Source organism: Actinoplanes sp. DH11 (assembly GCF_020873875.1).
GTDB lineage: Bacteria > Actinomycetota > Actinomycetes > Mycobacteriales > Micromonosporaceae > Actinoplanes.
Map to the genome: position 1 here is coordinate 57,672 of NZ_JAHWGU010000022.1, position 53,668 is coordinate 111,339.

General features: G+C 68.4%; 67 protein-coding genes, 3 tRNA genes and 1 riboswitch (2 of these 71 only partly in view). Of the genes, 3 read left to right on the plus strand and 67 right to left on the minus strand.

All coding sequences use genetic code 11. The features are described from left to right. A protein-coding gene (locus LPA41_RS28205; protein WP_229073934.1) for a DUF5305 family protein crosses the window boundary here: on the plus strand, positions 1–1,166 show its end. 1,492 nt of this gene lie to the left of the window's left edge; only the last 1,166 of its 2,658 coding nucleotides appear in the window; its start codon lies beyond the left edge, outside the window; it ends in the stop codon at positions 1,164–1,166. On the opposite strand, the gene thiC is transcribed toward LPA41_RS28205, so the two are convergent. The 9 genes from thiC to LPA41_RS28250 all read right to left on the minus strand — a co-directional run bounded on the left by thiC (position 1,139) and on the right by LPA41_RS28250 (position 9,091). Continuing rightward, entirely contained in the window at positions 1,139–2,662 is a 1,524-nt protein-coding gene (gene thiC, locus LPA41_RS28210) for a phosphomethylpyrimidine synthase ThiC (RefSeq protein ID WP_308036625.1), read from the minus strand. The two genes, LPA41_RS28205 and thiC, sit on opposite strands and share 28 nt — an antisense overlap. Positions 2,663–2,736: 74 nt before the next feature. Further along, positions 2,737–3,504, minus strand: a complete 768-nt coding sequence (thiD, locus tag LPA41_RS28215) for a bifunctional hydroxymethylpyrimidine kinase/phosphomethylpyrimidine kinase (RefSeq protein ID WP_229073935.1) — start codon at positions 3,502–3,504, stop codon at positions 2,737–2,739. Beyond that, entirely contained in the window at positions 3,501–4,124 is a 624-nt protein-coding gene (locus LPA41_RS28220) for a thiamine phosphate synthase (RefSeq protein ID WP_229073936.1), read from the minus strand. The genes thiD and LPA41_RS28220 overlap by 4 nt, the downstream gene beginning before the upstream one ends. Continuing rightward, positions 4,118–4,864 carry a thiazole synthase gene (locus tag LPA41_RS28225; protein ID WP_229073937.1) on the minus strand — a complete coding sequence of 249 codons (747 nt, stop codon included), beginning with the start codon at positions 4,862–4,864 and terminating at the stop codon, positions 4,118–4,120. Before LPA41_RS28225 ends, LPA41_RS28220 begins: the two co-directional genes overlap by 7 nt. Position 4,865: 1 nt before the next feature. After that, entirely contained in the window at positions 4,866–5,066 is a 201-nt protein-coding gene (thiS, locus tag LPA41_RS28230; protein ID WP_229073938.1) for a sulfur carrier protein ThiS, read from the minus strand. Then, the gene (gene thiO / locus LPA41_RS28235; RefSeq protein ID WP_229073939.1) at positions 5,057–6,079 is read right to left on the minus strand and encodes a glycine oxidase ThiO; all 1,023 of its coding nucleotides are present in this window, start codon (positions 6,077–6,079) and stop codon (positions 5,057–5,059) included. Before thiO ends, thiS begins: the two co-directional genes overlap by 10 nt. Beyond that, positions 6,076–6,666, minus strand: coding sequence for a thiamine phosphate synthase (locus tag LPA41_RS28240; protein WP_229073940.1), 591 nt, complete (start codon positions 6,664–6,666; stop codon positions 6,076–6,078). The genes thiO and LPA41_RS28240 overlap by 4 nt, the downstream gene beginning before the upstream one ends. After that, positions 6,660–6,770: riboswitch (TPP riboswitch) on the minus strand. Its footprint overlaps the gene before it by 7 nt. Before the next feature lie 34 nt (positions 6,771–6,804). After that, complete coding sequence (locus LPA41_RS28245; RefSeq protein ID WP_229073941.1) at positions 6,805–8,451, minus strand: ABC-F family ATP-binding cassette domain-containing protein; 1,647 nt, start codon at positions 8,449–8,451, stop codon at positions 6,805–6,807. A 28-nt stretch (positions 8,452–8,479) separates the two neighbouring features. After that, complete coding sequence (locus LPA41_RS28250; RefSeq protein WP_229073942.1) at positions 8,480–9,091, minus strand: class I SAM-dependent methyltransferase; 612 nt, start codon at positions 9,089–9,091, stop codon at positions 8,480–8,482. 95 nt (positions 9,092–9,186) lie between these two features. On the opposite strand from LPA41_RS28250, the gene LPA41_RS28255 reads away from it, so the two are divergent. Then, positions 9,187–10,092, plus strand: coding sequence for a hypothetical protein (locus tag LPA41_RS28255; RefSeq protein WP_229073943.1), 906 nt, complete (start codon positions 9,187–9,189; stop codon positions 10,090–10,092). A gap of 116 nt (positions 10,093–10,208) precedes the next feature. Here the strand turns inward: LPA41_RS28255 and truA are convergent, their stop codons facing one another. From truA to LPA41_RS28535, 56 genes are all read right to left on the minus strand, one after another. Beyond that, complete coding sequence (gene truA / locus LPA41_RS28260) at positions 10,209–11,024, minus strand: tRNA pseudouridine(38-40) synthase TruA (protein WP_229073944.1); 816 nt, start codon at positions 11,022–11,024, stop codon at positions 10,209–10,211. Positions 11,025–11,102: 78 nt separating this feature from the next. Further along, positions 11,103–11,672, minus strand: coding sequence for a 50S ribosomal protein L17 (gene rplQ, locus LPA41_RS28265; RefSeq protein WP_229073945.1), 570 nt, complete (start codon positions 11,670–11,672; stop codon positions 11,103–11,105). 80 nt (positions 11,673–11,752) lie between these two features. Beyond that, on the minus strand, positions 11,753–12,775 hold the full coding sequence (locus tag LPA41_RS28270; RefSeq protein WP_014440749.1) for a DNA-directed RNA polymerase subunit alpha: 1,023 nt from the start codon (positions 12,773–12,775) through the stop codon (positions 11,753–11,755). Positions 12,776–12,865: 90 nt separating this feature from the next. Then, complete coding sequence (gene rpsD, locus LPA41_RS28275; protein WP_229073946.1) at positions 12,866–13,492, minus strand: 30S ribosomal protein S4; 627 nt, start codon at positions 13,490–13,492, stop codon at positions 12,866–12,868. A 13-nt stretch (positions 13,493–13,505) separates the two neighbouring features. Continuing rightward, positions 13,506–13,913, minus strand: a complete 408-nt coding sequence (gene rpsK / locus LPA41_RS28280) for a 30S ribosomal protein S11 (RefSeq protein WP_014440747.1) — start codon at positions 13,911–13,913, stop codon at positions 13,506–13,508. Positions 13,914–13,930: 17 nt separating this feature from the next. Then, positions 13,931–14,311, minus strand: a complete 381-nt coding sequence (gene rpsM, locus LPA41_RS28285; protein WP_229073947.1) for a 30S ribosomal protein S13 — start codon at positions 14,309–14,311, stop codon at positions 13,931–13,933. 168 nt (positions 14,312–14,479) lie between these two features. Then, a complete protein-coding gene (rpmJ, locus tag LPA41_RS28290; RefSeq protein ID WP_014440745.1) occupies positions 14,480–14,596 on the minus strand; it encodes a 50S ribosomal protein L36 in 117 nt (38 codons plus the stop codon). 95 nt (positions 14,597–14,691) lie between these two features. Beyond that, positions 14,692–14,913 (minus strand): translation initiation factor IF-1, encoded by a 222-nt coding sequence (gene infA, locus LPA41_RS28295; RefSeq protein WP_007073013.1) that lies wholly within the window; start codon positions 14,911–14,913, stop codon positions 14,692–14,694. Positions 14,914–15,149: 236 nt separating this feature from the next. After that, positions 15,150–15,575, minus strand: a complete 426-nt coding sequence (locus LPA41_RS28300; protein ID WP_229073948.1) for a DUF1707 domain-containing protein — start codon at positions 15,573–15,575, stop codon at positions 15,150–15,152. 114 nt (positions 15,576–15,689) lie between these two features. Further along, entirely contained in the window at positions 15,690–16,523 is an 834-nt protein-coding gene (gene map / locus LPA41_RS28305) for a type I methionyl aminopeptidase (RefSeq protein WP_229073949.1), read from the minus strand. A 1-nt stretch (position 16,524) separates the two neighbouring features. Continuing rightward, positions 16,525–17,178 (minus strand): adenylate kinase, encoded by a 654-nt coding sequence (locus LPA41_RS28310; RefSeq protein WP_229073950.1) that lies wholly within the window; start codon positions 17,176–17,178, stop codon positions 16,525–16,527. A 74-nt stretch (positions 17,179–17,252) separates the two neighbouring features. Beyond that, a complete protein-coding gene (secY, locus tag LPA41_RS28315) occupies positions 17,253–18,593 on the minus strand; it encodes a preprotein translocase subunit SecY (RefSeq protein WP_229073951.1) in 1,341 nt (446 codons plus the stop codon). Positions 18,594–19,049: 456 nt separating this feature from the next. Continuing rightward, complete coding sequence (gene rplO, locus LPA41_RS28320; protein WP_229073952.1) at positions 19,050–19,499, minus strand: 50S ribosomal protein L15; 450 nt, start codon at positions 19,497–19,499, stop codon at positions 19,050–19,052. Beyond that, positions 19,499–19,681, minus strand: a complete 183-nt coding sequence (gene rpmD, locus LPA41_RS28325) for a 50S ribosomal protein L30 (protein ID WP_229073953.1) — start codon at positions 19,679–19,681, stop codon at positions 19,499–19,501. Before rpmD ends, rplO begins: the two co-directional genes overlap by 1 nt. Beyond that, the gene (gene rpsE, locus LPA41_RS28330; RefSeq protein ID WP_111648495.1) at positions 19,681–20,304 is read right to left on the minus strand and encodes a 30S ribosomal protein S5; all 624 of its coding nucleotides are present in this window, start codon (positions 20,302–20,304) and stop codon (positions 19,681–19,683) included. The genes rpmD and rpsE overlap by 1 nt, the downstream gene beginning before the upstream one ends. A gap of 13 nt (positions 20,305–20,317) precedes the next feature. Continuing rightward, on the minus strand, positions 20,318–20,701 hold the full coding sequence (rplR, locus tag LPA41_RS28335; protein WP_229074032.1) for a 50S ribosomal protein L18: 384 nt from the start codon (positions 20,699–20,701) through the stop codon (positions 20,318–20,320). A gap of 8 nt (positions 20,702–20,709) precedes the next feature. Then, positions 20,710–21,249 carry a 50S ribosomal protein L6 gene (gene rplF, locus LPA41_RS28340; protein ID WP_229073954.1) on the minus strand — a complete coding sequence of 180 codons (540 nt, stop codon included), beginning with the start codon at positions 21,247–21,249 and terminating at the stop codon, positions 20,710–20,712. Positions 21,250–21,263: 14 nt separating this feature from the next. Further along, on the minus strand, positions 21,264–21,671 hold the full coding sequence (rpsH, locus tag LPA41_RS28345) for a 30S ribosomal protein S8 (RefSeq protein WP_229073955.1): 408 nt from the start codon (positions 21,669–21,671) through the stop codon (positions 21,264–21,266). Between the two features lie 117 nt (positions 21,672–21,788). Next, positions 21,789–21,974, minus strand: coding sequence for a type Z 30S ribosomal protein S14 (locus tag LPA41_RS28350; RefSeq protein ID WP_229073956.1), 186 nt, complete (start codon positions 21,972–21,974; stop codon positions 21,789–21,791). A 2-nt stretch (positions 21,975–21,976) separates the two neighbouring features. Next, the gene (gene rplE / locus LPA41_RS28355) at positions 21,977–22,546 is read right to left on the minus strand and encodes a 50S ribosomal protein L5 (protein WP_229073957.1); all 570 of its coding nucleotides are present in this window, start codon (positions 22,544–22,546) and stop codon (positions 21,977–21,979) included. Beyond that, complete coding sequence (rplX, locus tag LPA41_RS28360) at positions 22,546–22,866, minus strand: 50S ribosomal protein L24 (RefSeq protein WP_229074033.1); 321 nt, start codon at positions 22,864–22,866, stop codon at positions 22,546–22,548. Before rplX ends, rplE begins: the two co-directional genes overlap by 1 nt. Further along, a complete protein-coding gene (rplN, locus tag LPA41_RS28365) occupies positions 22,863–23,231 on the minus strand; it encodes a 50S ribosomal protein L14 (protein ID WP_015619002.1) in 369 nt (122 codons plus the stop codon). The genes rplX and rplN overlap by 4 nt, the downstream gene beginning before the upstream one ends. 144 nt (positions 23,232–23,375) lie before the next feature. Further along, positions 23,376–23,651: a 30S ribosomal protein S17 gene (gene rpsQ, locus LPA41_RS28370; protein ID WP_229073958.1), complete on the minus strand. Its 276-nt coding sequence runs from the start codon at positions 23,649–23,651 to the stop codon at positions 23,376–23,378. Further along, entirely contained in the window at positions 23,648–23,881 is a 234-nt protein-coding gene (rpmC, locus tag LPA41_RS28375; protein WP_229073959.1) for a 50S ribosomal protein L29, read from the minus strand. The genes rpsQ and rpmC overlap by 4 nt, the downstream gene beginning before the upstream one ends. Beyond that, positions 23,881–24,306, minus strand: coding sequence for a 50S ribosomal protein L16 (gene rplP, locus LPA41_RS28380; RefSeq protein WP_014440729.1), 426 nt, complete (start codon positions 24,304–24,306; stop codon positions 23,881–23,883). Before rplP ends, rpmC begins: the two co-directional genes overlap by 1 nt. Positions 24,307–24,309: 3 nt before the next feature. After that, a complete protein-coding gene (rpsC, locus tag LPA41_RS28385) occupies positions 24,310–25,167 on the minus strand; it encodes a 30S ribosomal protein S3 (RefSeq protein ID WP_229073960.1) in 858 nt (285 codons plus the stop codon). Then, positions 25,167–25,625 carry a 50S ribosomal protein L22 gene (gene rplV / locus LPA41_RS28390; RefSeq protein WP_229073961.1) on the minus strand — a complete coding sequence of 153 codons (459 nt, stop codon included), beginning with the start codon at positions 25,623–25,625 and terminating at the stop codon, positions 25,167–25,169. Before rplV ends, rpsC begins: the two co-directional genes overlap by 1 nt. A 37-nt stretch (positions 25,626–25,662) precedes the next feature. Next, entirely contained in the window at positions 25,663–25,944 is a 282-nt protein-coding gene (gene rpsS, locus LPA41_RS28395; protein ID WP_014687760.1) for a 30S ribosomal protein S19, read from the minus strand. A gap of 12 nt (positions 25,945–25,956) precedes the next feature. After that, a complete protein-coding gene (gene rplB / locus LPA41_RS28400; protein WP_229073962.1) occupies positions 25,957–26,796 on the minus strand; it encodes a 50S ribosomal protein L2 in 840 nt (279 codons plus the stop codon). Between the two features lie 14 nt (positions 26,797–26,810). Then, on the minus strand, positions 26,811–27,113 hold the full coding sequence (gene rplW / locus LPA41_RS28405; RefSeq protein WP_014440724.1) for a 50S ribosomal protein L23: 303 nt from the start codon (positions 27,111–27,113) through the stop codon (positions 26,811–26,813). After that, positions 27,110–27,760, minus strand: a complete 651-nt coding sequence (rplD, locus tag LPA41_RS28410; protein WP_229073963.1) for a 50S ribosomal protein L4 — start codon at positions 27,758–27,760, stop codon at positions 27,110–27,112. The genes rplW and rplD overlap by 4 nt, the downstream gene beginning before the upstream one ends. Continuing rightward, positions 27,757–28,407, minus strand: coding sequence for a 50S ribosomal protein L3 (gene rplC / locus LPA41_RS28415; RefSeq protein ID WP_229073964.1), 651 nt, complete (start codon positions 28,405–28,407; stop codon positions 27,757–27,759). The genes rplD and rplC overlap by 4 nt, the downstream gene beginning before the upstream one ends. Positions 28,408–28,419: 12 nt before the next feature. Then, the gene (gene rpsJ, locus LPA41_RS28420; RefSeq protein ID WP_007073037.1) at positions 28,420–28,728 is read right to left on the minus strand and encodes a 30S ribosomal protein S10; all 309 of its coding nucleotides are present in this window, start codon (positions 28,726–28,728) and stop codon (positions 28,420–28,422) included. Between the two features lie 375 nt (positions 28,729–29,103). Further along, a complete protein-coding gene (gene tuf / locus LPA41_RS28425; RefSeq protein ID WP_229073965.1) occupies positions 29,104–30,297 on the minus strand; it encodes an elongation factor Tu in 1,194 nt (397 codons plus the stop codon). Between the two features lie 130 nt (positions 30,298–30,427). Further along, complete coding sequence (gene fusA / locus LPA41_RS28430; protein WP_374238219.1) at positions 30,428–32,524, minus strand: elongation factor G; 2,097 nt, start codon at positions 32,522–32,524, stop codon at positions 30,428–30,430. A gap of 84 nt (positions 32,525–32,608) precedes the next feature. Then, complete coding sequence (gene rpsG, locus LPA41_RS28435; protein WP_229073967.1) at positions 32,609–33,082, minus strand: 30S ribosomal protein S7; 474 nt, start codon at positions 33,080–33,082, stop codon at positions 32,609–32,611. A gap of 1 nt (position 33,083) precedes the next feature. Further along, the gene (rpsL, locus tag LPA41_RS28440; RefSeq protein WP_014440718.1) at positions 33,084–33,458 is read right to left on the minus strand and encodes a 30S ribosomal protein S12; all 375 of its coding nucleotides are present in this window, start codon (positions 33,456–33,458) and stop codon (positions 33,084–33,086) included. A gap of 454 nt (positions 33,459–33,912) precedes the next feature. Next, the gene (locus tag LPA41_RS28445; RefSeq protein ID WP_229073968.1) at positions 33,913–34,395 is read right to left on the minus strand and encodes a hypothetical protein; all 483 of its coding nucleotides are present in this window, start codon (positions 34,393–34,395) and stop codon (positions 33,913–33,915) included. Positions 34,396–34,460: 65 nt separating this feature from the next. Continuing rightward, a complete protein-coding gene (locus tag LPA41_RS28450; protein ID WP_374238220.1) occupies positions 34,461–34,817 on the minus strand; it encodes a hypothetical protein in 357 nt (118 codons plus the stop codon). A 58-nt stretch (positions 34,818–34,875) separates the two neighbouring features. Beyond that, positions 34,876–38,766 (minus strand): DNA-directed RNA polymerase subunit beta', encoded by a 3,891-nt coding sequence (locus tag LPA41_RS28455; protein WP_229073970.1) that lies wholly within the window; start codon positions 38,764–38,766, stop codon positions 34,876–34,878. An 87-nt stretch (positions 38,767–38,853) separates the two neighbouring features. Then, complete coding sequence (locus LPA41_RS28460) at positions 38,854–42,294, minus strand: DNA-directed RNA polymerase subunit beta (protein WP_229073971.1); 3,441 nt, start codon at positions 42,292–42,294, stop codon at positions 38,854–38,856. Between the two features lie 596 nt (positions 42,295–42,890). After that, positions 42,891–43,277: a 50S ribosomal protein L7/L12 gene (gene rplL, locus LPA41_RS28465; protein WP_229073972.1), complete on the minus strand. Its 387-nt coding sequence runs from the start codon at positions 43,275–43,277 to the stop codon at positions 42,891–42,893. 57 nt (positions 43,278–43,334) lie between these two features. Then, on the minus strand, positions 43,335–43,883 hold the full coding sequence (gene rplJ / locus LPA41_RS28470; RefSeq protein ID WP_229073973.1) for a 50S ribosomal protein L10: 549 nt from the start codon (positions 43,881–43,883) through the stop codon (positions 43,335–43,337). 320 nt (positions 43,884–44,203) lie between these two features. Then, the gene (locus LPA41_RS28475; protein ID WP_229073974.1) at positions 44,204–44,902 is read right to left on the minus strand and encodes a hypothetical protein; all 699 of its coding nucleotides are present in this window, start codon (positions 44,900–44,902) and stop codon (positions 44,204–44,206) included. Further along, positions 44,899–45,711 (minus strand): ATP-binding cassette domain-containing protein, encoded by an 813-nt coding sequence (locus LPA41_RS28480; RefSeq protein ID WP_229073975.1) that lies wholly within the window; start codon positions 45,709–45,711, stop codon positions 44,899–44,901. Before LPA41_RS28480 ends, LPA41_RS28475 begins: the two co-directional genes overlap by 4 nt. Before the next feature lie 74 nt (positions 45,712–45,785). Then, positions 45,786–46,505, minus strand: coding sequence for a 50S ribosomal protein L1 (gene rplA, locus LPA41_RS28485; protein ID WP_229073976.1), 720 nt, complete (start codon positions 46,503–46,505; stop codon positions 45,786–45,788). Positions 46,506–46,599: 94 nt separating this feature from the next. Beyond that, positions 46,600–47,334, minus strand: a complete 735-nt coding sequence (gene nusG, locus LPA41_RS28490) for a transcription termination/antitermination protein NusG (protein ID WP_229073977.1) — start codon at positions 47,332–47,334, stop codon at positions 46,600–46,602. A gap of 47 nt (positions 47,335–47,381) precedes the next feature. Further along, on the minus strand, positions 47,382–47,747 hold the full coding sequence (gene secE / locus LPA41_RS28495) for a preprotein translocase subunit SecE (protein ID WP_229073978.1): 366 nt from the start codon (positions 47,745–47,747) through the stop codon (positions 47,382–47,384). 108 nt (positions 47,748–47,855) lie between these two features. After that, positions 47,856–47,928: transfer RNA gene (locus tag LPA41_RS28500), tRNA-Trp, on the minus strand. An 81-nt stretch (positions 47,929–48,009) separates the two neighbouring features. Next, positions 48,010–48,435 carry a MaoC/PaaZ C-terminal domain-containing protein gene (locus tag LPA41_RS28505; protein ID WP_229073979.1) on the minus strand — a complete coding sequence of 142 codons (426 nt, stop codon included), beginning with the start codon at positions 48,433–48,435 and terminating at the stop codon, positions 48,010–48,012. Next, positions 48,432–48,887, minus strand: a complete 456-nt coding sequence (locus LPA41_RS28510) for a MaoC family dehydratase N-terminal domain-containing protein (protein WP_229073980.1) — start codon at positions 48,885–48,887, stop codon at positions 48,432–48,434. Before LPA41_RS28510 ends, LPA41_RS28505 begins: the two co-directional genes overlap by 4 nt. A 70-nt stretch (positions 48,888–48,957) precedes the next feature. Further along, complete coding sequence (gene rpmG / locus LPA41_RS28515; RefSeq protein WP_014687739.1) at positions 48,958–49,125, minus strand: 50S ribosomal protein L33; 168 nt, start codon at positions 49,123–49,125, stop codon at positions 48,958–48,960. A gap of 112 nt (positions 49,126–49,237) precedes the next feature. Continuing rightward, positions 49,238–49,310, minus strand: a tRNA-Met gene (locus tag LPA41_RS28520). A 49-nt stretch (positions 49,311–49,359) separates the two neighbouring features. Continuing rightward, positions 49,360–49,432: transfer RNA gene (locus tag LPA41_RS28525), tRNA-Thr, on the minus strand. Between the two features lie 96 nt (positions 49,433–49,528). Then, positions 49,529–52,057 (minus strand): bifunctional diguanylate cyclase/phosphodiesterase, encoded by a 2,529-nt coding sequence (locus tag LPA41_RS28530; protein ID WP_229073981.1) that lies wholly within the window; start codon positions 52,055–52,057, stop codon positions 49,529–49,531. Positions 52,058–52,115: 58 nt separating this feature from the next. After that, entirely contained in the window at positions 52,116–52,262 is a 147-nt protein-coding gene (locus LPA41_RS28535) for a hypothetical protein (protein ID WP_229073982.1), read from the minus strand. A 258-nt stretch (positions 52,263–52,520) separates the two neighbouring features. Here LPA41_RS28535 and LPA41_RS28540 point away from each other — a divergent pair, with 258 nt between their 5' ends. Continuing rightward, the gene (locus LPA41_RS28540) at positions 52,521–52,838 is read left to right on the plus strand and encodes a hypothetical protein (RefSeq protein ID WP_229073983.1); all 318 of its coding nucleotides are present in this window, start codon (positions 52,521–52,523) and stop codon (positions 52,836–52,838) included. Positions 52,839–52,868: 30 nt separating this feature from the next. Here LPA41_RS28540 and LPA41_RS28545 read toward each other — a convergent pair whose 3' ends face one another. Next, entirely contained in the window at positions 52,869–53,504 is a 636-nt protein-coding gene (locus LPA41_RS28545; protein WP_229073984.1) for a LysE family translocator, read from the minus strand. 57 nt (positions 53,505–53,561) lie between these two features. Next, positions 53,562–53,668: the 3' end of a YajQ family cyclic di-GMP-binding protein gene (locus tag LPA41_RS28550; RefSeq protein WP_229073985.1), read on the minus strand. Its footprint extends 385 nt past the window's final position; only the last 107 of its 492 coding nucleotides appear in the window; the start codon falls outside the window, past its right edge; its stop codon occupies positions 53,562–53,564.

Consider the following 53,668-nt stretch of genomic DNA (forward strand, 5'->3'; position numbering starts at 1 on the left):
TCACCCCGGAACCCGACTCGAAGCCTGCCCCGGCGAGGCGCCCGGCAGCCCGGAAAGCCACCGGAACGGCGAAGGTGCCCGAGCCCTCGGAGGCGCCACCGGCTCCGGAGGAACGGGTCTCTCCCGAGGGTGCGGCCGAAGAAGCCACCGAAACGCGAGCCGGCAATACACCAGCCGCGAATACACCAGCCATCGAAACGCAGGGTGCCGAAGTGCCAGCCGCCGAAGCCCCGGCCACCCCCGAGAACCAAACCGAGGCATCGGCTGACCCCGAGCAATCCCCGGAGACGTCGGCCCGCTCCGAGAACGCATCGGCCGCGCGGGAAAACGTTGCTGCCAGCAACAATGAAGGGGGCCACCCCGGCGCGGGCGATCTCGCCCAACCCGGCGCGGACGCTATCGGCCAACCAGGCGCAGAAACTATCGGTCAAGCCGGCGCAGAAGCTGTCGGCCAACCCGGCCCGGAGGCACTGGGAGCACCATCCGCAGAGGCCCCACCGGCCCCGGAGAAGGCGCCGCAGGAACCGGCTCCCGAAGGGGAAGGATCTGCCGCCGAAAAGGCCACGGAGAAACCGCAACCTGCCAAACGAGCCCGCCGCCCCCGCAAGAAAGCGGCAGCCGCGAAGGTGGAATCCGGTAAGGCGCCCCCCGCGAAAGCGACAACCGAGAACGCGGGGCCCGAAAGCGCCAGGCCCGAGAGCGCCAAGCCGGAAAGCGCCGAGCTCGAAGACGCCACGCCCGAAGACGCCAAGCCCGACGCGGAGGAGAAGCCGCCCCTCAAACGCCCCATCCGCCGCAAACCCCAGGCCGCCCGCGCAGAGATCGAATCGCTCGCCGACCTCAATCAGACGTTGCCGAGCGCCCCGGCGGATCCCGCCGAGGCGCCCATCTACGACTTCCTGCTGACGGCGAAAACGACAGCGAAACCGACAGCACAGACAGCACCGCAACCAGCAGAACACCCGACAGCGCAACCAGCAGCGCGGCCGGCAGCCCAGCCGGCAGAAAATCCGGCAGCGCAGGCGACACCGGAAGCGGCGGAGGATCTGCCGACGCAGCCGGCGGAGCGATCAGAGGAGCAGGCGACCGAGCGGGCAGCAGCCCGCACGGCCGCCCAGGCGGACGAGCGGACGAGCGATCAGGCCGACGGCGCGACCGGCAGGTAGACCCGGCCGCCGCCGTCCACGAACTCCTCGGATTTCGCCTTCATCCCCGCCGCCCGCAGTTCATGGCTGATCCTCATGGAGCAGAACTTGGGCCCGCACATGGAGCAGAAGTGCGCGGTCTTGGCGGGCGCCGCCGGCAGCGTCTCGTCGTGGTAAGCGCGTGCCGTCTCCGGGTCGAGGGCGAGTTCGAACTGGTCCTCCCACCGGAAGTCGAAGCGGGCCCGGGACAGCGCGTCGTCCCAGTCCTGCGCGCCCTGGTGTCCTTTGGCCAGGTCCGCCGAGTGGGCCGCGATCTTGTAGGCGATCATGCCCGCCTTCACGTCCTCCTTGTTGGGGAGGCCGAGGTGCTCCTTCGGGGTGACGTAGCAGAGCATCGCCGTACCGAACATGCCGATCATCGCGGCGCCGATCGCCGAGGTGATGTGGTCGTAGGCGGGCGCGATGTCGGTGGCCAGCGGCCCCAGCGTGTAGAACGGCGCGCCGCCGCACAGTTCGACCTGGAGATCCACGTTCTCCTTGATCTTGTGCATGGGTACGTGGCCGGGGCCCTCGACCATGACCTGCACGTCGTACTCCCACGCGATGTGGGTGAGTTCGCCGAGCGTACGGAGCTCCGCGAACTGCGCCTCGTCGTTGGCGTCGGCGATCGAGCCGGGACGGAGCCCGTCGCCCAGGGAGAACGTGATGTCGTACTCCCGGAAGATCTCGCAGAGTTCCCGGAAGTGGGTGTAGAGGAAGTTCTCCCGGTGTTCGGCGAGGCACCAGGCCGCCATGATCGAGCCGCCGCGGGAGACGATGCCGGTGACCCGTTCGGCGGCGAGCGGGACATGTTCCAGGAGCACGCCGGCATGGATTGTCATGTAGTCGACGCCCTGCTCGGCCTGCTCGATGACGGTGTCGCGGAACAGTTCCCAGGTCAGTTGGAGGGGGTCACCCTTGACCTTCTCCAGGGCCTGGTAGATCGGCACGGTTCCGATCGGGACGGGCGAGTTCCGTACGATCGCCTCCCGGGTCTCGTGGATCCGCGGCCCGGTGGACAGGTCCATCACGGTGTCCGCGCCCCAGCGGGTGGCCCAGGTGAGTTTCTCCACCTCCTCGGCGACCGACGAGGTGACGGCCGAGGTGCCGATGTTCGCGTTGACCTTCACTAGGAACCGGGATCCGATGATCATCGGCTCGGACTCGGGGTGGTTGCGGTTGGCCGGCAGGACGGCCCGGCCGGCGGCGATCTCGTCGCGCACCAGGGCCGGGTCGACGCCTTCGCGGACCGCGACGAACTCCATCTCCGGGGTGATGACGCCGGCGCGCGCGGCCGCGAGCTGGGTCTGCCCGGTCCACCAGGGTTTGCGCAGCGGCGGCAACCCGACCAGCGGATCACTGCCCGGCCCGGACGTGTCGTAGAGCCGCACCGGCGCGTTGTCGCCGGTCAGCACCACCTCGGTGAACGGGATCCGCATGTCCGGACGGGGACCGTCCACATACACCTTGCGTCGCACGATCGAACCTCCCCAAAGTTGGATAAAACAGGCAGCACTGGGCCGGCAAGGGCCCGGAAACGAGCTGCCGAGACCTAGATGGACCGGGCGAAGTGGTCCAGCGGCCCGGGTCCCGCCCCGAGCTGCCAGGCGGCGCCGCCACGCAGACCGCGACGCACGTACTCCTTGGCCGCCGCGACCGCCACCGGCACCGGATCACCGGCGGCCAGGCGCACCGCGATCGCCGACGAGAAGGTGCATCCCGAGCCGTGGTTGTTCCGGGTGTCCACCGGCTCACCGCGCAGCAGCGTGGTCTCCCCGGCGACGTGCAGCACGTCGAGCGCCAGCTCGCTGCCGGTCACCACCACCGCGCGCGGCCCGAGCCGGGCGATCTCGGCGGCGGCCGAAACCATCTCCTCGGCCGTCTCGATCACCCTGCCGAGGAGGGCGCCGGCTTCGTGCCGGTTGGGCGTCACCACACCGGCGTACGGGAGGAGTACCCCCACAACCGCAGGTTCGGAGAGCCTGCTCCCCGCGGTGGCCACCAGTACCGGGTCGACGACCAGATGCGGCAGGTCCGCGGCGCGTTCCAGCACCACCTTCGCCACGGCCGGATCCGAGATCATCCCGACCTTCACGGCCGCCACCGGGAAGTCGGCGAGCACCGCGTCCAGCTGCGCCGCCACGATCTCCGCCGGAACCCCGTGCACATCCGTCACACCGAGCGTGTTCTGCGCCGTGATCGCCGTGATGACCGAGGTCCCGTACGCCCCCAGCGCCGCGAACGTCTTGAGGTCCGCCTGGATCCCGGCACCACCACCGGAGTCCGACCCGGCGATCGTCAGCACCACCGGCGGCGTCATCGCGCCACCACCCCGGCCGCAGAAGTGACATCCGCGGCAGCCGGCGACGCGCTCGCGCCCGAGAAAAAGGCCTCAGCCAGCTCCCGGGTCACCGCCTCCGGGTCCGCGGCCCGCATCACCGCACCCATCACCGCGATCCCGTTCGCCCCGGCCCGCCCGCAGTCCCGCGCCCGCACGGCCGAGTCGACCCCGCCGAGCGCCAGCCACGGCACCGGCGCACCCAGCGCGGCGGCACCGGCGGCCGAGAGCGGCGGACCGTACCCGGGTTTGGACGCGGTGGGGAAGACCGGCGACACCGTCACGTAGTCCACTCCGGACAGCTCTTCGTGGCCGTGCCAGGAGCGGCCGACCAGCGGAACCCCGGACGGCACCGGGTCGGCCGCCGCGAGGTGCACGGCGGTGCCGCCCAGCGGGTCGGGTCCGGCAACGATCAGGCGCCCGGGTGGCAGGAGCGACCGGAGCTCGGCGGCGAGCGCGGCGCGTTCCCCGTACGGCAGATCCTTCTCCCGCAGGATGACCCACGCCGCGCCGCCGCGGATCGCCGCCGCGACCACCTCGGTCAGTGGACGGGCGGCGGACCGCCGGTCGGTGAGCACGACGAGCCCGGCCGGGGTCACCATTCGGCGATCCCCTCGTCCGGAGTGGACGCGAGCGCGTGAAAGCGGCGTGGGATGCGGCCGGCGGCGCGGGCGAGCCGGCCGGCCGCGACCGCGTGCCGCATCGCCGCCGCCATCGCGGCCGGGTCGTCGGCCCGGGTGATCGCGCTGGCCACCAGCACCGCGTCACAGCCGAGTTCCATGGCGAGGGCGGCGTCCGAGGCGGTGCCGATGCCGGCGTCCAGGACGACCGGCACGTCCACGTTCTGCCGGATCAGCTGGATGTGGTGCGGGTTGGAGATGCCGAGACCGGAACCGATCGGCGAACCCGCCGGCATCACCGCGGCACACCCGGCGTCGGCGAGGCGGCGGGCCAGGATCGGGTCGTCGGTGGTGTACGGCAGGACCGTGAACCCGTCCGCCACGAGCATCTCGGCGGCCCGCAGCAGCTCCACGCCGTCCGGCAGCAGGGTCCGCTCGTCGCCGATCACCTCGAGTTTGATCAGGTCGGTCTCGAAGGCCTCCCGGGCCATCTGCGCGGTCTTCACGGCGTCACCGGCGGTGTAGCAGCCGGCCGTGTTCGGCAGCACCCGCACCCCGAGCCGGTCCAGCATCGGCAGCAGGCCCGGCCCGGCCGCGTCGACCCGGCGCAGCGCCACCGTGACGAGCGTGGTCTCGGAGGCCCGGACGGCCTCCTCGAGAGCGGCCAGGCTCTGCGCACCGCCGGTGCCGAGGATCAGCCCGTTCTCCGGCAGGAAGTCCATGTCAGCCTCCCTGCGCGGCGGTGAGTACCTCGACCCGGTCGCCGTCGGCCAGGTCGACCTGGGTCCACGACGAGCGCGGCACCACGGTTCCGTTCACGGCGACCGCCACCCCGCGCTGGGCGGCGATCAGTTCGGCGACCAGGGTCGCCACCGTGCAGTTGTCCGACCGGCTCTGGTCCCGGCCGTTGATTGTCAGGCGCATCCGAACCTCCTGGGGGTGAAGGCGTCGATCAAGGGGTCCGCGACTCCGGTGAGCACCAGATCGGCGACGAGCCGCGCGGTGATCGGGGCGAGCAGCACCCCGTTGCGGTGGTGACCGGCGGCGACCACGGTCCGGTCGTCGAGCCGGCCGAGGATCGGCGCGTTGTCCGGCGTGCCGGGACGGTGGCCGACGGTGAACTCGGTGATCTCGTGTTCGGCGAGGCCGGGCACCAGGTCGAGGGCGGCCCGGAGCAGGTCGTGCACGCCGCCCGCGGTGAGGGCCCGGTCGGAGCGTTCCTCCTGGGTGGCACCGACCACCACCTCGCCGTCGGCGCGCGGCACCAGGTAGACGTGCCGGCCGTCGGCCACCCCGTCGATCACGTGCGCGATCAGGCCGGGCTCGCCGCGCAGCCGCAGCATCTGGCCCTTCACCGGCCGGATCGGCAGGCCGGTGAGTGCGGCGGTGCCGCAGCCGGCGGCCACCACGACGGCGTCGGCCTCGTCCGCCACGCCGGACAGTTCGCCGACGAGTCGCGGGACGATCCGGCCGCTCAGCGACTCGCGCAGCGCCGCGACCACCTTGCGCGGGTCCACCTGTCGTTCGGTGGGGGCGAACGCGCCCGCCCGGACCCGCGGCGACAGGGCCGGTTCCCGGTCACGGACCTGCGAGCCGGTGAGCGCCGCCAGCTTCTGGTGCGCCCACTCCCGCCGGGCCTCGGCGACGTCGTCGGCGGTCAGGGCCACGCTCAGGGTTCCGGCGTCGTCGTACCCCACCTCGCCGAGCTCTGCCGCGTATGCCGGCCACAGCTCGTTCGACGCCGCCAGCAGCGGTTCCAGGTACGGGAACTCGAACGCCGACTCCCCGCCCGGCGCCAGCATCCCGGCCGCCACGTGCCAGGCACCGCCGGTACCGCCGGGTGCCGGGTCGAAGACGGTGACGTCGGCGCCGCGCAGGAGCAACTCGCGGCCGGCGGCGAGTCCGATGATGCCGCCGCCGATGATCGCCACCCTCACGTGAGGGCGTCCAGGAACTCGGCGACCGCCCGCTTCGGGTCGGTGACGAAGGCGCCGATCGCGGCCACGCCGTGCGAGGGCAGGACCGGGACCCGGTCGGCCGTGATGCCACCGATCGCCAGGACCGGGGTGCCGGGCACCGCGTCCACCACAGCGGCGACACCGGCCGGGCCGATCGGTGGCGGCAGCCCGTCCTTCGTGGACGTGGCGAACGCCGGCCCGGTGCCGAGGTAACTGGCGCCGGCCTCGACCGCGGCCCGGGCCGCCGACGCGTTGCGGCAGGTGGCGCCGATCACCGCCGAGGGGCCGAGCACCCGGCGGGCGGCGTCCACGGGAAGGTCGTCGTCGCCCAGGTGAACCCCGTCCGCACCGGCCGCGAGCGCCACCCCGACCCGATCGTTGACCAGGCACATCGTGCCGGCCGGGCGAAGGACTTCGAGGGCCGCGACGGTCAGCGCGTACGCCTGCGCGTCAGTGCTCTTGACCCTAATCTGTACGGCTACGTCGGCCTGACCGGCAACGCCGCGGACGACGTCGAGCGAGTCGGTGATGACGTGGAGCCGGGGAAACGGAAACGACCTGCGCATGACGCACTCCTCCCTGCGCCGGCATGACCCGGATCAGGTTCGACGGTCGGGGGCCGCATCAGCCCCCCTCTCAGCCCGGTGCCCGGACTCCCGTGGGTTGTGTTGTAACGGACCATAACCGGTCCGTGAGATCAAAAGCTACCTCACGTCCCAGACCGGTTCCGGGACCTCGATCACTTCGTTGTCGCTCTTGAACAACACGAAACGGTCGAAAGACCTGGTGAACCAGCGGTCGTGGGTGACCGCGATCACCGTGCCGTCGTACGCCTTCAACCCCTCCTCCAGCGCCTCCGCCGACGCCAGGTCCAGGTTGTCGGTCGGCTCGTCCAGCAGCAGCAGGGTCGCACCGGAAAGTTCCAGCAGCAGCACCAGGAACCGGGCCTGCTGGCCGCCGGAGAGGGTGCCGAACCGCTGGTCGCCCTGCGCGGCGAGCTCGTAGCGGTTGAGGGCCTTCATCGCCCCCGCCCGGTCCACTCCGGACCGATGCTCGTCACCGCGCCAGAGGATCTCGACGAGGGTCTTGTCCACCAGCTCCGGACGGTCGTGGGTCTGCGAGAAGTGACCGGGCCGCACCCGCGCGCCGAGCCGGGCCACGCCGTCGTGCATCACCGGGGTCAGCGGCGCGCCGTCGACCGGCTTGTGCTCCAGGTCGGGTTCGGTGCCACCGGCCGCGAGCAGCCGCAGGAAGTGCGACTTGCCGGTGCCGTTCGCGCCGAGCACGGCGACGCGGTCCCCGTACCAGATCTCCAGGTCGAACGGGAATGTCAGGTTTTCCAGCTCCAGCTGCTCGCACATCACCGAGCGCTTGCCGGTGCGCCCGCCGCGCAGGTTCATCCGCACCGCCTGCTCCTTCGGCGGCAGCGGCGGCGGGCCGGCCTCCTCGAACTTGCGCAGCCGGGTCTGCGCGGCCTGATAACGGGAGGCCAGGCCGTCGTTGTAGGCGGCCTTGTTCTTCAGCGTGAAGACCAGTTCTTTGATCTTCTCGTGCTCCTCGTCCCAGCGGCGGCGCAACTCCTCCATCCGCTCGTGCCGGTTCGACCGGGCCTCGTGCCAGGAGGCGAAACCGCCCGGATGTGTCCAGGCGCCGCCGCCCTCGACCGCCACCACCCGATCCGCGGTCTGTGCCAGCAGCTCCCGGTCGTGCGAGACGTAGAGGATGGACTTCGCCGACTCGCGCATCCGCTGCTCCAGCCAGCGCTTGGCGGGCACGTCGAGGAAGTTGTCCGGCTCGTCGAGCAGCAGCACCTCGTCACCGCCGCGGAGCAGCAGGTCCAGCGCGAACCGTTTCTGCTCCCCGCCGGAGAGCGTCCGCACGACACGGTCCCGGGTCTCCTCCCACGGCTTGCCCAGGATCGCGACGGACACCGTGTCGAACAGGACCTCCGCCTCGTACCCGCCGCTCTCCCCCCAATGGGCAAGCGCGTTCGCGTACGCGATCTGGCTCCGCTCGGTGTCGTCCAGAGCCGCGGTGGCCGCGCGGAGTCGCTCACCTGCCGCGCCGAGCGCGGGTGCGACGAGCGACAGAGCCAGGTCCTCGAGCGTACGGTCGTCGCCGATCATGCCGATGAACTGCCGCATCACGCCCAGCCCGCCGGACCGGGCGACAGTGCCGGACTGGGTCGGGATGTCACCCGCCACCATGCGCATCAGGGTCGTCTTGCCGGCACCGTTCGGACCGACAAGCGCCACCTTCGCACCCTCGCCGACCCGGAACGAGACGTCGGAGAAAAGCTCACGCCCATCGGGGAGCACGAATCCGACAGCGGCGACATCCACGTAACCCATGGCGGCATCCTCCCTGTCGACAGCGTCGTCAGTCAGCCGATTTACGGGTGACCCGGAGCACCCGGAACCCGCGCTGACTTGCCACACGCTGCACCTGCCAGCCGAGCCCGACCAGCCAGGTGTGCAGGGAATCACCACCCAGGTTCCGGTTGATCACCAGCCAGGCGGTGCCGTCCGGCGCGAGCCGCGGGAGCCAGCGCTCCATCAGCGCGTGCAGCTCCGCCTTGCCGACGTGGGTGGGCGGGTTGCTCCAGATCTGCTGGAACGTCACGTCGTCCGGCACCTCGTCCGGCGCGGCCACCCGGACGCGGTCGCCGAACTCCTCAGCGTTCTCCGCGGTCAGTTCGCGGGCCCGGGAGTTCACGTCCACCGCGTGGATCGTCGCGGCCGGCGCCTCGGTGGCGAGCACGCAGGTGATCGGACCGTACCCGCAGCCGAGGTCCAGCAGCGCTCCCCCGGTGCCGGCGTCCGGCAGCACGGCCTTGCGCAGCAGCACGGCGGTGCCCGGGTCCAGCCGGCCCGCCGAGAAGACCCCGGAGGCCACGGCCAGCCGGTAGTCGCGCCCGGCGACATTGAACTCGATCTCGCTGCGCCGCGACGGCGCTTCCGGCTCGGCGCTGAAGTAATGGTCGGCACTCACCCGGCCAGTGTCCCGCGCGCAACGAGCGGCAGGACGGCGGGGTGCCGGACACGCTGTGCGTTCATAGATCAGCGTGCGCGCCTAGCTTGGGCCCCATGCGGTACGCCACCCCGACGCGCTCCGCCCACCGCGCCCCCGCAGCGGGCGCCCGCACCGTGCTGATCTCCAGCACCCTGTCCCTGCTGGTCAGACCGTTCCCCGGAGCGGCCGGCCAGCATCGCACCCCGGTCCGCTCCCGCCCCGGCCTGTCGTTCCGGCCAGGCCTGTCGTCGCGGGCCGGTCTGTCCTTCCGGCGCGGTCTGCCGTCGTGGGCCGGTCTGCCATGGCCCGCCGTTCTGCCGTGGCGGGCCGGCCTGCCGTCGCGGCGTCGGGGCAAGCGGCATCTGCGGCGGGAGCCCTACCGGACGGCCCGCCTGCTCAGCCGCGGCCTGGCCGCCCTGATCGTCGCCGGAATCTGCGTGATGCTGGGCGTCCTGATCGTCGCCGACAAACAGGGCCCGAACCTCCCGTCCGCTTCTGATCAGCAGGCAGGCCCACTCACCGCGGCCGCCGTCTTCCCCGAGCAGACGTCACTCTTCCGGGCGAGCCAGGCGCGGGCCGAGACCGACTGCCCGGTGGCGGTCACCGGCGGCCTGCGCCAGATCCTTCAGGCGTACGGGTGTTCGCACGCGATCCGCGCCGCCCTCACCGTCCCGTACGCCGGTCACCAGATCACCGCCGGCGTCCTCGACCTGCCCGACTCCGGCCACGCCACCGCCGTCAGCGGCCAGGTCCGCGACCTGGTCGAGACCGGTGACGGCGGTTTCGCCGCCCTCTCCGGCGCCGACACCCCACCCGGGACGCCGGTGGTGTGGCGCACGCACGGCCGGTACCTGCTCTACTGCGTGATAGCCGACCCCACCGGCCGGCTGGTCCGCAACGACGACCCGGCAGTGGCCCGCATCATGACCGAGGTCCTCGACGTCCACCTGGCCGGAACCGCCCTGCCCGCACAGAACTGACGCCACCGGGCGCCCGCAGCACCGCACCAGCGCACCCGCCACGGCACCGATGCCCCACCGCGCCCTCGTCCGGGCCGACCCGATGGCCGCCGCCCGGCCCGGAGCGGCGACCGCGATCAGGCCCGCAACCGGCGCGTCGCCTCGGCCCGAGCGGCGTAGTCGGATTCGTCCGGATAACCCACCGCCACCAGCGTGAGCCCGTGCGCCGGCGCGACAGTCACCTCGCTGGACCGTTCCCGCAGCGTCAGCAACCGGGCCGGCCACTCCGGCTCACGCCGGCCGTCGCCGACGAACAGCATCGCGCCCACCAGGCTGCGCACCATCGCCTGACAGAAGGCGTCGGCCTGCACGGTCGCCACCAATGTCCGGTCCGGATCACGGCGCCAATCCAGCCGGTTGATCGCCCGGATGGTGGTGGCGTGCTCCTTGCGCTTGCAGAACGCGGCGAAGTCGTGCTCCCCGAGCAGCCCGGCCGCGGCGGCGTTGAGCCGGTCCAGGTCGAGCCGGCGCATCCAGCCGAGGGTGTCGTGCCGGCGCAGCGGTTCGGGACCCCACGGATCGTCGGTGACGCGGTACTCGTACCGGCGGTAGGTCGCCGAGAACCGCGCGTCGAAGCTCGGCGGAACCGGGACGACGGCTCGCACCCGGGCGTCGGGCGGCATCAGCGCGGCCAGCCTGCGCAGCAGGGAGCCTTCGAGTTCGGCGTACCGGTCGGCGGGCAGCTCGATGTGGCAGACCTGACCGGTGGCGTGCACGCCGGCGTCGGTACGCCCGGCCACGGTCAGCCCGAGCGGCGTCTCCGGCCCGACCAGCCGTCCCAGGGCCTCGGTGAGCACGCCCGCGACGGTCCGGCGGGCGGGTTGGGCGGCCCAGCCGGAGAAGTCGGCGCCGTCATAGGACACGTCCAGTCGCAGGCGGATCGATCCCGTCATCGGGGTAGCGCGCTCCTCGGGTCAGTGGTCAGCAAAAGGCCCGGCACCCACCGGGTACCGGGCCTTTCACAGTGGAACTCAGGCCTTGGTGTCGTCGCCCTCGGCCTGGTCGCCGGGGCCCTCGGCACCCTTGTCACCGGAAGCGTTCACCGGCGGCTCGGCGTCCTGGTCCGCGTCGGTGGCGGGAGCGCTCTTCGGCGTCTCCTCCTCCGGCGCGAGCGCCTCGACCTTGTTCTGCTGCGCGGCGGCCTTGCGGGCCGACTTCGCCGGCGCGGTGGTGGCCGCTACCTGAAGCTCCTCGACCAGCTCGATGACCGCCATGGGAGCGGCGTCGCCCTTGCGGGGACCGGTCTTGGTGATCCGGGTGTAACCACCGGGACGGTTGGTGTACCGCGGAGCGATCTGCTCGAACAGGGCGTACACGACGTCCTTGTCCTTCACGACGGTCAGCACCCGGCGCCGGGCGTGCAGGTCGCCGCGCTTGGCCTTCGTGATGAGCTGCTCGGCCAGCGGGCGAAGCCGCTTGGCCTTCGTCTCGGTGGTCTTGATCTTCCCGTGCCGGAAGAGCTCGGTGGCCAGGTTGGCCAGGATGAGCTTCTCGTGTGCCGGGCTGCCGCCGAGGCGGGCACCCTTGGTGGGCGTGGGCATTTCGAATGCTCCTCGTGGATATGTCTTGCAGTGCGGCGGAGCCGCCTCAGGCAGGCAGAGTTATGGCGCGGCAGCAGGTGTTACAGCTGCTCGGTCTCGCGGTAGTCGTCGGTGTCGTAATCCACGTCGCCGAACGAGTCCACGACGTGCGCCGGGTCGAAGGACGGCGCGCTGTCCTTCAGGCCCAAGCCCATTCCGGCGAGCTTCATCTTGACCTCGTCGATCGACTTCTGGCCGAAGTTCCGGATGTCCAGAAGGTCAGCCTCCGTACGCCCTATCAACTCGCCCACGCTGTTGATGCCCTCGCGCTTGAGGCAGTTGTACGACCGGACGGTGAGGTCCAGCTCCTCGATCGGCAGGGCCAGATCGGCGGCCAGCTGAGCGTCCTGCGGCGACGGGCCGATGTCGATGCCCTCGGCGGTCTCGTCCAGCTCACGGCAGAGACCGAACAGCTCGACGAGGGTCGAACCGGCCGAGGCCAGCGCGGTCCGCGGCGAGATCGACGCCTTCGACTCGACGTCGATGATCAGACGGTCGAAGTCGGTGCGCTGCTCGACACGGGTCGCCTCGACGCGGTAGGTCACCTTGAGGACCGGCGAGTAGATCGAGTCGACCGGGATGCGGCCGATCTCGGCGCCGGCGCTCTTGTTCTGCGCCGCCGTGACGTAGCCACGGCCCCGCTCGACGGTGAGCTCCATGTCGAGCCGGCCCTTGCTGTTGAGCGTGGCCAGCTTCAGGTCGGGGTTGTGCACGGAGACACCGGCCGGGGGCTGGATGTCACCGGCGGTCACGTCGCCCGGGCCCTGCTTGCGCAGGTACATGCTGACCGGCTCGTCGTGCTCGGAGCTGACGGTCAGTTCCTTGACGTTCATGACCAGCTCGACCACGTCCTCCTTGACACCGGGGATCGTGGTGAACTCGTGCAGCACGCCGTCGATCTTGATGCTGGTCACCGCCGCGCCCGGGATGGACGACAGCAGGGTCCGGCGCAGCGAGTTACCGAGGGTGTAGCCGAAGCCCGGCTCCAGAGGCTCGATGGTGAACCGGGAGCGGGTCTCGCTGAGCGACTCCTCCGAGAGGGTCGGCCGCTGGCTGATGAGCACGCTGTTCTTCTTTCTGTCAGGCCAACCGCTATTTGATGGCCGTCTGGTGGATCAGGGCGCCGGTCGGATGGACCGGCGCCCTCGGAGCGACTACTTGGAGTAGAGCTCGACGATCAACTGCTCCTGGACCTGCGTGTCGATGACAGCGCGGGCCGGGATCGAGTGGATCAGGATCTTCATCTCGGCCGGGATCGGCTCGAGCCACGCCGGAACGGGGCGGGAGCCGGCCTGCGCCTGCGCCACCACGAACGGGGTCATTTCCTTCGACTTCTCACGCACGGTGACGATGTCGTGTTCCTTGACCCGGTACGACGGGATGTCGACCTTCACGCCGTTGACCAGGAAGTGGCCGTGCTTGACCAGCTGCCGGGCCATGTCCCGGGAGGCGGCGTAGCCGGCCCGGTAGACCACGTTGTCGAGACGGGTCTCGAGGATCTGCAGCAGCACCTCACCGGTCTTGCCGGGCTTGGTGACAGCCTCCTCGTAGTAACCGCGGAACTGCTTCTCCAGCACGCCGTACGCGCGACGGGCCTTCTGCTTCTCGCGGTGCTGGATCAGGTACTCGCTCTCCTTGACCCGGCCACGGCCGTGCTGGCCGGGCGGGAAGGGACGCGATTCGAACGGGCACTTCGGACCGTCGCACTTGCTGCCCTTGAGGAACAGCTTCATCTTCTCGCGGCGGCAGCGCTTGCAGTCAGCACCGGTGTAACGAGCCATCAGTCAATCCCCCTTAGACCCGGCGACGCTTCGGCGGGCGGCAGCCGTTGTGCGGCTGCGGCGTGACGTCGGAGATCTGTCCGACTTCGAGGCCGGCGGCCTGCAGCGAACGGATCGCCGTCTCCCGGCCGGAACCGGGACCCTTGACGAAGACGTCGACCTTGCGCATGCCGTGCTCCATGGCACGACGCGCGGCGGCCTCGGCGGCCAGCTGCGCGGCGAAGGGGGTCGACTTGCGGGAGCCCTTGAAGCCCACCTGGCCGGACGAGGCCCAGGAGATGACAGCACCGGTCGGGTCGGTGATCGACACGATGGTGTTGTTGAAGGTGCTCTTGATGTGCGCCTGCCCGTGGGCGACGTTCTTGCGTTCCTTGCGCCGGACCTTCTTGACTGCGGCCCCTGCGCGTGCCTTCGGTGGCATAAGTCAGTGCGCTCCTATTACTTCCGACCGGGCTTCTTCTTACCGGCGACCGTGCGCTTCGGGCCCTTACGGGTACGAGCGTTGGTCCGGGTCCGCTGACCCCGCACGGGCAGGCCCTTGCGGTGACGGATGCCGGCGTAGCAGCCGATCTCAACCTTGCGGCGGATGTCCGCAGCGACCTCGCGGCGCAGGTCGCCTTCAACCTTGAAGTTGCCCTCGATGTAGTCGCGGAGCTGGACGAGCTCCTCGTCTGTGAGGTCCTTGGCGCGCTTGTTCAGGTCAATCGCGGTAGCAGTCAGTGCCTCGACGGCACGGGTGCGACCGATGCCGAAGATGTAGGTGAGCGCGATCTCCATCCGCTTTTCGCGGGGGAGATCAACGCCGACGAGACGAGCCATTGGCGGGCGTACTCCTCAGGTTTCTCACGGAGGTCTGTGCCAGTCCCATCCCGCCTGCCCGGGCGGGCCCCGGCCTCCGACCGGGGGTGTGGCCGCGATTCACCGAGTTCCGGTGACGCGACTGGGACGAGCTTGTTCGGTGGTACGGATCTTGCGTTGAGGCTGGTGTCAGCCCTGGCGCTGCTTGTGGCGCGGGTCGGTGCTGCAGATGACCATGACCCGGCCGTGCCGCCGGATGACCCGGCAGTTGTTGCAGATCCGCTTGACGCTCGGCTTGACCTTCACGGTTTGCCTTAACTCTCAGTCAGACGGGATGTGGAATCCCCCGCGACCCGATTCAAAGAACGATCACCGACCTGGCCGCAGCCAGGCCGGGAAGGTCACTTGTAGCGGTAGACGATGCGCCCACGGGTCAGGTCGTACGGCGAGAGCTCGACGACGACCCTGTCCTCGGGAAGGATGCGGATGTAGTGCTGCCGCATCTTGCCGGAGATGTGTGCCAGGACCTTGTGACCATTAGCGAGCTCAACGCGGAACATAGCGTTCGGTAGAGGCTCGATCACTCGGCCTTCGATCTCGATGGCTCCGTCTTTCTTAGGCATGTCCTCCGCTACCTGTACATCGGGTTCTTGGGGCAGGCTTCACAACGTCTTCTCCGGGTCGAAAACTCGTCCCGGACCAGCCGCGGCTCCCCCGCCCTCGAAGCGCTGAGGACATGGAGGAGAGGACGCTGTGCGCCAGCAAGCTAGTCTACGCGCCCGGGTCAGGGACGCCAAACCGAGGGTTCCGTGACCCGGAGTCGGGCGTGTCCGTGCCGGACATCTACCACGATATCGGGTCAGTGACGGCGATTGTTCCGATCGCCGAGTCGAGCCAGAACCGCGAAAGCCACCGGGATCAGCACCCAGGCCGGCCAGAAGTAATACGCCTCACCTGAGGCCAGGCTCGTTATCCCCCAGATGATCGTGCAGAGGACGAAGATCCCGATCGCCGGCTGGACACCACCACGGTTCTCCTGCGGCCCGGCGCCCGGATCCGGGTGCGGCGGCTGCATCGGCCGCAACTGCGCCTTGTGTACGGGGACCACGCCCGGCAGATCGTCCAGCAACCCGTCCAGGTCGCCGTAGGTCTTCGCCCCGTAGGCCTTCTGGATCCGCTCGTCGTACTCGCCCAGATCGAGACGGCCCTCGTCGAGCGCGGACTTCAACTGATCCGCGACCCGTTCCCGGTCGGCGTCGCCGGCCCGCATCCCCTCGCGTCCCATGGATCCCAGCATGACAGCCGAGGTCTATTCCATCCACAGTCGTAAGTCCGGCCCCGGCCGGAGGTCCGGCCACAGCCGGCAGATCTGGGTTCGGCCCCGGCAGCTGGTGGAACGCTAGGGCTGGCGGGAGGTCACCAGGTCGCCGAGGCGGGCCCGGCCGCCGTCCGGAGCGGTCGTCACCCAGACGCCGTCGTCCAGCAGCGCCATCGTGTGCTCGACGTGCGCGGCACGGGAGCCGTCCCGGGTGATGACGGTCCAGCCGTCGTCGAGTTCCACCGTGCGCGGCGAACCCATCGTGATCATCGGCTCGATCGCCAGGGCCATGCCCGGGATCACCCGGACACCCCGGCCCGGCTTGCCGTGGTTGAGCACGTGCGGGTCCTGGTGCATCTCGGTGCCGATGCCGTGGCCGCCGTAACCGTCGACGATCCCGTACCGGCCGGCCTTGCGGATGACCTTCTCGATGTTGAACGAGATGTCGGTGAGCCGGCCCCGCCCGTTCGCGGCGCCCCGGGCCGCCGCGGCGATCCCGGCCCACATCGCCTCCTCGGCGACCTCGGCCATCCGCAGCAGTGCCGGATCGGTCTCGCCGACCCCGACGGTGATCGCCGAGTCGCCGTGCCAGCCCTCGAGGATCGCGCCGCAGTCCAGTGAGATCAGGTCACCCTCGCGCAGGATCTGCTCCGTGCTGGGGATGCCGTGCACCACCTGGTCGTTGACCGACGCGCAGATCGAGGCCGGGAAGCCGTGGTAGCCCTTGAACGACGGCACCGCGCCGGCGTCCCGGATCACCTTCTCCGCGACCGCGTCCAGGTCGGCTGTGGAGACACCGGGCGCGATCGCGTCCCGCATGGCGTCCAGTGCGGCCGCCACCACGAGGCCGGCCGCCCGCATCAGCCCGATCTGCTCGGGCGTCTTGAGCTGGATGTTCTGTTCGTTCCGACCCATGTCAACCGCCGTAGGAACGCAGGGCGTCGATCGCGCGCACGGTGACATCCTCCACCGGGCCTGTCGCGTCGATGCCCACAAGCTTGCCCTGAGCGCCGTAGAAGTCCACCAGGGGCGCGGTCTTGTCCGCGTACTCCACCAGGCGGTTCGCGATCGTCTCAGCCTTGTCGTCGTCACGCTGGAACAGCTCGCTGCCGCAGCGGTCGCAGATGTTGTCCTTGCTCGTCGGGTCGAACTCGACGTGCCAGATCTTCCCGCAACCGCGGCAGGTCCGGCGGCCCGAGAGCCGCCGGATCACCTCGTCGTCGTCGACCACGAGCTCCATCACGATGTCCAGCGCGGTGCCCAGGTCGGCGAGGAGCTTGTCCAACGCCGAGGCCTGGGGCACGGTCCGCGGGAAGCCGTCCAGCAGGAAGCCGTCACTGGCGTCCGGCTCGGCGAGCCGGTCGCGCACCATGTTGATGGTCACCTCGTCGGGTACGAGCTGACCGGCGTCCATGTACCGCTTGGCCTCGACACCCAGCGGCGTCCCCTGCGACACGTTGGCCCGGAAAATGTCCCCGGTCGAGATCTTCGGCACGGCGAGATGGGCGGCGATGAACTCAGCCTGGGTCCCCTTGCCGGCCCCAGGGGGGCCCACCAGTACCAGCCGCACCTACATCGCCTCGCTTCGGTCACGAAGAACTACGCCCACCGTCGACGCCAGAGCCCCCCGGCCCCGCGTCCCCACTACCGGAGGAACCCTTCGTAGTTCCGCTGCATGAGTTGGCTCTCGATCTGCTTGACCGTCTCCAGACCCACACCCACCATGATCAGCACCGCTGTACCACCGAACGGGAAGTTCTGGTACTGCTGCGCGTTCAGCCAGATGAAGAAGAAGTTCGGCAGAACCGAGATCAAGGCCAGGTAGAGCGCACCCGGCAGCGTGATACGGCTGAGGATGAAGTCCAGGTAGTCGGCGGTCGGCTTGCCCGGGCGGATGCCCGGCACGAAACCACCGTACTTCTTCATGTTCTCCGCGACCTCGGTCGGGTTGAACGTGATCGAGACGTAGAAGTACGTGAAGAAGATGATCAGCAGGAAGTAGAGGCCGATGTAGATCGGGCTCGTCGGGTCGGCCAGGTTGTTCTGGATCCAGACCTGATAGCTCTTCAAGTTGTTCTGGTCGAAGAACTGCAGGTACAGCTGCGGCAGGTAGAGCAGCGAGGAACCGAAGATGACCGGGACGACACCCGCCTGGTTCACCTTGAGCGGGATGTAGGTGGACGTGCCGCCGTACATCCGCCGGCCGATCATCCGCTTCGCGTACTGCACCGGGATCCGGCGCTGCGCCTGCTCGATGAAGACGACAAGCGCGATGATGACCAGGACCAGGCCGATCACCAGCAGGAACTTGCCGGTGCCGCTCGTGGTCTTGATCGTCCAGCCCTCGCCGGGGAGGCGGGCCGCGATCGAGGTGAAGATCAGGACCGACATGCCGTTGCCAACGCCGCGGTCGGTGATCAGCTCGCCGAGCCACATGACCACGCCGGTGCCGGCGGTCATCGTCATCACCAGGATGGTCAGCGTCAGCCACACCGGAATCCCGGTGTTCTCCGGGATGATCTGGTATGCCGGGTTGTCCTGGTCGCAGACGTTGCCGAACAGCTGACCGGTCCGGGCCAGCGCGACGAACGCGGAGGCCTGCAGGACCGCGAGGCCCAGGGTCAGGTAGCGGGTGTACTGGGTGATCTTCGCCTGGCCGGACTGGCCCTCCTTGCGAAGCTGTTCGAGCCGCGGGATGACCACGGTGAGCAGCTGCAGGATGATCGACGCCGTGATGTACGGCATGATGCCCAGCGCGAAAACGGAGAGCTGGAGCAGCGCACCGCCGGAGAAGAGGTTCAACAGGTTCAGCACGCCGTTGTTCGCCGACTCGGTGAGGGCAAGACATGCCTTCACGTTGGCGTAGGACACACCGGGGCTGGGCAATGTGGCACCGAGACGGTAGATCGCGATAATCGCTACCGTGAAGAGTAGCTTCTTCCGCAGGTCAGGCGTCCGAAGCGCGCTAGAGAAGGCGGACAACAACTGATCCTCCTGCGTGGTCGCCACACTCTGGGTTGCAGTATCCCGGAAGTTCGGGCACACATCATTGGGCAGCCATAGAGGCCGCCAGCGGAGCACTGTATCAGCAACGCCGAGAACTCAACCACCGGCGTCGCACTCGTCCGATGCCCCAGTACAACACAACTGTCCGGCTTCGTGGTCGAACCGGTTGCTTCGAACCCCGGCAAGCCGTGCGGTGCTCGGCCGGTCACCCGTCCCGCGCCGGTACCCACCATACGGCAGCGAACCCGCCTCAGCCCGTCCCTGACGGCGCCGATCCGGCCGCTTGCGCCCAGGGGCTTTCCGAGCGCGCTCGCCGCCTCACGCGGCGCACAGGGCCATTTCCGTACCATCCGACGCCGGCCAGCGGGCCCGGAAACGGCGAAAGGCCGTGGCCCGGACGGATCCGGTGCCACGGCCTTTCGCCGTTCTCACGAGCTACAGCTCGGTGACGGAGCCACCGGCAGCAGCGATCTTCTCCTTGGCGGACTCGCTGAACGCGTGCGCCGACACCGTCAGCGACACACCGCCCAGCTCGCCCGAGCCGAGGACCTTGACCGGCTGGCCCTTGCGGACCGCTCCGGCCTGGACGAGCTCGGCCGGGCCGACCTCGCCACCGTTCGGGAACAGCTCGGCGAGGCGGTCCAGGTTCACGACCTGGAAGACGACCTTGTTGCGCGGCTTGTTCCGGAGGCCCTTCATCTTCGGCAGGCGCATGTGGATGGGCATCTGCCCACCCTCGAACGCGGCCGAGACGTTCTTACGGGCTCCGGTGCCCTTGGTACCGCGACCGGCGGTCTTGCCCTTGGAGCCCTCACCGCGACCCACACGGGTCTTAGCGGTCTTGGCTCCGGGCGCCGGGCGCAGGTGGTGGACCTTGATCGCCATTACTCGACCTCCTCAACACTCACGAGGTGGCTCACGGCGAAGATCATGCCCCGAATCTCGGGACGGTCCTCCTTGACCACCACGTCATTGATCCGCTTGAGGCCGAGCGACCGCAGGGAGTCCCGCTGGTTCTGCTTACGGCCGATACCGGACCGGACCTGGGTGACCTTCAAGCGTGCCATCAGCGCACCGCCGCTTCCGCACGCGCCGCCAGCATCGCAGCCGGCGCCACGTCCTCGACGGGGAGACCGCGGCGGGCCGCGACCATCTCCGGCGACTCGAGGCCCTTCAGAGCGGCCACGGTCGCGTGCACGATGTTGATCGGATTCGACGAGCCGAGGCTCTTCGACAGGATGTCGTGGATGCCCGCGCACTCGAGCACGGCACGCACCGGGCCACCGGCGATAACACCGGTACCAGCGGAAGCCGGCTTGAGCAGGACGACACCCGCGGCAGCCTCGCCCGTGATCGGGTGCGGGATGGTCGCACCGATACGCGGAACCTTGAAGAAGTGCTTCTTGGCCTCCTCGACGCCCTTGGCGATCGCCGCGGGCACCTCCTTGGCCTTTCCGTAGCCGATACCGACGGTGCCGTCACCGTCGCCGACGATCACCAGGGCGGTGAAGCTGAAGCGACGACCACCCTTGACGACCTTCGCGACACGGTTGATCGCGACGACCCGCTCGAGGTGCGGGGTCTTCTCGACGGGCGCGTTGCCGCGGCCGCCCTCGCGGCGGTTGTCCCGGCGGTTGCCACCCTCGGTGTTACCGCCGGACCCGCCGCCTCGGCGCTGCTGACCAGGCATTGGTCAATTCCTCCTAGAACTCGAGTCCGGCTTCGCGGGCGGCGTCCGCAAGCGCGGCAATCCGGCCCGCGTACTTGTTGCCACCGCGGTCGAAGACGACCTTGGAAATGCCCGCGGCCTTGGCCCGCTCGGCCAGGAGCGCGCCGACCTTGCCGGCCAGGGCGCTCTTGTCGCCCTCGCCGCCACGGATCGAGCTGTCCAGCGTCGAGGCGGAAGCGACCGTGTGGCCCTTGAGGTCGTCGATGATCTGGGCGCTGATGTGCCGCGTCGACCGGGTGACGACCAGGCGGGGACGCTCGGCCGTGCCACGCACGTTCTTGCGGACCCGGAAGTGCCGACGCGCCTTGCCAACGGCACGCGCGGCGGCAACCCCGCCGCCGTTGCGGCGCTTGAGCAGCGTGGCGGTCACTTCTTACCTGCCTTTCCAGCCTTGCGGCGGATGACCTCGCCCTGGTACTTGACGCCCTTGCCCTTGTAGGGCTCCGGCGGGCGGATCTTGCGGATGTTCGCAGCGACCTCGCCGACCAGCTGCTTGTCGATACCGGTGACGGTGAACTGCGTCGGCTTCTCCACCGAGAAGGTGATGCCGGCCGGCGGCACGATGTTCACCGGGTGCGAGAAGCCCAGAGCGAACTCCAGGTCCTTGCCCTTGGCGGTCACACGGTAACCGGTGCCGTTGATCTCGAGGGTCTTCTTGTAACCCTCGGTGACACCGACGATCATGTTGGCGACGAGGGTACGCGAGAGGCCGTGGAGCTCCTTGGCCTTGCGCTCGTCGTTGGGGCGGTTGACGTGCAGCTCTCCGCCGTCCTGCGAGACCGTGATGGGCTCGGCGACGGTGTGCGACAGCTCGCCCTTGGGGCCCTTGACCGTGATGGTCTGCCCCTTGATGGTGACGTCGACACCGGCCGGCACCGGGATCGACTTACGTCCGATTCGCGACATGTCAAAGTCTCCAGTTACCAGACGAAGGCGAGGACTTCCCCGCCAACGCTCCGCTTGCGGGCCTGCTTGTCGGTCAGCAGTCCCTGGGACGTCGAAATGATCGCGACACCAAGACCGCCGAGCACGCGGGGAAGCTCGTCGGACTTGGCGTAAACGCGCAGACCGGGCTTCGAGACGCGCTTGATGCCGGCGAGGCTGCGCTCACGGTTCTGGCCGTACTTGAGCTCAACGACCAGACGCTTGCCGACCGCGCCCTCCTCGGGCTCTTCAGCCGACCACGATGCGATGTAACCCTCGGCCTTGAGGACCTCGGCGATGTTCGCCTTGATCTTCGAGTAGGGCATCGTCACCTTGTCGTGGTACGCCTGGTTGGCGTTACGCAGACGCGTGAGCATGTCTGCGATCGGGTCCGTCATCGTCATGGGTATTCGTCAACCTTTCTCGCCGGGGTTCCCGCTGGCGGGCCTACGGCGAAGCGGTATTGCACAAACCCAGCCTCTACTCCGCTGACGAGCGGTGGGCGGGGCCGGTTGGATGGGTTACCAGCTGGCCTTGGACACGCCGGGGAGCTCGCCGCGGTGGGCCATCTCCCGGATGCAGACCCGGCAGAGGCCGAACTTGCGGTACACCGAGTGCGGCCGGCCGCAGCGCTGGCAGCGGGTGTACGCACGCACAGCGAACTTCGGCTTTGCGGCAGCCTTGATGATCAGCGCCTTCTTCGCCATGCTCAGTTCTCCTTGAACGGGAAGCCCAGGAGCTTGAGCAGCGCCCGGCCCTCGTCGTCGGTCTTGGCGGTGGTGACCACCGTGATGTCCATGCCCCGCGGACGATCGATCCGGTCCTGGTCGATCTCGTGGAACACGGACTGCTCGGTCAGGCCGAAGGTGTAGTTGCCGTGACCGTCGAGCTTCCGGCCGTCGAGGCCGCGGAAGTCACGGATACGCGGCAGCGCGATCGAGAGCAGCCGGTCCAGGAACTCCCACATCCGGTCGCCACGAAGGGTGACCTTCGCGCCGATCGGCATGCCCTCGCGCAGCTTGAACTGCGCGATCGACTTGGTCGCCCGGCGGACGAGCGGCTTCTGACCGGTGATGGTGGTCAGGTCACGCACCGCACCGTCGATCAGCTTGGCGTCACGCGCAGCCTCGCCGACACCCATGTTCACGACGACCTTGACCAGGCCGGGGATCTGCATGGGGTTCGCGTACGAGAACTGCTCGTTGATGGCCGGCGCGACCTCGGAGCGGTACTTCTGCTTGAGGCGCGGCAGCGTGGTGGTCTCGGTGGCGGCAGTCATCAGAGTTCCTTACCGGTCGTACGCGCGATGCGGACCTTGTTGCCGTTCTCGTCGATCCGGTAGCCGATCCGCGTCGGCTTGCCCTGGTCGTCCAGCACCTGCACGTTCGAGATGTGAACCGGGGCTTCCTGAGTGACGATGCCGCCGGTCTTCGAGCCCCGCTGGTTGGTGCGGATGCGCTCGTGCTTCTTGATCCGGTTGACGCCCTCGACCAGGACCTTGTCCTGCCGCGGGAAGGCCGCAATGACCTTGCCCTTGGCACCCTTGTCCTTGCCGGCGATGACGACGACCGTGTCGCCCTTCTTGATCTTCACGGTCAGAGCACCTCCGGCGCCAGGCTGATGATCTTCATGAAACGCTTGTCGCGCAGTTCGCGCCCGACCGGGCCGAAGATGCGGGTGCCGCGGGGGTCCCCGCCGTCCTTGATGATGACGGCGGCGTTCTCGTCGAAGCGGATGTACGAGCCGTCCGGGCGCCGCTTCTCCTTGGCCGTGCGGACGATGACCGCCTTGACGACGTCACCCTTCTTCACACCGGCACCGGGGATGGCGTCCTTGACCGTGGCCACGATGACGTCGCCGATGCTCGCGTAACGGCGACCGGAGCCCCCGAGTACGCGGATGCACAGGATCTCCCGGGCACCCGTGTTGTCGGCGACACGCAGTCGCGACTCCTGCTGGATCACGTCTGTCTCCTATGTCTGCCAGTTCTCCGGGAACCTTCACCCGAAGCTTGGCGGAACTTTCACCCTAGCCTTCAGTCCGCATCTGGGCGGTCGGCGGGGTGGTTGACGGGCCGCTGGGCCGGCCCGCGGGCCGGCCCAGCGCACTCACTTGGCCTTTTCGAGGATCTCCACGATCCGCCACCGCTTGGTGGCGGAGAGCGGCCGGGTCTCCATCATCAGGACCCGGTCGCCGATGCCCGCCGAGTTCTGCTCGTCGTGCACCTTCAGCTTGCGGGTACGACGGATGACCTTGCCGTACAGCGCGTGCTTGACCCGGTCCTCGACCTCGACGACGACGGTCTTGTCCATCTTGTCGCTGACCACGAGGCCTTCGCGCACCTTGCGCTGGGCGCGCGGTGCGGCGGCAGTGTTCTCACTCATGCTGTCACCTCATCCGGCGCAACCGAGAGCCCCAGCTCGCGCTCACGCATGATCGTGTAGATCTTCGCGATGTCCTTGCGGACGACCTGCAGCCGACGGTGATTGTCGAGCTGGCCGGTCGCGCGCTGCACGCGAAGGTTGAACAGCTCCGCCTTGGCCTCCTGCACCCGCGAAACCAGCTCCTCGTCGGAGAGTTCGCGCAGCTCGGTTGCCTTAACGCCCGCTGCCATCAGCTTTCACCCACTTCGCGCGTCACGATGCGGCACTTCATCGGGAGCTTGTGGATCGCGCGGCGCATCGCCTCACGCGCGACCGTCTCGTTCGGGAACGACATCTCGAAGAGAATGCGTCCCGGCTTGACGTTCGCCACCCACCACTCGGGAGAACCCTTACCGGAACCCATGCGGGTCTCGGCCGGCTTCTTGGTCAGCGCCTGGTCCGGGAAGATCGAGATCCAGACCTTGCCACCACGCTTGATGTGGCGGGTCATCGCGATACGCGCCGACTCGATCTGCCGGTTGGTCACGTACGCCGGCTCCAGCGCCTGAATACCGAACTCACCGAAGACGACCCGGTTGCCGCCCTTGGACGCGCCACTGCGGTCCGGGTGGTGCGGCTTGCGGAAGCCCTTCGGGGGCTTACGCGGCATCAGCATGTGTCAGCCCTCCTGCTGCGTTTCGGCGGTCGCCGGCGCCGCGGCGACAGCCGCGTCGCTCACCGACTCGCCAGTCGGGGTGTCGGCCTTGGCCTGGGCAGCCGCAGCGCGGCCGGCCTCGGTGCCACCCGCGGTCGTGCCGGACGAACCGGAACGGCCACGACGCGGACGCTCGGGACGGTCGGCGCGGTCCCGGCGCGGACGCGCGGGCGCCTCGGTGGCGACCTCGCGACCCGGAACGGCGTCGCCCTTGTAGATCCAGACCTTCACGCCGATCCGGCCGAACGTGGTACGGGCCTCGAAGAAGCCGTACTCGATGTTGGCGCGAAGCGTGTGCAGCGGGACGCGACCCTCACGGTAGAACTCCGTGCGGCTCATCTCCGCGCCACCGAGGCGGCCGGAGACCTGCACCCGGATGCCCTTGCAGATCGGGTTCTTCATGGCCGACTGCATGGCCTTGCGCATCGCCCGGCGGAAGCTGACCCGGCTGGACAGCTGCTCGGCGACGCCCTGCGCCACGAGCTGAGCGTCCGACTCGGGGCTCTTGACCTCGAGGATGTTCAGCTGGACCTGCTTGCCGGTGAGCTTCTCGAGCTCGCCACGGATCCGGTCGGCCTCCGCACCCTTACGGCCGATGACGATGCCCGGCCGGGCGGTGTGGATGTCGACCCGAACCCGGTCGCGGGTCCGCTCGATGTCCACCTTGGAAATGCCGGCGCGCTCGAGGCCCTTGGACATCATGCGGCGGATCTTGACGTCCTCGCCGATGTAGTCCTTGTAGAGCTTGTCCGCGAACCAACGGCTCTTCCAGTCGGTGGAGATGCCGAGGCGGAACCCGGTGGGGTGAACCTTCTGACCCATTACTCGGCACCCTCCGTGCTCTGGGACTCGGCAGCCTGCGGCTCAGCCGGCTTGTCAGCCTTCTGCGCCGTGGCCTTCTTCGCCGGGCGGGTCGCCTGGACCGCCTCGACCGCGATGGTGATGTGACAGGTGCGCTTGCGGATCCGGTACGCCCGGCCCTGCGCCCGCGGCCGGAACCGCTTGAGCGTCGGACCCTCGTCGACGAACGCCTCACTCACGAGGAGGGCGTCGGGGTCGAGCCGCTCGTTGTTCTCCGCGTTCGCGATGGCGCTGGCGAGCACCTTGTAAACCTGCTCGCTGGCGGCCTGCGGTGCGAACTGCAGGACAGTGAGCGCCTCCTTCGCGGGCAGACCGCGGACGAGGTTGATCACCCGGCGCGCCTTGTTCGGCGAGATGCGCACGTGTCGCGCAACCGCCCGCGCGCCCGGAAGCACCGGAGCGTCGCCCTTGACTGGCATCGCTGTAGCTCCTTGATCCTCTAATCCGTGTATCTGCTTAGCGACGACGGCTCTTGCGGTCGTCCTTCTCGTGACCCTTGAACGTACGGGTCAGAGCGAACTCGCCCAGCTTGTGCCCGACCATGGCCTCGGTGACGAACACCGGGACGTGCTTGCGCCCGTCGTGCACGGCGATCGTGTGCCCGAGCATGTCGGGAATGATCGTCGAGCGTCGCGACCAGGTCTTGATGACGTTCTTCGAGTTCTTCTCGTTCTGGACTTCCACCTTCTTGAGGAGGTGGTCGTCGACGAACGGGCCCTTCTTCAGGCTGCGAGGCATCTTCTACTCCCGTTACCCGCGCTTGCGGGTGGCGTAGCGGCGGCGAACAATCAGCTTGTCGCTCGGCTGGCCCTTGCGACGGGTACGGCCCTCAGGCTTACCCGCCGGGTTCACCGGGTGGCGACCACCCGAGGTCTTACCCTCACCACCACCGTGCGGGTGGTCGACAGGGTTCATGGCGACACCACGGACGGTCGGGCGCTTGCCCTTCCACCGCATACGACCAGCCTTGCCCCAGTTGATGTTCGACTGGTCGGCGTTGCCGATCTCGCCGACGGTGGCGCGGCAGCGCACGTCGACGCGACGGATCTCGCCGGAGGGCATACGCAGCGTGGCGTACACATCCTCACGGCCGAGCAGCTGGATGCCGACGCCGGCCGAACGGGCCAGCTTGGCGCCACCGCCGGGACGAAGCTCCACGTTGTGGACCGTCGTACCGACCGGGATGTTGCGCAGCGGCAGGTTGTTGCCGGGCTTGATGTCGGCGCCAACGCCCGACTCCACCCGGTCACCCTGCTTGAGGTCCTTCGGCGCCACGATGTAGCGCTTCTCGCCATCGGCGTAGTGGAGCAGCGCGATGCGAGCGGTGCGGTTGGGGTCGTACTCGATGTGAGCGACCTTGGCCGGCACGCCGTCCTTGTCGTTCCGCTTGAAGTCGATCAGCCGGTACTGCCGCTTGTGGCCGCCGCCCTGGTGCCGGGTGGTGATCCGGCCGTGAACGTTGCGGCCGCCCTTCTTGGGCAGCGGGACCAGCAGAGACTTCTCCGGCGTCGACCGGGTGATCTCAGCGAAGTCGGCGACGCTCGAGCCGCGACGGCCCGGCGTGGTCGGCTTGTACTTACGGATAGCCATGATTCATGAACCCCTTAGCTGACCGGGCCGCCGAAGGCCTCGATGCGGTCACCGTCAGCCAGCTTCACCATCGCGCGCTTGGTGGCCTTGCGCTGACCCCAACCGGTGCGGGTGCGCTTGCGCTTGCCCTCACGGTTCGCGGTGTTCACGGACAGCACGCGGACGTTGAAGATCTGCTGGATCGCGATCTTGATCTGGGTCTTGTTCGCGTCCGGGTGGACGAGGAACGTGTACCAGTTCTGGTCGAGAACGCTGTAGCTCTTCTCGGAGACCACCGGGGCGACGATGATGTCGCGCGGGTCGGCGATCGTGCTCACTTGTCGCCCTCCTCGGACGTCTCGGCGGAACCGCCCAGGAACTCGTCGAGCGCGGCCTTCGTGAACACGACCTCGTCCGCGACAAGCACGTCGTAGGTGTTCAGCTGGCCGGCCTCGATGAGGTGCACCGTCGGCTCGTTACGCAGCGAGACCCAGTTCAGCTCGTCCTGGCTGTCCAGGACGACGAGAACCTTGGTCGTCTGGGCGACCTTGCGCAGCGTCGCGACGGCGGCCTTGGTCGACGGCGTCTCGCCGGTGACGAAGGCCTCGACGACGAACACGCGGCCGTCCCGGGCCCGGTCGGAGAGGGCGCCACGCAGAGCGGCAGCCTTCATCTTCTTCGGGGTCCGCTGGCTGTAGTCGCGCGGCACGGGGCCGTGCACGACGCCACCACCGGTGAACTGCGGCGCGCGGATCGAGCCCTGACGGGCGCGACCGGTGCCCTTCTGCTTGTACGGCTTCTTGCCGCCACCGGCGACCTCGCCACGCGTCTTGGCCTTCGCCGTGCCCTGGCGGGCCGCGGCGAGCTGCGCCACGACGACCTGGTGCATCAGCGGGATGTTCGCCTGGACGTCGAAGACGTTGCCCGGCAGATCGACCGAGCCGGCCTTGTTGCCCTCAGCGTTGATCACGTCAACCGAGCTCACTTGGCACCGCCCTTCTTCGCTGCGGTACGGACCAGGATCAGCGCGCCCTTGGGACCGGGCACAGCACCCTTGACCAGGATCAGGTTGCGCTCGTTGTCGACCGCCTGGATGGTCAGGTTCTGCACGGTGAAGCGCTGGCCACCCATGCGACCGGCCATCCGGACGCCCTTGAAGACGCGGCCGGGGGTCGCGCAGGCGCCGATCGAGCCGGGCGAGCGGTGCTTGCGCTCGACACCGTGGCTGGCACGCAGACCGTGGAAGCCGTGACGCTTCATGACACCGGCGTAGCCCTTACCGCGGGTCTTGCCGGTGACGTCGATGGACGCGCCGACGGCGAAGCCGTCGACAGTCACTTCCTGGCCGAGCTCGTACTCGCCGGCGTCGGTGGTGCGCAGCTCGACGATGTGGCGGCGCGGCGACACACCGGCCTTGGCGTAGTGGCCGGCCTCAGGCTTGTTGACCTTGCGCGGGTCGATCGAGCCGTATGCCAGCTGGACAGCGGAGTAGCCGTCCTTCTCATCGGTGCGGACCTGGGTCACGACGCACGGGCCGGCCTGCACCACGGTCACCGGGACGACCTTGTTGTTGTCCCAGACCTGGGTCATGCCGAGCTTGGCGCCCAGGATCCCCTTTACTTGCCTGTCCATTTGTCCGGATCCCTACAGCTTGATCTCGATGTCGACGCCAGCCGGCAGGTCGAGGCGCATGAGCGAGTCGACCGTCTTCGGAGTCGGGTCGATGATGTCGATCAGCCGCTTGTGCGTGCGCATCTCGAAGTGCTCGCGCGAGTCCTTGTACTTGTGCGGCGAACGGATCACGCAGAAACGGTTGATCTCCGTGGGCAGCGGCACCGGTCCCGCGACCTGCGCCCCGGTACGCGTCACAGTCTCGACGATCTTCCGTGCCGAGGAGTCGACGACCTCGTGGTCATAGGCCTTGAGCCGGATGCGGATCTTCTGTCCCGCCATGGTGGCTTCTGTTTCCTTCTCTCGATGCCGCTACGTGCGGAAGCGGGTGGCCTCCGCATGCCCGCAGGACCGTTGATCCTGCGTTGTCCGACCCCCGCGGTCGGGCGTGTCGCGCCTTGCCTCAGAATGCTGGGCACTCTGACTCCGCCTCAGTTGCCTGAAGCGGATCGATCACGGGGATCTAGGGTGTCGGGCGGCAAACGAACCACACCCGGACACCCGGCGAGGGTGGGCAACTGTCGAGCGGTCTTGACTCGGACAGCTACCCACCCCGCGCGGACGCAACCTGACTAGTATGCCGGATTCTCGCCAGCAATGCTAATCGGGGTCACCATGAGGGTCGTTCAGGGCTCATCGCCGTGAACAAACCGCCAATTAGACGTTGATCTTCGTGACCGTGCCGGCGCCGACGGTGCGGCCACCCTCACGGATCGCGAACTTCAGGCCCTGCTCCATGGCGATCGGCTGGATCAGCTTCACGGACATGGAGGTGGAGTCGCCGGGCATGACCATCTCGGTGCCCTCGGGCAGCGTGACGACGCCGGTGACGTCCGTGGTGCGGAAGTAGAACTGCGGCCGGTAGTTCTGGAAGAACGGGGTGTGCCGGCCACCCTCCTCCTTCGAGAGGATGTAGACCTGGCCCTCGAACTCCGTGTGCGGAGTAGAGGTGCCCGGCTTCACGACGACCATGCCGCGCTCGACGTCCTCGCGCTTGATGCCGCGGAGCAGCAGGCCGACGTTCTCACCCGCGCGGGCCTCGTCGAGCAGCTTGCGGAACATCTCGATGCCGGTGCAAACGGTCTTGGTCGACTTCTCGCGGATACCCACGATCTCGACCTCCTCGTTCGGCTTGAGGATGCCACGCTCGGCGCGACCGGTCACCACGGTGCCACGGCCGGTGATCGTGAAGACGTCCTCGATCGGCATGAGGAACGGCTTCTCGGTCTCACGCTCGGGCTGCGGGATCGCGGTGTCGACCGCGTTCATCAGCTCCATGAGCTTGCCGGTCCACTCCGGGTCGCCCTCGAGCGCCTTGAGCGCCGACACGCGCACGACCGGCAGGTCGTCGCCCGGGAACTCGTAGGTGCTGAGCAGCTCGCGGACCTCGAGCTCGACGAGCTCCAGGAGCTCCTCGTCCTCGACCATGTCGCTCTTGTTCAGGGCGACGACGATGTACGGAACGCCGACCTGGCGGGCCAGGAGCACGTGCTCCTTGGTCTGCGGCATCGGGCCGTCGGTGGCGGCCACGACCAGGATCGCGCCGTCCATCTGAGCGGCACCGGTGATCATGTTCTTGATGTAGTCGGCGTGGCCGGGGCAGTCCACGTGCGCGTAGTGACGCGACGCGGTCTGGTACTCGACGTGCGCGATCGAGATCGTGATGCCGCGGGCCTTCTCCTCCGGCGCCTTGTCGATCTCGTCGAACGGCGTGTAGGGGTTCAGGTCCGGGTACTCGTCGTGCAGGACCTTCGTGATGGCCGCAGTCAGCGTCGTCTTACCGTGGTCGATGTGACCAATGGTGCCGATGTTGACGTGCGGCTTAGTCCGCTCGAACTTCGCCTTCGCCACTGGTGTCCTCCTGTGGACTGATCATTACTTTTCGCCCGGCACGCCGATAAGGCGCTCAGGACTCTGTCGACTGCTCGTGCACGTGCGGTCCTCGACGGACCGCACGTGCCTCAACGCGTCCGGCGGGGGATTAAGCGCCCGTAGCCTTGGCGATGATCTCCTTTGCCACGTTCCCAGGAACCTCGGCGTAGGAGTCGAACTGCATGCTGTAGCTTGCCCGGCCGGCAGTCTTCGACCGAAGGTCGCCGACATAGCCGAACATCTCCGAGAGCGGCACCAGAGCCTTGACGACGCGGGCGCCGTGACGCTCCTCCATCGACTGGATCATGCCACGACGGGAGTTGAGGTCGCCGATCACGTCACCCATGTTGTCCTCGGGCGTGGTGACCTCGACGGACATCATCGGCTCCAGCAGTGCCGGGTCGGCCTTGCGGGCCGCTTCCTTCATTGCCATGGAGCCGGCGATCTTGAACGCCATCTCGGACGAGTCAACCTCGTGGTACTGACCGTCGAGCAGCGTGAACTTGACACCCACCAGCGGGTAGCCGGCGAGAACGCCGTACTGGAGCGAGTCCTGCGCACCGGCGTCGACCGACGGGATGAACTCCTTCGGCACGCGACCACCGGTGACGGCGTTCACGAACTCGTAGGTCGGGCCGTCCGCGTCGAGCGTCAGCGGCTCCACCCGGACGATGACCTTCGCGTACTGGCCGGAGCCACCGGTCTGCTTCTTGTGGACGTAGTCGAGCTTCTCGACCGTGCCGCGGATGGTCTCGCGGTACGCCACCTGCGGCTTGCCGATGTTCGCCTCGACGTTGAACTCGCGCCGCATGCGGTCCACGAGGATGTCGAGGTGCAGCTCGCCCATGCCGGCGATGATGGTCTGCCCGGTCTCCTCGTCGTTGAAGACGCGGAAGGTCGGGTCCTCCTCGGCGAGACGCTGGATAGCGGTGCCCAGCTTCTCCTGGTCCGACTTGGTCTTCGGCTCGATGGCGACCTGGATGACCGGCTCCGGGAACGTCATCGACTCCAGGATGACCGGCTTGGCCGGGTCGCAGAGCGTGTCACCGGTGGTGGTCTGCTTCAGACCCTGGACGGCGATGATGTCGCCGGCCTGCGCGGTGGTGCGCTCCTCACGCTTGTTCGCGTGCATCTGGTAGATCTTGCCGATGCGCTCCTTGCGGTCCTTGGTGGAGTTGATCACCTGGGTACCGGTCTCGAGCGTGCCGGAGTAGACCCGGACGTAGGTCAGCTTGCCGAGGTGCTTGTCGGTCTGGATCTTGAAGGCCAGGGCCGAGAAGGGCTCGTCGTTCGACGGCTTGCGCAGCAGCGGCGTCTCGCCGTCGGTCGCGGTGCCCTCGATGGCCGGGATGTCCAGCGGCGACGGCAGGAAGTCCACAACGGCGTCCAGCATCGGCTGCACACCCTTGTTCTTGAACGCCGAGCCGCAGAGCACCGGGTTGGCCTTGCTGGCGATCGTGGCGCGGCGGATGGCGGCCTTCATCTCCTCGACCGACACCTCCTCGCCCTCGAGGTACTTCTCCATCACGGCGTCGTCGACGTCGGCGAGGGTCTCGATGAGCTTCTCGCGCCACTCGGCCGCGGAGTCGGCCAGGTCGGCCGGGATCTCCTCGATCGCGTAGTCCTCACCCTTCTGGGTCTCCCCGCGCCAGGTGAGCGCCTGCATGTTGATCAGGTCGACGACGCCGATGTGGTCGCCCTCGAGCCCGATCGGGATCTGAAGAACCAGCGGGGTGGCGTTCAGCCGGTCGATCATCATCTGCACGCAGCGGAAGAAGTCGGCACCGGTCCGGTCGAGCTTGTTGACGAAGCACATCCGGGGGACGTTGTACTTGTCCGCCTGCCGCCAGACGTTCTCGGTCTGCGGCTCGACGCCGGCAACGCCGTCGTAGACCGCCACCGCACCGTCGAGCACACGCAGCGACCGCTCGACCTCGACCGTGAAGTCGACGTGGCCGGGCGTGTCGATGATCTGGATCGTGTGACCCTTCCACTCGCACTTGGTGGCGGCGGAAGTGATGGTGATACCGCGTTCCTGCTCCTGCTCCATCCAGTCCATGACGGCGGCGCCCTCGTGGACCTCACCGATCTTGTACGTGATGCCGGTGTAGAACAGGATTCGCTCGGTCGTCGTGGTCTTACCAGCGTCGATGTGCGCCATGATGCCGATGTTGCGAACATTGGCGAGCGCGTCTGCGGCGGCCACTTCCATCCCTACTTTTCTTCGTCGTCGTCTCGTGGACCGGTACGACTGCCATGGCCCGGCGAGTGGCCGGGCCTCAGCAGGGTCTTACCAGCGGTAGTGCGCGAAGGCCTTGTTGGACTCCGCCATCTTGTGGGTGTCCTCGCGACGCTTGACTGCGGCACCGAGGCCGTTGCTGGCGTCGAGGAGCTCGTTCTGCAGGCGCTCGATCATGGTCTTCTCACGACGGGCCTTGGAGTACTGGACGAGCCAGCGCAGGCCGAGCGTGGTCTGACGCGGGGTGCGGACCTCGACCGGGACCTGGTAGGTCGCGCCACCGACGCGGCGGCTGCGGACCTCGAGGGTCGGCTTCACGTTGTCCATCGCGCGCTTGAGGATGACCACCGGGTCGGTGCCACCGCTCTTGTCGCGGGCACCCTCGAGGGCGCCGTACACGATGCGCTCGGCGAGCTGACGCTTGCCGCCGACCAGGATCTTGTTGACCAGCTGAGTCACCAGCGGGGAGTTGTACACCGGGTCTGCGACCACAGGGTGGCGCGGAGCGGGTCCCTTACGCGGCATATCAGCTCTTCTCCTTCTTCGCGCCGTAACGGCTGCGGGCCTGCTTGCGGTTGCGGACACCCTGGGTGTCCAGCGAACCACGGACGATCTTGTAACGGACGCCCGGAAGGTCCTTAACACGGCCGCCACGCACGAGCACGATGGAGTGCTCCTGCAGGTTGTGACCGACGCCCGGGATGTACGCCGTGACCTCGATCTGGCTGCTCAGCTTCACACGAGCGACCTTGCGCAGCGCAGAGTTCGGCTTCTTGGGGGTAGTGGTGTACACGCGCGTGCACACGCCGCGCCGCTGAGGACTTCCCTTCAGCGCCGGCGTCTTCGTCTTGCTCGTCTTCGCCTGGCGGCCCTTGCGGACCAGCTGCTGGATCGTGGGCACCGGGTTTCTCCGCTCCCTTCGGCCGTTCCTGTTATACGGCCGCACCGAGTGTTTCTGCCTCTGTGTGCCGGCCCGCCCAGGTGGACGAGTCCGGCACCCGCGGTCGGGCGTGTCGTCCGGCTCACGGTCCCGCCGCGCGTGTTACCCACGCGCACCGGGTCTTGTCTTTGTCGGGACGGCAACTCTCACCGAGCTCCGCCCGTCGTGCTGCAAACCCGTCGTACGTTCCGATTCGGGTGCACGCACGAGTTGCCCGGGCGAGCCCGGGCACGAAGGGAAAGATTACCCACCTTGGGCACCCAGGTCAAAATCAGATCAGGCTCCCACGATGGACATCTCCGTATACCAGTGTACCGGGTGCTCCGGCGCGGCATCGCCGCGGTGCCGGATCCAGCGCGCGCACCCCCGGCGCGCGATGGCCATCACATGATCCGCAGGGCCGGTGCCCGGCCGTTCAGGACATCTGCAACATCAGTCCCAGCAACAAACCGAGCAGTCCTATTCCCGCGCCGGACGCCCCGCAGACGATGCCGGAGATCGCCACCCCGCGGCCGGTGAAGCGAACCCGGCCGGGCTGCCCGGACCTGCGGATCTGCCGCAGGGCGATCATCCCGGCGGCCACCGCTCCCCCGCCGGCCAGGACGCTGAGCAGCGTGAACGCGCCGCCCACCCAGGGGCCCCAGCCCTCGCTGGCGCCGAGCGCGCCGAAGCAGATCGCCACCACCGAGACCAAGATCGCACCGATGCCGGCAGCCAGCGAACCGATCGCCGGACCCGAGGTGATCGGCACGACACGCAGCTGCGCCAGACCGAACCCGGTACCGCCGACCGCGTCCACCCGTTCCAGCTCCCAGCCCGCGGCGGGCGGCGCCACCGGAGGCGGGCCGTGGAAGGGCTGCGGTGGCGGGCCGTAGAACGACTGCGGCGGCTGGGTCATGGCCAAAGCATGTCACCCGTACGCGCCGGGCCGCATCCCGCCCGAGGCGCCGCAACCGGCCGCGGTCAGTCGGTGCCGGGCGCGAAGTCCTGGCCGCCGGGCGCCGCGGCCAGATGCAGCAGACCGACGATCACGGCTACCACCAGGGAGGTGAGCGCCAGCACCAGACCCGCCCAGGCGAGCCGCCGGCCGCGCCGGATCCACGCCGTACCGGTGAGGTAGCCGCCGGCCGTGTACGCCTCACGGTGGCTCTGACGGGCCAGCAGCAGTGCCAGGGTGGCCGGAATGACACCGCCGACGAACGGTCCGGTGAGCAACCCGACAAGGCCCAGCGCGAAGACCGCCCGCGATTTCGTGGCGGGCACCGGCTCCGGGTCCAGCGGGTGGCGGGCAGGCACGACAGGAACGGTCACCCGGCCCATTCTAGGAACACCGATGGGGCGGCCGCGCCATGCGCGACCGCCCCATCGTCGTCAATCCTTAGCGGTACGACCCGAAGTCGAAGTCGTCCAGCGGCACAGCCTGCCCGCTGGCCGGCCCGAAGCCGTAGTCGGTCTCCGGGTACCCGGTCATCGAGTACACCTTCGCCTTGGCCTCCTCGGTCGGCTCGACCCGGATGTTGCGGTACTTGGAGATACCGGTACCGGCCGGGATGAGCTTACCGATGATGACGTTCTCCTTGAGGCCCACCAGCGAGTCGCTGCGCGAGTTGATCGCAGCGTCGGTGAGCACCCGGGTGGTCTCCTGGAAGGAGGCCGCGGAGAGCCACGAGTCGGTCGCGAGCGACGCCTTCGTGATACCCATCAGCACCGGGCGACCGGCGGCAGGCTCGCCACCCTCGCCGACGAGCCGGCGGTTCTCCGACTCGAAGAGCGCCCGGTCGACCAGCACGCCCGGCAGGAACTCGGTCGCGCCGGAGTCGATGACCGTCACCCGCTTGAGCATCTGGCGGATGATGATCTCGATGTGCTTGTCGTGGATGAGCACACCCTGCGAGCGGTAGACCTCCTGGACCTCACTGGTCAGGTGGACCTGGACCGCGCGCGGGCCCATGATGCGCAGCAGCTCGTGCGGATCGATGGTGCCCTCGGTGAGCTTCTCGCCGACGTTGACGTGGTCGCCGTCGTGCGCCCGCAGCTTGACCCGCTTCGAGATCTTGTCGTACACGATCTCGTCGGAGCCGTCGTCCGGGATCACGACGATCTTGCGCGAACGCTCGCCGTCCTCGATGCGGATGCGTCCCGGGGTGTCGGCGATGGGCGCCTTGCCCTTGGGAACGCGGGCCTCGAAGATCTCCTGGACACGCGGCAGACCCTGGGTGATGTCCTCACCCGCGACACCACCGGTGTGGAAGGTACGCATCGTCAGCTGCGTACCGGGCTCACCGATGGACTGGGCGGCGATGATGCCGACCGCCTCGCCGATGTCGACCGCCTTGCCGGTCGGCAGCGACCGGCCGTAGCAGGCCGCGCAGACACCCAGCTTCGACTCACAGGTCAGGACGCTGCGCACCCGGACGTTCTCGACGCCCGCCGCGACCAGCTTGTCGACCAGGATCGAGTTGAGGTCGTCACCGCGCGACACCACCCGGTTGCCGTTGGCGTCGTCGATGTCGTCGGCAAGCGTCCGGGCGTGGACGCCGGTCTCCGCGTGGGTGTGCACGACCAGGGTGCCGTCCGGCTCCCGCTCGCCCACCGCCATCGGGATCGCGCGGTCGGTGCCGCAGTCCTCCTCGCGGATGATGACGTCCTGCGAGACGTCCACCAGACGACGGGTCAGGTAACCCGAGTCGGCGGTACGCAGCGCGGTGTCGGCCAGACCCTTACGGGCACCGTGGGTGGAGATGAAGTACTCCAGCACGGTCAGACCCTCGCGGTACGACGAGGTGATCGGCCGCGGGATGATCTCACCCTTGGGGTTGGCCACCAGACCACGGATCGCGGCGATCTGCCGGAGCTGGAGGAGGTTACCGCGAGCGCCGGAGTTGATCATCACCCAGAGCGGGTTCTCCTGCGGCAGCGCGGTCTCCATCTCCTTGGAGATCTCGTTCGTCGCCTTGGTCCAGATCTCGATGAGCTCGCCGCGACGTTCCTCGGCGGTCATCAGACCACGCTGGTACTGCTTGTCGATCCGGTCAGCCTCGACCTGGTAGCGGGCCAGGATCTCCGGCTTGCGCGGAGGGCCGATGACGTCGCCCATGCCGATCGTCACACCGGACCAGGTGGCCCAGTGGAAGCCGGCCTCCTTGAGCGCGTCCAGGGTCGCCGCGAGGACGACCTTCGGGAAGCGCTCGGCGAGGTCGTTGACGATCGCCGACAGCTGACCCTTGCGGATCTCGTAGTTGACGTACCGATAGCCCACCGGCAGCGTCTCGTTGAAGATCACGCGGCCCAGGGTGGTCTCGACGGTGACCTGGTCACCCTCGGTCCACTCCTCCGGCGCGACCCACGGCTCGCCCTTGGCGCCGTTGTCGACACCGACGACACCCTGGAGGCGGAGCTTGATCGGCGCCTGCAGGTGCAGCTCGCCGTTGTCGTACGCCATCCGGGCCTCGGCGTCCGAGCTGAACACCCGGCCCTCGCCCTTGGCACCGGGCGTGAGGTGGGTCAGGTGGTACAGACCGATGACCATGTCCTGGGTGGGCATGGTGACCGGCTTGCCGTCGGCCGGCTTGAGGATGTTGTTCGACGACAGCATCAGGATCCGCGCCTCGGCCTGGGCCTCGGCGGACAGCGGCACGTGGACCGCCATCTGGTCACCGTCGAAGTCCGCGTTGAACGCGGTGCAGACGAGCGGGTGAATCTGGATCGCCTTGCCCTCGACCAGCTGCGGCTCGAAGGCCTGGATGCCGAGACGGTGCAGGGTCGGTGCGCGGTTCAGCAGCACCGGGTGCTCGCTGATGACCTCTTCCAGCACGTCCCACACGACCGGGCGCTGACGCTCGACCATGCGCTTGGCCGACTTGATGTTCTGCGCGTGGTTCAGGTCGACCAGGCGCTTCATCACGAACGGCTTGAACAGCTCCAGCGCCATCTGCTTCGGCAGGCCGCACTGGTGCAGCTTGAGCCGGGGGCCGACGACGATGACGGAACGGCCGGAGTAGTCGACGCGCTTGCCGAGCAGGTTCTGACGGAACCGGCCCTGCTTGCCCTTGAGCATGTCGGAGAGCGACTTGAGCGGGCGGTTACCCGGACCGGTGACCGGCCGGCCACGGCGGCCGTTGTCGAACAGCGCGTCGACGGCCTCCTGCAGCATCCGCTTCTCGTTGTTGACGATGATCTCGGGCGCGCCGAGGTCGATCAGTCGCTTGAGGCGGTTGTTGCGGTTGATGACCCGGCGGTACAGGTCGTTCAGGTCGCTCGTCGCGAAGCGGCCACCGTCGAGCTGCACCATCGGGCGCAGGTCCGGCGGGATGACCGGGACGCAGTCCAGGACCATGCCGAGCGGCGAGTTGCGGGTGTTCAGGAACGCCGCGACGACCTTGAGCCGCTTGAGCGCCCGGATCTTCCGCTGGCCCTTACCGGTGCGGATGATCTCCCGGAGGTTCTCCGCCTCGGCGTCCAGGTCCATGTTCTCGAGCAGGGCCTTGATGGCCTCCGCGCCCATGCCGCCGGTGAAGTACTCACCGAAGCGGTCGCGGAGCTCGCGGTAGAGCAGCTCGTCGGTGACCAGCTGCTTGGAGTCGAGCTTGCGGAAGGTGTCGAGCACCTCGTCGAGCCGGTCGATCTCGCGCTGAGCCTTGTCCCGGATCTGGCGCATCTCGCGCTCGCCGGCTTCCTTGACCTTGCGGCGCACGTCGGCCTTGGCACCCTCGGCCTCGAGCTCGGCGAGGTCCTGCTCCAGCTTGGCGGCCCGCTTCTCGATCTCGGAGTCACGGCCGTTCTCGGACTGGCGCTTCTCGGCGAAGATCTCGTTCTCGATGGTGGACATGTCACGGTGACGCGCCTCGGCGTCAACGCTCGTCACCACGTACGAAGCGAAGTAGATGATCTTCTCAAGATCCTTGGGCGCGAGGTCCAGCAGGTAACCCAGCCGGCTCGGCACACCCTTGAAGTACCAGATGTGCGTGACGGACGCGGCCAGCTCGATGTGCCCCATCCGCTCACGGCGGACCTTGGAGCGGGTCACCTCGACGCCGCAGCGCTCACAGATGATGCCCTTGAACCGGACGCGCTTGTACTTACCGCAGTAGCACTCCCAGTCCCGCTGCGGACCGAAGATCTTCTCGCAGAAGAGTCCGTCCTTCTCCGGCTTGAGGGTGCGGTAGTTGATCGTCTCAGGCTTCTTGACCTCGCCGTGCGACCACTGCCGGATGTCGTCAGCGGTCGCCAGGCCGATACGCAACTCGTCGAAGAAGTTGACGTCGAGCACTTGGACTATCCCTCGTGTTTCGTTGCTCGGGTGAATTCCAGGCCGGCGGGAACGTCCCCGGGGCGCGAACCCCGGGGACGTTTACCGTCAGATCTCTTCGACGCTGCTGACGCCCTCGTTCGGGCGTCGGGACAGGTCGATGCCGAGTTCCTCCGCGGCCCGGAAGACCTCGTCGTCGGTCTCGCGCATTTCCAGGGCCACGCCGTCGCTGGAGAGCACCTCAACGTTGAGGCACAGCGACTGCAGCTCCTTGAGCAGCACCTTGAACGACTCCGGGATTCCCGGCTCCGGGATGTTCTCGCCCTTGACGATGGCCTCGTAGACCTTCACGCGGCCCAGGACGTCGTCGGACTTGATGGTGAGCAGCTCCTGCAGTGCGTAAGCCGCACCGTAGGCCTGCATCGCCCAGCACTCCATCTCGCCGAACCGCTGGCCACCGAACTGGGCCTTACCACCGAGCGGCTGCTGCGTGATCATCGAGTACGGACCGGTCGACCGCGCGTGGATCTTGTCGTCGACCAGGTGGTTCAGCTTCAGGATGTAGACGTAGCCGACCGAGATCGGGTCCGGCAGCGGCTCACCGGAGCGGCCGTCGAACAGCTGCGCCTTGCCGTCACCGTTCACCAGGCGCTTGCCGTCCCGGTTCACCAGCGTCGACTCGAGCAGACCCTTGATCTCCTCCTCCTGGGCACCGTCGAAGACCGGGGTCGCGACGTTGCTGTCAGCAGGGGACTCGTGGGCGTCGATGGCGCGGAGCTGACGCTTCCAGTCGGCGTCCTCACCCTCGACCTGCCAGCCGGTCTTGGCGATCCACCCGAGGTGGGTCTCCAGGACCTGGCCGATGTTCATACGCGACGGGACACCGAGCGGGTTGAGCACGATGTCGACCGGGGTGCCGTCCTCGAGGAACGGCATGTCCTCGACCGGGAGGATCTTGGAGATGACGCCCTTGTTGCCGTGCCGGCCCGCGAGCTTGTCACCGTCCTGGATCTTCCGCTTCTGCGCGACGTAGACCCGGACCAGCTCGTTCACACCCGGGGGCAGCTCGTCGCCGTCCTCGCGGGAGAACGTGCGGACACCGATGACGGTGCCGGTCTCGCCGTGCGGAACCTTCAGCGAGGTGTCCCGGACCTCCCGGGCCTTCTCACCGAAGATCGCGCGCAGCAGCCGCTCCTCCGGGGTCAGCTCGGTCTCGCCCTTCGGCGTGACCTTCCCGACCAGGATGTCGCCGGGGACGACCTCCGCGCCGATCCGGATGATGCCGCGCTCGTCCAGGTCGGCGAGCATTTCCTCGCTGACGTTGGGGATGTCGCGGGTGATCTCTTCCGGGCCCAGCTTGGTGTCGCGGGCGTCGACCTCGTGCTCCTCGATGTGGATCGAGGTGAGGACGTCCTGCTGCACGAGGCGCTGCGACAGGATGATCGCGTCCTCGTAGTTGTGGCCTTCCCAGCACATGAACGCGACCAGCAGGTTGCGTCCGAGGGCCATCTCGCCCTCGTCGGTGCAGGGACCGTCGGCGATGACCTGGCCGGCCTCCACGCGGTCGCCCTCGAAGACGACCGGCTTCTGGTTGACGCAGGAGCCGGCGTTGCTGCGGCGGAACTTGTGCAGCAGGTAGGTCCGGCGGTGACCGTCGTCCTGGTGGACCGTCACGTAGTCGGCGCACAGGTCCTCGACCACACCGCCGACCTCGGCGACGACCACGTCACCGGCGTCGACAGCGGCCCGGTACTCCATGCCGGTGCCGACCAGCGGCGACTCCGCCTTGACCAGCGGAACAGCCTGACGCTGCATGTTCGCGCCCATGAGGGCACGGTTGGCGTCGTCGTGCTCGAGGAACGGGATCATCGCGGTCGCGACCGAGGTCATCTGCCGCGGCGACACGTCCATGTAGTCGACCTGCGAGCCAGGCACGTAGTCGACCTCACCGCCCTTACGGCGGACCAGGACGCGGTCCTCGGCGAACGTGTTGTCACTGGACAGCACGGCGTTCGCCTGGGCCTTGATGAAACGGTCTTCCTCGTCGGCCGTGAGGTAGTGCACCTCGTCGGTGACGACACCGTTCTCGACCTTCCGGTACGGCGTCTCGATGAAGCCGAACGGGTTGACCCGCGCGAACGTCGAGAGCGCGCCGATCAGACCGATGTTCGGACCCTCGGGCGTCTCGATCGGGCACATCCGGCCGTAGTGCGACGGGTGCACGTCACGGACCTCGAAGCCGGCCCGCTCACGGGACAGACCACCCGGGCCGAGCGCCGAGAGACGGCGACGGTGGGTCAGACCCGCGAGCGGGTTGGTCTGGTCCATGAACTGCGACAGCTGCGACGTGCCGAAGAACTCCTTGATCGCCGCCACCACGGGACGGATGTTGATCAGGGTCTGCGGCGTGATCGCCTCGACGTCCTGCGTCGTCATGCGCTCACGGACGACGCGCTCCATCCGGGACAGGCCGACGCGGACCTGGTTCTGGATGAGCTCGCCGACCGTCCGCAGACGGCGGTTGCCGAAGTGGTCGATGTCGTCGGCCTCGTAGCCCTCCTCACCGGCGTGCAGCCGGCAGAGGTAGTCCACGGTCTTGACGATGTCTTCCTCGGAGAGCGTGCCCCGGACGATCGGGACGTCGATCTCGAGCTTCTTGTTGAACTTGTACCGGCCGACCTTGGCGACGTCGTACCTCTTCGGGTTGAAGAAGAGGTTGTCGAGCAGGGTCTGCGCGTTCTCCCGGGTGGGGGGCTCGCCGGGACGCAGCTTGCGGTAGATGTCGAGCAGGGCTTCGTCCTGCCCGGCGATGTGGTCCTTCTCCAGCGTCGTCATGAGCAGCTCGGACCAGCCGAAGCGCTCACGGATCTGGTCGGCGGACCAGCCGATCGCCTTCAGCAGGACGGTGACGGCCTGCCGGCGCTTGCGGTCGATGCGGACACCCACGGTGTCGCGCTTGTCGATGTCGAACTCCAGCCAGGCACCCCGGCTCGGGATGACCTTGACGCTGGTGAGGTCGCGGTCGGAGGTCTTGTCCGGCTCCTTGGTGAAGTACACGCCCGGCGAACGGACGAGCTGACTCACCACGACCCGCTCGGTGCCGTTGATGACGAACGTCCCCTTGGGGGTCATCATCGGGAAGTCACCCATGAACACGGTCTGGCTCTTGATCTCGCCAGTGGTGTTGTTGGTGAACTCCGCGGTCACGAACAGCGGGGCACAGTAGGTCAGGTCCTTCTCCTTGCACTCCTCGATCGAGGCCTTGACCTCGTCGAAGCGCGGAGCTGAGAAGGACAGCGACATGGTGCCGGAGAAGTCCTCAATGGGACTGATCTCTTCGAGGATCTCTGCGAGGCCCGAGTGGGCGTGCGGGTCGTCCGTCGTCCGGGCCTGCCAAGCCTCGTTACCGACCAGCCAGTCGAACGAGTCCGTCTGGAGGGCGAGGAGGTTGGGGACCTCTAGCTGCTCGGTGATCCGGCCGAAAGAGACCCGGCGGGGTGCGTAAGCGCTCGACGTACGGCTGGTCTTCGCAGGGCGGGAAGCTGCCAAGATGCGTCCTTCCGAGGACCGGTGCTGCTATGCGGCTGAGTTGCTGATGCAACTGGTCTGCGTGCACTCCAATGAGCCCCCGGGAATCAATCCAGATGGATATCCCGACAGGCATCAAGACAGAAGGCAGCGCAAACTAGCAGTGTAGCCGCTCGGCTAACCGCTGTCCAGCCCACACCCGAGGTCGCCCGCGGAACCTGCCCCTGCCGGCGCTGACCTGCTCAAACGCAGTCAACCCGGGACGGGGCCGCTCAGAGACGCGGCAGCTCTCCCTCGGGTGCCGGTCTGCGGGACCGGTCGTCAAACCAGTTACCCACAGCGCGGCTGTCGCAAGCGCGGAAACTTGCTGATGTCAGCGTGCCTGTCAGGGGACACACAGTCAAGGGCTGTGCCGCGGGTCGGACCGGCACGGTCATCCACCCGACGCACCAAAGGGACCATAACGCATGAAAGATGAGCTTTGACAGGCTTTGACACCCGGCTCGGCCACCGTCCGGACCGACCCCGGTGACCAGCCGCGACATCCACCGGAAACACCGATGGCGGGGATCCCGGAGGACCCCCGCCATCGACGGAAAACGCTGGAGAGCGTTAGATCACTTGAGGGTGACCTTGGCGCCTTCGCCCTCGAGCTTGGCCTTGGCGGCCTCGGCCTTCTCCTTGTTGACGCCCTCGAGGATCGCCTTCGGCGCGCCCTCAACGGTGTCCTTGGCCTCCTTGAGGCCCAGGCCGGTCAGCTCACGCACGACCTTGATGACCTGGATCTTCTTGCCGCCGTCGCTCTCGAGGACGACGTCGAAGGAGTCCTGCTCCGCCGCGGCCTCGGGGGCGCCGCCACCGGCAGCCGGGCCGGCCGCGATCGCGACCGGAGCGGCGGCGGTGACCTCGAAGGTCTCCTCGAACTGCTTCACGAACTCGGAGAGCTCGATCAGCGTCATCTCCTTGAACGCGTCAAGCAGCTCGTCGGTGCTGAGCTTCGCCATATCTGGCAACCTTTCCTAGCTTTGAACTAAAAAGTTTGTTCGGAACCGCAAGGCCGATCAGGCCTCGGCGGAACCTTCTTCCTTCTCGCGCTTCTCCTGCAGGGCCGCCCCGAGGCGAGCCACCTGCGACAGCGGGGCCTGGAAAAGGCCTGCCGCCTTGGTCAGGTTGCCCTTCATGGCGCCGGCCAGCTTGGCCAGCAGCACCTCACGGGACTCGAGGTCAGCAAGCTTGTTGACCTCGTCCGCCGTGAGAGCCTTGCCCTCGAAGACACCGCCCTTGATGACGAGAACGGGGTGGGCCTTGGCGAAGGCACGAAGGCCCTTGGCCGCCTCGACCACATCACCCTTCACGAAGGCGAGCGCGGTAGGACCGGTGAACAGCGCGTCGAGACCCTCGATGCCCGCGTCGTTTGCCGCACGCTTCGCGAGGGTGTTCTTCGCGACCGCGTACTTCGCCTCGCTGCCCAGCGAGCGACGGAGCTCAGTGAGCTCCTTCACGGTGAGGCCGCGGTATTCGGTCAACACGGTGGCCGAAGAGGCACGGAAGTGATCCGTGAGCTCGTCAACAGCCGAAGCCTTGTCGGCCCGGACCGGCTTGTCCGCCATGTCCCTCCTCTCTCAGTGCTCAGCCACTGGTCGAGAGGGCCCGGACAAGCAAAACGCCCCGGCGCAGGGGCACGGGGCGACATCAGGCACGCAGCTTTCGCATGCTGGATCACAGCCGTTCTCCCTGCGCAGGTCGCCCGCTCGTGCGGAACCTTCGGCCGCGGCGTCCGTCTTGGTGACGGCCACTGCGGCGACCAGCGGTCTATGGGTGGAACTTCGAAAAGCAACAGTACGCGGACCGGCCGCCGAAACCAAATCGGGCCCGTCACGTCACACCCAGGGATTCCGCCCGGCCCGCCACCTGGGCAACGCGAGGACTCTCAGGACCGGCCGCGACGCAGGCGGGCGTAGAGCGCCAGGGCCGCCGCACACCACAGCAGCGCCCACCCGGCGAGTCCGAGCAGGACACCGGCGGCCGGGGCGGTCCCCTCGCTCAGCGCCCGTGCGGTCGCCATCACCGGAGGCGCCAGCCACGGTGCGATCGAACCACGCAGACCCAGCACCACCGTCAGCACCGAACCGGTGACCAGCACCGCGACACCGGGCAGCACCCGCCGGGTCACCGCCCGGCCGGACAGCGCGCCCAGCGCCAGCGCACCGAGCAGCGCGAGCAGGTGGGCCAGCACCCCCAGCAGCACACCGACCGCCGTGGACGGTTCGCCGGAACCCGGCAGCGGGCTGCGGATACCGCCGAACGGGATCGGAGCCAGCATTGCCAGCAGGCACACGCCCAGCCCGAGCACGGCGGCAGCGAGCAGGCCGGCGGCGGCCTCCCGGAGCCCTCCGACGGCGACGCGGGCCAGCCGGCGCTGCACGTCCGGCTCGGTGTCCAGCACCAGCTTGGTGATCCAGGCCAGCACCGCGAAGAGCGCCGCGGCCGAGTATCCGTATGCCGAGGCCGGCGGCGAGGCGGCGCCACCGTGCAGGACGGAGAGCACCACGAGCACCGCGACGAGGGGGGCCAGCGCGCGGCCGCTGCGCAGGAAGCCGGCCGTCCGCATCCGGGCGAGCGCGATCATCGGGGCTCCTCGGCGGTCGCGGACCTCTCCCGTACGCCCAGCACACGGTGACCGGAAGCCCGCAGCCGGACCACAGCCGCGTCGGCCTCGTGCCGGCGCACCACCACCTCCACGACCACGTCGTCCGCAGCGACCTCGCCCGCGGTCCGCTCGCCCGCCCTGGGCGGCTCGCCCGCGGCTCGCCCGGCCGTCGCCGACGGGCACGGCTCGGGTGCCTGGCGCAGCTCGCCGTCGGTGAGCAGCCAGTGCTCCGCGTCGGGGAGGCCGGCGATCTCGCCGCGGTGATCGCTCACCAGGACCGCTCCCCCGCCGCCGGTGACCTCGGCGACGATCTCCGGGACCAGGGTGCGGGAGGCGGCGTCCAGACCCTCCCAGGGCTCGTCGAGCACCAGCAGGCCGGGCGGGGCGAGCAGGGCCTGGGCAAGCCCCACCTTCTGCGCAGTGCCCTTGGAGAGATCGGTGAGCGCGGTGCCGGCGTGCGGTGCGAGGCCGAGGCGCTCCACCCACGGATCGGCGGCCGCCGGGGGCAGACCGCGCACCTGGGCCATCGCGCGCAGGTAGCCGATCGCGGTGAACGGCTGCGCGGCCGGAAAACGCTCCGGAACCCAGCCGACCACGGCCGGACGGTCCCGGACCGCGCCACGCACCGGGCGCAGGACGCCGGCGGCCAGCTGGAGCAGGGTGGACTTGCCGGCGCCGTTCGGGCCCAGCACCACCACGGTCCGGCCGGCCTCCACGGTGGCCTCGGCGCCGCGCAGGGCCCAGGGCGCGCGCCGGGCGTACCGGAACCAGACGCCCTCGAAACGCATGGCCGGAAGCCTCCCACGAAAAAGCCCCCGGGGATGTCCCCGGGGGCTTCGTTCGTTGCTGGAATCGCCGGCTGTCAGCCCTCGGACGAGTCGCCGCGCAGGTTCTTCACCGCGTTCGGGTCGATCTGCACGCCCGGGCCCATCGTGGTGGCGACGGTGACCTTCTTCAGGTACTTGCCCTTGGCGGCGGACGGCTTGGCCCGGAGGACCTCGTCGAGCACCGCGGCGTAGTTGTCGACCAGCTGCTCCGGCGAGAAGGACGCCTTGCCGATGATCATGTGCAGGTTCGAGTGCTTGTCCACCCGGAAGGTGATCTTGCCGCCCTTGATCTCGTTGACGGCCTTGGTCACGTCCATGGTGACGGTGCCGGTCTTCGGGTTCGGCATGAGGCCACGCGGGCCGAGGATCCGGGCGATGCGACCGATCTTGGCCATCTGGTCCGGCGTCGCGATCGCGGCGTCGAAGTCCAGCCAGCCACCCTGGATCCGGGCAACGAGCTCGTCGGTGCCGACCTCGTCGGCGCCGGCCGCGACGGCCTCCTCGGCCTTCGCGCCCTGGGCGAAGACGATCACGCGGGCGGTCTTACCGGTGCCGTGCGGCAGGTTGACCGTGCCGCGGACCATCTGGTCCGCCTTACGCGGGTCCACACCGAGGCGCATCGCGACCTCGACGGTGGCGTCGAACTTGACCGGGTTCGTCTCCTTGGCGAGAGCGACCGCGTCCTTGGGCTCGTAGAGCTTGTCGGCGTCGATCTTCGCCGCGGCGGCGCGGTAAGCCTTGCTGCGCTGTGCCATTTCTTTTACTCCTGTGGTTGTTGGCGGGGCCGCCTGGATGCGGCCCCTCCCACTGACATCGCCGAGCCCCCGCACGGTGGCGGAGCGCCCGCGATCAGATCTTGGTGACCTGGTTGAAGTTCAGCTCGACCGGGGTCTCCCGGCCGAAGATCGACACCAGGACCTTGAGCTTCTGCTGGTCGGCGTTGATCTCGCTGATCGAGGCCGGCAGCGAGGCGAACGCGCCGTCGGTGACCGTGACCGAGTCGCCGACCTCGAAGTCGAGGACCTTGATCTCGGGCTTCGCCTTCTTCTCCTCGGCCTGCACGGCCGGGGCCAGCCACTTCAGCACCTCGTCGAGCGAGAGCGGCGCGGGCCGGTCGACCCGGTCGGTGGCGCCGACGAACCCGGTCACGCCCGGCGTGTTGCGCACACACGAGTACGACTCGGGGGTCAGGTCCATCCGGACCAGGATGTAGCCGGGGAAAACCTTGGCCTGCACCTGGTTGCGCTTGCCGTTCTTGACCTCGACCTCTTCGCGGGTCGGAACCTCGACCTGGAAGATGAAATCCTCCATGTCGAGGCTCGTGATGCGGGTCTCGAGGTTCGTCTTGACCTTGTTCTCGTAACCGGCGTAGGAGTGCACCACGTACCAGTCGCCGGGCGCGTAACGCAGCTTCTGCCGCAGCTCCTTGACGGGGTCGTAGTCCTCGTCGGCCTCGGGCTCGGGCGCCTGGGTGGCGACCGGCTCAGCCGCCGCCTCTGCCGACTCGTCCTCTACCGACTCGTCGGTGTCCAGCGACGACTGCTCGTCAGTAGACTGCGCGGTCTCGTCGTCGTACTCAGGCACGCTCGCTCACTTCTCCAGATCAAGTCTTCAGGTCAGGGATCGACGGGCTAGCCGAGCGCCCAGAGGATGCCCTTGCCGAAGGCGTAGTCCAGGCCGGCCACGATGGCCGTCACGACCGTCACGAAGACGATCACGACGCTCGTGTAGGTCAGCAGCTCGCGGCGGGTCGGCCAGATGACCTTGCGGAGCTCGCTGACGACCTCGCGGAAGAAGCCACCCACGCGGCCGAGCGGGCCACCGCGACGCTTCTTGGCCTTGGGGCTGTCCGAGTCGGCCGAACGCTCGGCCACCGCGGTGCCACCGCCACGGGTCGCCGCGTCGTCGGCGTCGTCCGCCACGTCACCGCCGGTGGAGTCGTCGAGCAGCTCGTCGTCACCCGGGACGTCGTCACCGGGCCGGTCCTTGTCGGCCACTTCGCCCTACTCCCGTCGTCGGTGGGTCGTGATGTTCCCGTCAGCGCTCGACCGGACGCGGAATTTGTGCGGACCGCGCACCGGGCGGGCACGTCGAGGAGGAATGCGCAGGGGTGACAGGACTTGAACCTGCAGCCTGCGGTTTTGGAGACCGCTGCTCTGCCAATTGAGCTACACCCCTTCGCGGGACCTGGGCCATTAACGGCTCAGAACCCCACGGCGCACCAGTGTACGGGTACGCCCGGCGTTATCCCAACCCGGGCTACCGCTTCCTGATGAGCGCCTGTGCCAAGGACAGTACCTTGTCGCCGTTGCACGTGGCGGTCAGGCTCAGCCGGGTGTGTCCCTCGGCGGTGATCTCCTTCACCGTGCCGGTCACGACGACCTCGGTGCCCTCGTCCGTGTCGGGCACCGGAACCGGCCGTGCGAAGCGCACGCCGAACTCGACGACGGCGTCCGGGGCACCGGCCCACGCCGTGACCGCGCGACCGACCAGGGCCATGGTGAACATGCCGTGCGCGATGACGCCGGGCAGGCCGACCGCCGTCGCCGTCCGCTCACTCCAGTGGATCGGGTTGAAGTCACCCGAGGCGCCCGCGTAACGCACCAGATCCGCCCGGGTGACCCGGAAGGTATGAGGCTGAAGAACCTCGACAGTGCTGACTGATTCGCTCGCAAGCTCGCTCATGCCGCCCCCTCGACGCCGCGCTGCACCAGTTTCGACCAGACCGTGACGACCGGGTCGCCGCCCTCGGTGCTGACCTCGGTCCGGGTGGTGATGAACTCGTGCCCGCCGCGGCTGGTGATCTCCTCGACCGAGTTCACACAGACCAGGGCGTCGCCGGCGACAACCGGGCGGGTGTAGGCGAAACGCTGGTCGCCGTGGACCACGCGGGTGTAGTCGAGGCCGAGCTCCGGGTCCGAGATGATCTGCCGGCTGGCAGCCATCGTGAACACGATCGGGAAGGTGGGAGGAGCCACCACGTCGGCGTAGCCGGCGGCACGGGCAGCTTCGGGGTCGAGGTATTCCGCGTCGGTGGCACCGATCGCCCGGGCGAACTCACGGATCTTCTCCCGGCCCACGAGATAGGGCTCGGTGGCGGGCCAGCTGCGGCCGACGAAGGACTGGTCCAGGGACATGCCCCACAAACTACTCTGCGCCGCCCGGAAGACTCCGGACGGCGCAGGGTGAAACTCTTGGTGCGGAAGCTCAGCGCGTCTCGCGGTGCAGGGTGTGCTTCCCGTCGCGCGGGCAGAACTTCTTCAGCTCAACCCGGTCCGGGTCGTTACGCCGGTTCTTCTTGGTGATGTAGTTCCGGTCCTTGCACTCCGTACACGCCAGGGTGATCTTCGGACGGACGTCGGTCGCCTTGGCCACGGCGGGGTGCCTTCCTGCTAACGGGTTCTAACTGACGACGTACCAGCGTAGACGCTGAGGCGGTCGCTCTGCAAAGTGAACCCCGGGATCGAGGTCACTTGGGATATCACAGTAGCGGTGGCCGGACTTGAACCGGCGACACAGCGATTATGAGCCGCTTGCTCTGCCATCTGAGCTACACCGCCGAGCCAGGCTCCAGTTCATCGCCGGCGGGGCGGGGAACGAACCCGGTTGAGCCCCCTTACGGAATCGAACCGTAGACCTTCTCCTTACCATGGAGACGCTCTGCCGACTGAGCTAAGGGGGCTTGCCGCTTCGCGATCTCTCGCTCGCTGCAGAAGTAAGACTACACGGCCGCCTGCCAGGGGTGAAATCGGTACCCCCCTGCCCGTGAAAGCGCTGGTCAGATCACCGCTCGAAGCCTGCGGACCTCACCTGTCGGCGTCGTTTCCGGCTCGGTCTGGGCGCTCAGCCAGGCCTCCAGACGCTCGTACGGCAACGGCCGGCTGAACAGGTATCCCTGACCCAGCTCGCAGCCCATCTCCTCGAGCAGTTCGAGGGTGAGTTCGCTCTCCACGCCCTCGGCCACCACGGTCAACCCGAACTCCCGGGACAGGCCGATCACCGCACGGACGATCGCGAGGTCACCGGAGTCGGTCGCCATGCCCTGCACGAACGTGTCGTCGATCTTCACCTCGTGCACCGGCCACTGGCGCAGGTAGGCGAGGGAGGAGGCACCCGTACCGAAATCGTCCACGCTCAGCCGGACGCCCAGATCGCGCAGGCGGTAAAGGGTGGGCAGCACCCGCTCAATGTCACTGAGCATGCCGGGCTCGGAGATCTCGAAGGTGAGCTGGCCGGGGTCGACCCCGTACTCCGCGAGCATCTCGGCGACCAGCTCCGGGAAACGGGAGTCGAGCAGCGTACGCGCGGAGAGGTTGACCGCCACCGACAGCGGCCGGTCCGCGTCGGCCCAGTCCCGGCAGTGCCGCAGGCCGGCGCCGAGCACCACCTCGGTGAGCCGGGCCAGCTGGCCGGTGTGCTCGGCGACCGCCACGAAGTCCTCCGGCGCCACCTCGCCGTGCGCCGGGTGCACCCAGCGGGCCAGGCACTCCACGCCGACCACGTGCCGGTCGGCGAGCGTCACCATGGGCTGGAAATAGACCTCCAGCTGGCCGTTGTCCAGGGCCCGGCGCAGGTCGGCCGCGATGCCCAGGCGACGGACCGCACGCGACTCCAGGGCCGGGTGGAAGGGCTGCACCCCGTACGGGAGCGCCTTCGCCGCGTTCGCCGCCAGCTCCGCACGCTGAAGCAAGGTCTCCGGATCACTGCCGTGGTCAGGGTAGACCGCCACCCCGACGGCGGTGTCCACGTCGAGAGTGAGCGAGCCGACGGCGAGCGGGCCACGCAGTCGCTCGCGCATCTGGGTGGCCAGGGTGATCGTCGCTTCCAGGCTCTCCGTCCGCAGCGTGACGACGAACTCGTCGCCGCCGATCCGGCCGACCAGGGCACCCGAGTCGGCGATGCCGCGCAGCCGGGCCGCGACCTCGGAGAGCAGCTTGTCGCCGGCCGCGTGGCCCATCGACTCGTTGACGTTGCGCTGGCCGTCCACGTCGAAGAGGACCACCGCGACGACTTCGCGCTCGGCGTGCACCTTCACCGACTCGGCCAGCGCGTCGACGACGCGGCGGCGGTTGGGCATGCCGGTGAGGCGGTCGTGGTAGGCGTCGTAGCGGAGCCGGTCGACCAGGCGCGAGTTCTCCACGGCGACCGCGGCGTGCGCGCCGATGGTCTCCAGCACCTGGATGTCGCTGTCCCGGAAGGTGCGCGTCTCGCCGACCCGGTTCACGACCTCGAGGGTGCCGATGGTGGCCTGCCCGGACCGCAGCGGGATCACCACGATGTCCTTGACCCGGGCGGCCCGCAGGTGCTCCCGCAGGTGTTCGGTCTCCGGGAACGAGGGGCCCACCGCGATCGCCCGCTGCTGTTTGATCGCGAGGTCACGGACGGCGGCCGGTGTGGGCGACAGGTCGAGCAGGCCCTTGTTGTCGACCTGCGCGGTGAGCAGCACCTCCGGGTAGCGCTCCTGCGGAGCCAGCCAGATGGTCGCGTACTCCGAGCGCATCAGCGCGCGCATCCGGCTGAGCAGGGCGTCCGGCAGGCTGTTGTCCGAGCTCTCCTTGCGGATCGCCTGGGTCAGCTCGTAGACGTCGGCGAGCGTGCGGTGCTGCCGGAAGAAACCGGCGAACGAACGCAGCACCAGGATCAGCGCGACCACCAGCACAGCCAGCAGCAGCGCCGACCACTCGGTGGCGTCGAGCGCGATGAGGAAGAGCAAGCCGACGGCGACGTTGATGCCCGAGATGACGAAGCCCGGCGTGCTGGCCCGGAGCACGTTCTGGCCGGCTCGCGGGCTCTGCACCACACTCATCACGCCGACCAGGCCGCCCAGCTGCACGACCAGGATGACCGCCGTCGCGGCGAGGAGGATGCCCCAGGTGCCCGGTCCGACCCCGCGGATCTTGGGGAACGCCTCTATCACCAGCATCGCGGCCGAGATGCTGGCCGCGGCCTTGGAGACGTTGAACCACATCTTGACCGGCGTGACCTTGGTCCACACCTGGCCGACAAGCTGCCCTACGGTGATGACAACGATCATCATCACCGGCGACAGGTAATAAAGCCCCAGAATGAGCGGGACCTCGGTCACCGCCATGTCGAACGAACTGCGCCCGATCACGACGTTGAATACGGCGAGCGAGGCGACGACGAAGAGGACCAGGATCAGGAGACCGCCGAGCCAGTCGCGGTACCAGTACGGATCAGCGATCCAGAAACCGATGATGCTGGCGAGGGCAAAGAGAAATAAGGGACCGGTGATCAGCCACGCGTATTGCGCGGAACGCTGCCGTACTCGCGGACGCCCGCCCATCGCGCTCCTTCGTCAGCTGACGCGATCCGGCAGCTAGGCCGATCGTCCCCGGTGGCGCTCAGCTCCAGCTGAAATCGAGCGTGCTCATCCGAACGGACGCGACCTCGTCGGCGGACGCCTGGCCGGCCCCCGTGGCCACGCCACCGAAGACGGCAGCGAGCACCAGAACCAAGCCGGCAAGACGGCCGAGCTTCCTTGCAGACATGTATGGCTCCTGTGGTGGAGGTGGTGTCGGATGGAGGTTCCATGATGGTGCCACACCGCATGTGCGACGGGGAGTGTTCACCGGCGGGTCGCCGCGCCCAGCGACCAAATCCTGGCCGAACGGCTGAGTTGGCACCGGCTTTCTTAGGTAGACACTTAGCGGCTTTGTGGGCGATTTAAGCGAAGAAGTAAGGGCAATTCCTCGCGTCTCCGTCAGGGTGCCTTGACGTCAAGCTGACCTGACGAAACGCTGGTCGGCATGACACCCGACGAACTGGAGCGACGGCACACCCTGCTCACCGCCACCAGCCGGTACGACGAGTTGCGGATGCGCGACGCGCTTGCCGTCCTGAACCCGGACACGGGCGCCGCCGCCCTCACCGCCACCGAGATGCTGGAGATGCTCGCGCTCAGCGAAGTGGTGATCCGCAAGGCCGGGTACGGGCGGCAGACCACCATCCGCTCGGCCCGTGCCGCCGGAGCGTCCTGGGCTCAGATCGGGGCCGCCGTCGGGAGCAGCAAGCAGGCCGCCTGGGAGGCGCATCAGCGGTGGCTCGACGCCCGGGAAGAACAGTGACCGCCACCGGCCTGTGCCGCCGGCGACCCTTTACCTGCTGGACAGGCCCAGCTTGAGGCCGAAACCGATCAGCGCCGCACCGGTGCCGGCATCGACGGTACGCCGCACCGCGCGCCTGGACAGGAAACCCCGCGCCGCCTGCGCCGCCATGATGATCATGGTGAACCAGAGCAGGCCTTCAAGATCGTGCACCAGAGCCAGGAGCAGCCCCATCCCGAGCGGCGACACACCCGCCGGCAGGAACTGCGGAATCACCGCCAGATAGAAGGCGCCCACCTTCGGGTTCAGCAGGTTCGTCAGCAGGCCCCGGCCGAACGTGTTCCACAACGACGGCGCGGACTCCGGCGCCTCCGGTCCGGCCGACGGGTCGTCCCGCCGGAAAACGCCGCGAATCATCCGTACGCCCAGATAGGCCATGTAGGCCGCACCCAGAATGCGCAGCACCGTGTACGCCGTCGAAGACGCGGCCAGAAGGGCCGCGGCGCCGACGGCGGCCGCGGCACCCCAGACAAGAGCGCCCACGTTGATGCCCAGCGCCGTGGCGAAAGCGGGACCGCGGCCCATCGTGACGGCGGCCCGCAACACCAAGGCGGTGTCGAGGCCGGGAGTGATGGTCAGCAGCGCCCCGAGGAGAGCGAAGGAGAGAACAGCGTCCAGGAGCGTCACAGCTCATTCTCCCGCGGGTCTCCTCGGCGCCTTCCGCCCCTGCCCCCGGCCGCCGGCTCAGCGGTAGTTCGTGAACTGCAGGGCGACGCCGAAATCCTCCTGCTTGAGCAGTGCGATCACTGCCTGCAGGTCATCCCGCTTCTTAGCGGTCACCCGCAGCTGGT

Excerpts from the sequence above, each read along its gene's own strand:
- rpmC (WP_229073959.1), bottom strand. The coding sequence starts at position 23,881 with ATGGCAGCGGGCGTTAAGGCAACCGAGCTGCGCGAACTCTCCGACGAG.
- rplF (WP_229073954.1), bottom strand. The coding sequence starts at position 21,249 with ATGTCGCGAATCGGACGTAAGTCGATCCCGGTGCCGGCCGGTGTCGAC.
- rplO (WP_229073952.1), bottom strand. The coding sequence starts at position 19,499 with ATGGCGATCAAGGTCCACCACCTGCGCCCGGCGCCCGGAGCCAAGACC.
- LPA41_RS28255 (WP_229073943.1), top strand. The coding sequence starts at position 9,187 with ATGCGGTACGCCACCCCGACGCGCTCCGCCCACCGCGCCCCCGCAGCG.
- rpmD (WP_229073953.1), bottom strand. The coding sequence starts at position 19,681 with ATGGCACGCTTGAAGGTCACCCAGGTCCGGTCCGGTATCGGCCGTAAG.
- rpsJ (WP_007073037.1), bottom strand. The coding sequence starts at position 28,728 with ATGGCGGGACAGAAGATCCGCATCCGGCTCAAGGCCTATGACCACGAG.
- LPA41_RS28535 (WP_229073982.1), bottom strand. The coding sequence starts at position 52,262 with ATGTCTGCAAGGAAGCTCGGCCGTCTTGCCGGCTTGGTTCTGGTGCTC.
- LPA41_RS28300 (WP_229073948.1), bottom strand. The coding sequence starts at position 15,575 with ATGGGACGCGAGGGGATGCGGGCCGGCGACGCCGACCGGGAACGGGTC.
- truA (WP_229073944.1), bottom strand. The coding sequence starts at position 11,024 with ATGACGGGATCGATCCGCCTGCGACTGGACGTGTCCTATGACGGCGCC.
- LPA41_RS28480 (WP_229073975.1), bottom strand. The coding sequence starts at position 45,711 with ATGCGTTTCGAGGGCGTCTGGTTCCGGTACGCCCGGCGCGCGCCCTGG.
- rplA (WP_229073976.1), bottom strand. The coding sequence starts at position 46,505 with ATGGCACAGCGCAGCAAGGCTTACCGCGCCGCCGCGGCGAAGATCGAC.
- infA (WP_007073013.1), bottom strand. The coding sequence starts at position 14,913 with ATGCCTAAGAAAGACGGAGCCATCGAGATCGAAGGCCGAGTGATCGAG.
- rplQ (WP_229073945.1), bottom strand. The coding sequence starts at position 11,672 with ATGCCCACGCCCACCAAGGGTGCCCGCCTCGGCGGCAGCCCGGCACAC.
- LPA41_RS28445 (WP_229073968.1), bottom strand. The coding sequence starts at position 34,395 with ATGACCCAGCCGCCGCAGTCGTTCTACGGCCCGCCACCGCAGCCCTTC.
- LPA41_RS28510 (WP_229073980.1), bottom strand. The coding sequence starts at position 48,887 with ATGTCCCTGGACCAGTCCTTCGTCGGCCGCAGCTGGCCCGCCACCGAG.
- rpsD (WP_229073946.1), bottom strand. The coding sequence starts at position 13,492 with ATGGCTCGTTACACCGGTGCTGACTGCAAGCGCTGCCGCCGCGAGAAG.
- LPA41_RS28350 (WP_229073956.1), bottom strand. The coding sequence starts at position 21,974 with ATGGCGAAGAAGGCGCTGATCATCAAGGCTGCCGCAAAGCCGAAGTTC.
- rpsE (WP_111648495.1), bottom strand. The coding sequence starts at position 20,304 with ATGCCTGGTCAGCAGCGCCGAGGCGGCGGGTCCGGCGGTAACACCGAG.
- LPA41_RS28220 (WP_229073936.1), bottom strand. The coding sequence starts at position 4,124 with ATGGTGACCCCGGCCGGGCTCGTCGTGCTCACCGACCGGCGGTCCGCC.
- LPA41_RS28245 (WP_229073941.1), bottom strand. The coding sequence starts at position 8,451 with ATGGGTTACGTGGATGTCGCCGCTGTCGGATTCGTGCTCCCCGATGGG.
- LPA41_RS28475 (WP_229073974.1), bottom strand. The coding sequence starts at position 44,902 with ATGATCGCGCTCGCCCGGATGCGGACGGCCGGCTTCCTGCGCAGCGGC.
- rpsK (WP_014440747.1), bottom strand. The coding sequence starts at position 13,913 with ATGCCACCGAAGGCACGCGCAGGGGCCGCAGTCAAGAAGGTCCGGCGC.
- rpsC (WP_229073960.1), bottom strand. The coding sequence starts at position 25,167 with ATGGGTCAGAAGGTTCACCCCACCGGGTTCCGCCTCGGCATCTCCACC.
- LPA41_RS28225 (WP_229073937.1), bottom strand. The coding sequence starts at position 4,864 with ATGGACTTCCTGCCGGAGAACGGGCTGATCCTCGGCACCGGCGGTGCG.
- rplV (WP_229073961.1), bottom strand. The coding sequence starts at position 25,625 with ATGCCAGTCAAGGGCGACGCTCCGGTGCTTCCGGGCGCGCGGGCGGTT.
- map (WP_229073949.1), bottom strand. The coding sequence starts at position 16,523 with ATGGGTCGGAACGAACAGAACATCCAGCTCAAGACGCCCGAGCAGATC.
- rplB (WP_229073962.1), bottom strand. The coding sequence starts at position 26,796 with ATGGCTATCCGTAAGTACAAGCCGACCACGCCGGGCCGTCGCGGCTCG.
- thiS (WP_229073938.1), bottom strand. The coding sequence starts at position 5,066 with ATGCGCCTGACAATCAACGGCCGGGACCAGAGCCGGTCGGACAACTGC.
- LPA41_RS28240 (WP_229073940.1), bottom strand. The coding sequence starts at position 6,666 with ATGCGCAGGTCGTTTCCGTTTCCCCGGCTCCACGTCATCACCGACTCG.
- rplP (WP_014440729.1), bottom strand. The coding sequence starts at position 24,306 with ATGCTGATGCCGCGTAAGCCCCCGAAGGGCTTCCGCAAGCCGCACCAC.
- rpsS (WP_014687760.1), bottom strand. The coding sequence starts at position 25,944 with ATGCCTCGCAGCCTGAAGAAGGGCCCGTTCGTCGACGACCACCTCCTC.
- rplC (WP_229073964.1), bottom strand. The coding sequence starts at position 28,407 with ATGGACAGGCAAGTAAAGGGGATCCTGGGCGCCAAGCTCGGCATGACC.
- LPA41_RS28540 (WP_229073983.1), top strand. The coding sequence starts at position 52,521 with ATGACACCCGACGAACTGGAGCGACGGCACACCCTGCTCACCGCCACC.
- rpsQ (WP_229073958.1), bottom strand. The coding sequence starts at position 23,651 with ATGAGTGAGAACACTGCCGCCGCACCGCGCGCCCAGCGCAAGGTGCGC.
- LPA41_RS28505 (WP_229073979.1), bottom strand. The coding sequence starts at position 48,435 with ATGAGCGAGCTTGCGAGCGAATCAGTCAGCACTGTCGAGGTTCTTCAG.
- thiD (WP_229073935.1), bottom strand. The coding sequence starts at position 3,504 with ATGACGCCGCCGGTGGTGCTGACGATCGCCGGGTCGGACTCCGGTGGT.
- rplE (WP_229073957.1), bottom strand. The coding sequence starts at position 22,546 with ATGACTGCCGCCACCGAGACCACCACGCTGCCGCGCCTCAAGCAGAAG.
- rpsG (WP_229073967.1), bottom strand. The coding sequence starts at position 33,082 with ATGCCGCGTAAGGGACCCGCTCCGCGCCACCCTGTGGTCGCAGACCCG.
- rplL (WP_229073972.1), bottom strand. The coding sequence starts at position 43,277 with ATGGCGAAGCTCAGCACCGACGAGCTGCTTGACGCGTTCAAGGAGATG.
- LPA41_RS28530 (WP_229073981.1), bottom strand. The coding sequence starts at position 52,057 with ATGGGCGGGCGTCCGCGAGTACGGCAGCGTTCCGCGCAATACGCGTGG.
- rpsH (WP_229073955.1), bottom strand. The coding sequence starts at position 21,671 with ATGACGATGACGGACCCGATCGCAGACATGCTCACGCGTCTGCGTAAC.
- rpsM (WP_229073947.1), bottom strand. The coding sequence starts at position 14,311 with ATGGCTCGTCTCGTCGGCGTTGATCTCCCCCGCGAAAAGCGGATGGAG.
- rplJ (WP_229073973.1), bottom strand. The coding sequence starts at position 43,883 with ATGGCGGACAAGCCGGTCCGGGCCGACAAGGCTTCGGCTGTTGACGAG.
- LPA41_RS28450 (WP_374238220.1), bottom strand. The coding sequence starts at position 34,817 with ATGGGCCGGGTGACCGTTCCTGTCGTGCCTGCCCGCCACCCGCTGGAC.